Origin of the sequence: Anaerotignum sp. (genome assembly GCF_030625865.1) — a bacterium.
GTDB lineage: Bacteria > Bacillota > Clostridia > Lachnospirales > Anaerotignaceae > Chakrabartyella.
Genome location: NZ_DAOUQB010000027.1, coordinates 1 through 43,321, shown reverse-complemented (window position 1 = coordinate 43,321; position 43,321 = coordinate 1). Strand labels below are relative to the sequence as shown.

Genomic DNA, 43,321 nt, shown 5'->3' with positions numbered 1-43,321 from the left:
AAAAATTTACATTTTTGCTAAAAAGCAATCACTCGTTTCGCTAGGAAAACACGTAGCCTTGACTTTTTGTTTATTTACTCTAGTATACCATGAATAAAACAGAGCTTCAATTGTATCAAGTCTGTCGAAAACAAATGCTTTCCATCCATCCTTTGTTAATTTTTTCTAAAAAGTGTATTGCGTTTATCATAACAAAATTTAAAAGTGAAACCGTAACCTAAATTGTCACGCCTGCTCTTGTTTTCTTCCCAAAACAAATTTATAATGAACAAGAAACTATTTTTGAAACGGCGGTGAACTGTTTGAAATTCTTTAAAACCAAAGCCATTTGCTCTTTACTTTGTTTAACAGGCTTTTTATATTGGCAAAACAATGGGCTGATGCTCACACAAAAAACCTATTCAAAAAATGTTCCCAAGGGATTTGACGGCTATAAAATTTTACAGGTTTCCGATTTGCAAAATAAAGCTTTCGGAGGGAATCAAGAAAGACTTCTTGAAAAAATCGAAAATGCTACGCCGGACATTATCGTTATCACAGGAGATTTAATTGATCGAAACCGTACAAATTTGGATACGGCAATGACTTTCGTAGAGGGTGCCGTTAATATTGCCCCTGTTTATTATGTCAGCGGAAATCACGAGCATCAATCAGGTTATTTTGACGAACTTTTAGAAAGATTCAGTGAAACAGACGTGACTGTTTTAGAAAATGGGAAGTCTATTATTGAAAAAAATGGGGATACTATGGAAATCATCGGACTTGCGGATAAACGAGTAAATCCTTATTACTCCCAGGTTCTTTCCACACTCTTAAAAGGTACGGAGAACGGTACTTTCCACCTTCTTCTTTCCCATCGTCCCGAATTATTTGATACCTATGTGGAAAACAACGTGGATTTAGCATTTACCGGACATGCCCACGGCGGACAAATCCGTCTTCCCTTCATAGGGGGTATTTTCGCTCCAAATCAAGGCTTTTTCCCAGCCTATACATCGGGAATTTATGAAAAAAACAACACTGCCATGGTGGTCAGCCGAGGTCTTGGAAACAGTACCTTCCCTTTCCGCATTTTTAACCGTCCCGAGCTGGTAATGGTAACTTTGGAATATGAAAATAATATTTAAGGAATATTTGCTTCCCTTAGGGCAATATGCTATAATGAGCCAAGCTATCCCATTTTCCAAACCTTGGCAGAGTCATGCTTCTAAGCAAGATACTGACGTTTGATATGGGTTAATTTAGAAAATTTGAATTTTTAAACATGAAAGGAAGAATATCATGGCAAAAAATCCTGTTGTAACATTTGAAATGCAAAACGGCAGCATAATTAAGGCAGAACTTTATCCTGAAATCGCTCCAAACACCGTAAATAATTTTATTTCTTTAGTAACCAAAGGCTACTATGACGGTTTAATTTTCCACCGTGTCATTAACGGCTTTATGATTCAGGGTGGTTGTCCTGACGGCACAGGTATGGGTGGCCCCGGATATCAAATCCGTGGTGAATTTTCCATAAATGGCGTAAAGAATGATTTACAGCACGATAAGGGCGTACTTTCTATGGCTCGTGCTATGAACCCCAACAGCGCAGGCTCTCAGTTCTTTATTATGCACGAAAAATCACCCCATCTGGATAGCCAGTATGCCGCTTTTGGTAAAGTAATCGAAGGACAAGAAGTGGTAGATACCATTGCAAATGTTCGCACCAGCCGCGGCGATCGCCCCGTAGAAGATCAGGTTATGACAAAAGTAAGCGTTGATACCTTTGGTGAAACATATCCTGAACCTGAAAAAATGTAATATTTTTTAAAAAAACTCAAAAACTGCTTGCATTATATATTTTTTTATGATAATATAAGCAGGCGGTTTTACTTGCGGATGTGGCGGAACTGGCAGACGCACCAGACTCAAAATCTGGCGGTAGTGATATCGTGTGGGTTCGAGTCCCACCATCCGCACTACGAAAAAACAACATGCAGAGTTATGCATGTTGTTTTTTTATTGCCAATGAATGTTTTTTTAAAAACTGCACTCTCATAACCAATACCCCAAATCAGAGCAAACAATATACACCTATATCTCAGGAATTTTTTCTACATCTTTAACTGTTGTAATCTCTGTAACATCATCATAAAAAACATGTTTTGTATAAAGCTGATAAACTTCATCTGATGTTGCGATGACAGTACCATCTGTAAACATCAATGAAAATTCCGTCATTTCTTCATTGATGAAAAGCGTAGAAATTATGTCCATGGAAGGAAACGTACCATTTTGAAAGTATAATACTTTCTGAACGTTATCATCACTATTCCACTTAATATTTGAATACATATCTTTTCTATCTGTTTTTTCGTAGGATAGAATTTGAAATTTTCCATGAAACCTTTCGTCATTATGAAATAGGTAGTTGCTTTTTTCCCCATCTATTACAACGGTTGTTTCACCGCTTTGCATTCCATTTTTATATATATTTGCAGAAATTTCTTGGTTTATATTTTGATTAAACGGAATTTTAGAAAGTATCCAAAAACCAATCATGATTAATATAACTGCATTGAGCATTGTTTTCTTCTCCTGCTTCATTTTCTTCCCCCTTCCCCATAATAAATATCTTTTCACTCATTTTATCATAGATAAAACGAAAAACCATATACAGACCTAATCAAACTTAACTTTAATTTGATAAAACAGACTGAACTCAGAATCATAGGGTGAAAATCTTTCATTTGCTTCTTCTTTATGCTATACTAAGTTGACGACTTAAAATTCCAAAGCTGGTGATAAAATGAAAAGGTGCATTGCAATGACTGAAATAGTTGATTAAAAATAAACTCAGGAGGTTTTTTATGACTATTTCAGATAAAAAAATATATCCAAGAAGGAATGATTTAGAAACAGTATATTTAAAAAATGTTATTACAAATCCCAATATTATCATTGGGGATTATACCATGTACAATGACTTTGTTTCTGATCCTACACAATTCGAAAAAAATAATGTGCTATATCATTACCCCATCAACCAAGATAAACTGATTATTGGTAAGTTCTGTTCCATCGCTTGTGGCGCAAAATTTCTTTTTACCAGTGCCAATCATACCCTAAAATCCCTTTCAACATATCCATTTCCAATTTTTTTTGATGAATGGAATTTAAATAAAACACAAGTTGCATCTGCTTGGGATAATAAAGGTGATATTATAATTGGAAATGATGTTTGGATTGGATACGAAGCAGTAATTCTATCCGGCGTTCATATTGGAGACGGTGCAATCATCGGCGCAAGAGCGGTGGTAACAAAAGATGTGCCTCCGTATACAATTGTAGGAGGCGTTCCGGCACAAGAAATAAAAAAACGTTTTTGTGATGAAACGATAACCCAATTGCAAAAGCTGCAATGGTGGAATTGGTCTTTTGATAAGATACAGCAAGTTTTGCCCTATATTATGAATGGGGAAATTGATAAACTATAACCTAATAAAAAAACCGGTGAAAAAGGGTATCTATTTCACCGGTTTTTTTATACTATCTCTGTTCCAATGCCCAGATAATAGATAACTAGTGAACAGCAGAAATTTGGTAACATTTCACTTCCACAATTTGGTTAAAATTGTTCCTTTTTCTTCCATATTTATTGTGATATAATATTTAGGATTTTTAAATTTTATACTGTATAGATAGGAGTACCTATGGATTCAGATACAATCTTTGCAAAAATGAAAAAATTAATGGACTTATGCTGTCTTAATCCAGAGATACTGTTTTTTGGATTCAAAGGCTTTTCATAGACCCCCAACTTTCCAGAAAAGAACGAAAAACAAAGAATTGTTAGAAAAAATCATTTTCAATCATCTGGGCAGCGATGAATTTTTTATTAATAAAGCCATTGATTGAAGTTAAAGGGATTATCCCATGGTAAACCCAGACTGGGCAGGAAATTTTATTGCCAAATACGGAAACAGAATGCATAGCTTAAGTATCCGAGAGGCAAGTAAAGATATTTGACAAATTGATACTTATTCATCATAGACGAGTAAATGGGAAAGGATATTTTCATGATAAAAAATATAATATTATTCTGCCATCTGATCTTGCTTATTGCATGCACTGGATGTGGCTCTAAAACAATTGAAGCAGAAAATCCATTCAAAATAGATACCTCCGATTATGAACTATTAAGTCAGTCAACGGAAGGCTACAATACAATTGAAGTATATCAGCATGACAAAAAAGTTATTGTAAATGCAAAATCAGAAGCAGCTTTTTTTGATGGCGCACAATTTATTGTAGAATCAGAAAATGAATTATCTACTGAAGATGTGACAATAACATGGTCAACGATAGGTGGAGGCACCGAAAAAACGGAAGACAATGCAAGAATTATTTGCGAAGTCAAAATACAAGAAAATGATACAGTCATATTAGACAAAAAAATTAACTTTTTGAAAAAAGGCTTTGAAGCCATCACCGAAATGCTTGAAGAAAGAGGAACCTTATAAATTTTATTTATCTTTCAATTGTAACAATAGCAATTTTTTACGATTCAGCCAGCAATGCGTATATTCAAAGATTACTTTCACCAAAAGTAATAAATAAAAAAACCTGAACCTTTACCCATAAGTGAAGCACTCAGGTTTTCTTTACGTTCAAAAAGAATTAGACTACAAGCATATCTTCCTCTTTGAAACAATCATTTTCTCTTGCGATAGTATTCTGCCGCCTGTTCCGGTAAAATAGGATTAATATAACTCCCTGAGGCATATTCGAAGCCGGCAAACCCACCGATTCTGGGCAAAATTTCAATATGCCAGTGAAAATCTCCACCCACTTCACCATCAATCAAACAAATATTATACCCTATATCCTGGCGCAACGAAGCAACTTGGGGCAAAAGGCTCTTTAATAAAGCCGACAACGACATTAATTCTTTTGCTGTCACATTGGCAAACGTGGAGATATGGCGTTTGGGACAAAGCCAAAGCTCATAGGGAAAGCGAGAAGCATAAGGCGTAATAGCAAAAAAATCCTGATTTTCATCTGCAATACGTATCCCCTGCTCCTTTTCATAAGCCAGCATTTTGCAAAAAAAACAATTGTCCGCCTGCATATGCCGACGCATCAATTCCACCCGCTGGGGCACAACAGGCACTCCAACAATCTGCCAGTGAGAATGACGAATGCTCATCCCCGCCAACGGGCCACAGTTTTTAAAAATTTGAATATATTTCACTTCATCCGACAACAGCATTTTTCTATATCTTTCTTGTAACACCCCAAAAACTTGCTCCAGCTGTATCTGGGAAAAATGATCAATGGTTTCTTCATGATGAGGGGTATCCACCAAAATCTCATGTAGTCCCCGACCAGAAGCATGTTGGTAAAAGGTATTTTCAAAAGCCTTCTCCTCCCCTTCATTTACGGTAGGAAACATATTGGGAAAAACACGAATTCTCCAGCAGTCGTCCGCTCCATCCTGATAAAGGGGTGGAGTTGTTTTATCTTCATTTCCGCCGCAAAACGGGCATCCCTCACTCCCATTATATTTACACTCGATTTTATGCAAAAACTCATAGGGACGGTTTTTTCTGTTTTCCGCATAATGCGTCCACTCTCCCGTAAAAGGATTCTTTCTTACCTCGGACATAGACTCCCCCCCTATTCTTTGTCACTATCAAACGTCCACTGGCTTATGGAATAAAAAATATCTTCTTCTGTCGGTACAATCTCCCCGCCGACACGGACAGATGTAAGCATGGCTTTCTTTCGAAAAGCAATACTGATATACGGCAATTCCTCAGCAATTCGCTTTTGCAGGCTGCTGTATGCCAGCAAAGTTTCCCCTTCTCCAACGGCCTGATTTGCCGCCAAAAGTAAAGCATCCATCTGTTCGTCTTCATAGCCAATATAATTCATACTTCCACCGCTGCCAAAAAAATCATATAGATTTGTGACAGGGGAAATCTGCCATCCACCTACAATCAAGTCAAAATCCCCATTCAAAAATTTTTCCTGATATTGATCAAATGGTTGTAAATCCAAAGATACATCAAAGCCCAACAGGGTTAGCTCATCTCGAAGCTTCGTGGCGATTTGTTTCCTCGCCCCATTTTCTTGATTTGCTAAAATTGTGACATGAAGCTGTTCTTCTCCATTTTCACCGTCTTTTTCCAGTCTTCCATCGCCGTTTTTGTCTATCCATCCCGCATTTTTCAACAACGTTGCCGCCATATCCCCATCATATTCAAAGGGCGCAACGTTTTCTTCATACAACCATGAACTGGGGCTTACAGGAGTATTAGTGAGTTGGGCATACTGTAAATATACGTTATCATAAATTGCTTTTTTTGGCAGTGCGTAATCAACCGCCTGACGCATATTTTTATCCTGAAACAAAGAACGATGAAAGTTAAACCCAATAAAGTCATATTGCCCGGAAACAAATTGGTATACATCTGCCCCGCCTTCATCGGCATAGCGACCTGTATCCACCGCATCCGTAACCAAAATATCCGTCATTCCCTGGTTAAAGGCATAAACATCCGTTTCTGCCCCGCCTGTAGTACGAACGGAAACTGTGTCAATTGCAGGCTTTTGTCCAGCATAAGAAGGATTTGCCGTCAATATCATTTCCGACGCCACAGAGTAGGATTTCATGGCATAAGGCCCACTGCCCATAGGTGATAAATTCACTTCACTTTTTGGGTCCGACTGCCCTTGGTAATATGCCTTTGAGATTATAGGAAACTCCAGTGCCGCCAAGTTTTTGCTAAAAGGTGTACGGAAAGAAATATCTATAGAATACTGCCCTGTTTTGTGGTAAGTAGAAACATAATCCATTACTTTTTTATATACAGAATCCTCCGTAGCTCCCTGAATGGTATCAATGGAAAAAGCTACATCATCTGCAGTCAAAGGGGAACCATTTTGCCAAGTAATATCGGAGCGAAGCTGCAAGGAAAGCGTTAAACCATCTTCGGAGAAGCTCCAGCTTTCAGCAACAGAAGGACAAGGCTTATCAGCCCCATCAAAAGCAATCAAGGGCTGAAAAATCAGTTTTAGTATCGTATCCACCGTTTCTTCTCTGTTTCGCAACGGGTTTAAGGTTTCCGGCACACGCATAGATAAAGTCAAAACATGGGTCTCCTCTTGGCTTTTCTCCACATCTCCGGAAACGGAAAATTTATTATCATTCCCAACGCCTTCTGAACATCCTGAGAGAATCAGAACACAAAGAAGGATTAGTACCATTAAATTCTTTTTCATATGTGCCTCCATAAAAACTATAATCTATAAAAAATTTTATAAAGTTTTTGCACAAGCTCTACTTTTCTAACGTAACTGTTTGTTTCAGGAAAAGGAATTTCCTCCAGATGATAACCATCCTCGCTATATTGATTGTCGTCAAGCCACTGGCTTACCTTCCCATGACCTGCATTATATGCAGCCAAAACCGTAGGCTGAACATCACCGAATTTTTCCTCCAGCCATTGCAAATACCAAGTTCCCACGGCAATACTGGTTTCCGGATCTTTCAAATCTAAGGTATCCACATCCAAGGAATCCACACGACTGGCAACCCACCATCCTGTTTCCGTTGTTACCTGCATCAAGCCCTTTGCTCCCGCCCTAGAATGGGCATCAGGATTAAAGCGACTCTCGCAAAAAATAACAGCATATATTAAGGATTCCTCCACATCATACATCTTTGCATACTTCTCAACCTGTTCTCGATATTTGATGGGCAATACTTTGGGTAGCACAATAAAATACCCCAATGCAACAACCACTAAGAGCAAAAGAACCCGGGTAAGTATTTTCTTAATCAAACGAAGCATTTCTTCACCCACACTTTAATTTTAATTTTTAACTTATTTATTGGAAATTTCCAAATTTGAACTTCGAAAATCTCATTGAATAAATCAATGAATAAAACATAAACATATTTAATCCCCAAATTCAAAAACATTCATATGTTTTCTTGCAAAAACCTGGATTTAAAACAATACACACTATGCGTATTTTTTCATCATATTGGCAACCTGCACCTGCACATCTTCCATCGTAGTGCTATTGTTAATTATTTCTTGGGCATAACTCTTATATTCCGCCCATGATTTTTGATTTGCAATCCGCGCTTTTGCCGTTTCATATGTAATGCCGTCCCGCTGCATTACACGGCGGGCCCGTACCTCCTCATCGGCGTAAACAACCCAAATGGCATCACAAATATCGCCAAGCCCCGCTTCAAGCAGCAAAGGCGCATCTATGATAATCAATTTCGCCTTTCTTAATTCCTTTGCCTCTTGAATTTGCCTTGCAATCTCCCGTGCGATATATTTATGGGTGCAGTGGTTCAAAAATTCCAGTTTTTCCTTATTCCGAAACACAATTTCGCCAAGCTTACGACGAAAAATCTCGCCATCTTGTCTTAAAATTTCCTCGCCAAAGTAATCCACCAGCTCCCCATAAGCCGGCCTTCCCATTTTTATAATTTCATGGGCAATCAAGTCAGCGTCAATAATCATGGCTCCTGCATCCTTAAGGCACTGACTGACAATGCCCTTTCCGCTACCTGTTCCTCCTGTTAAACCAATGACATTCATTACATATCCCTCATTTTTATTTTGCCTCAAACCAAGAATTCCCTTCATGCACATCCACATCCAACGGAACAGAAAGCTTTGCCGCCTGCTCCATTTTTTCTTTTAAAATCCTTGCTACTGCTTCTTTTTCCTCTAAATAAGTTTCAATCAGAAGTTCATCGTGCACCTGTAAAATCAGACGAGAACGATAGCCCCCCTCTTTCAAAGCCTTATGCACCTGAACCATGGCAATCTTAATAATATCCGCCGCACTGCCTTGAATGGGCATGTTCATAGCAACTCGCTCTCCAAAAGAACGCTGTATAAAGTTATTGCTCTGCAATTCGGGCATAGCCCTTCTTCTGTTCCAAAGGGTGGAAACATAGCCCTGATCCGTAGCATTGGAAATGGTCTCATTTAAATACTTTTTAATATTGGGATATTTTGTAAAATAAGCAGCAATATATTGTTCCGCCTCTTTTCGGCTAATCCCCAAATCTTGGCTTAAACTAAAAGCGCCTATCCCGTATACAATTCCAAAATTAACTGCCTTTGCGTTACTTCTTTGTAAAGGTGTGACCTCCTCAAAAGGCACGTGGAACACCTGAGAAGCAGTTAACCTATGAATATCCTGATTATTTCGAAAAGCATGAATCAAGGTTTCATCCCCTGCAATATGGGCAAGCACCCGTAATTCAATCTGAGAATAATCCGCATCCAAAAAACAGTATTCCTTGTTTTCGGGAATAAAAACCTTACGCAGTTCTCTTCCCAATTCCAAACGAACGGGAATATTCTGTAAATTCGGCTCAGTAGAGCTGATGCGCCCTGTAGCGGTAATGGTTTGATTAAACGTTGAATAAATCTTTTCTGTTTTTTCATCCATCACAGCCAAAAGCCCATCAGCATAGGTACTTTTCAGCTTTGCCAACTGACGATAATACAATATTTTTTCTACCATGGGATGCTCATATTTCAATTTTTCCAAAACATCGGCGGCAGTGGAATAACCTGTTTTTGTCTTTTTCCCGCCTTTTAACCCCAATTTTTCAAATAGGATAACCCCAAGTTGTTTGGGAGAATTCAGATTAAATTCCTCTCCCGAAAGAGCAAAGATCTCTTTTGTAATAATTTGAATACTTTCCTCCAGATTTCTCTGGTATTCTATCAGAGCATTCTTATCCACCTTAATTCCATATTCTTCCATATCAGCAAGCACATAAATCAAAGGCATCTCTATATCATAAAAAAGTTCTTGCTGCCCGTTTTCCTTAATCTGCTTTTCCATAATCTCTTTTACTTCAAAGAAAACCTTTGCTTGGGTTACAGCAAAATTTTTTCTTTCTTCTTGGGAAAGTGAAGAAAATGCCTTTTTGCTTTTTCCTTTTCCCAATACTTCCTCCACAGAAAAAAATACCTGGTTCAAAAACGTCTTTGCCAAATCATCATATGCATAGGAAGACCCTGTAGGATTTAAAATATAAGCTCCTATAGCAGTATCAAAGGAAATTACCGGCGTTTTTTCAATCATCCCTCGAAGAAATTTAACATCTTTTTTCACATCGTGGCCTATTTTTATATATTCTTCATCCGTAAAAAAAGGTTTCGCTACTGTAATAAGCTGCTCTACCGTTAAATCTTCTCCAACTTCAAGCCAACAGCCCCTTGAGTCCTCTTGATATAAAGCAATACCTTGACATTCCCCCTCGTCCATAAAAAGAAGATAGGACGTTTGTTTCTTTTCCAGAGAAGAAAAAAAGCTTTGCGCTTCATCTAAAGAATAAATACCATGAAAATCTTGAACTTGCGCTGTGTGAACTTCTTCTTTTTCAAAGCGACCATACATACTTTTCAGTTCTAAACGTTTCACCAAATCATAAGCCATAGGATTAAACATATCCCCAATTTTGGTTTGCTCTTTCTCAAAAGAAATGGGCATATCCCGTATAATGGTTGCCAAAAACTTGCTCATTCTTGCCTGTTCTTGGAATTCCGCTAAGTTTTCTGACGCTTTTTTCGGCTTCACCTCTAAACAATGGGCAATGGCATTCTCCAAATCGTGATAAGCTTGAATAATTTTTGTAGCGGTTTTTTCACCAATCCCCGGAACACCAGGAATGTTATCCGAGGAGTCTCCCATCAATGCTTTGACATCAATAAATTCCAAAGGGGTTACGCCATATTTTTCCACAACATCTTTAGCATAGTAATCCTCTGTTTCCGTACGTCCCCCCTTGGTTTTGGGAATGCGTACCTTTAAGGTCTCACTGGCAAGTTGCAATAAATCTCTATCACCGGAAACTACAACGGGCAAAACCCCTTGTTCTTCAGCTTTAGCAGAAAGAGTACCCAAAATGTCATCCGCCTCATAGCCTTCCATTTCGAAAATCGGAATGTCCATGGCCTGAAGCATTTCCTTCAATAGCGGCATCTGCTCCCGTAACTCATCTGGCATTCCCTTTCTCGTTCCTTTATAGCCTTCAAACTCCTTATGGCGAAAAGTAGGGGCATGCAAATCAAAGGCAACTGCCAAATAATCCGGACATTCCTCATCCATTAATTTAAAAAGTATATTCAAAAATCCGTAAACTCCGTTGGTATACTTCCCTTCGCTATTCGTTAAAAGGGGCACACCGTAAAAGGCACGATTTACAATGCTATTTCCATCTATCAACATTACTTTTTCAGTCATAATTGACCTCCCATTTCATTTAAAACCCAATTTATGGTAATATCGTATAACTCACCATACTAATTATTTATTATACACCAATTCATTATAAAAACCTATTACAAATACCGAAATTTTCCCAAGGACAATTTGAATTTCAAGCCTTTGTTGCATATAGTAGCAATAAAAGCATCCCTAGGAGGTTATTTATGAAAAAAATCATATCTCTTTTGTTAGCCGGTGCCATGGCTTTATCTCTATTGGCGGGTTGCTCTTCCCAATCCACAGCCCAGGCAGAGCAAACTCCCGTCAGACTCAACGAGGTCGTGCATTCTGTCTTTTATGCCCCCCAGTATGTTGCCTTGGAATTAGGCTTTTTCCAAGAAGAAGGATTGGATGTAACTGTCGCCATTGGAAATGGTGCCGATAAATCTATGACGGCATTGCTCTCCGACTCTGCCGACATTGCTCTTTTGGGTACGGAAGCCGGCATCTATGTTTATAACGAGGGAAAAGAAGACTATCCCAAGGCTTTCTTACAGCTTACCCAAAGGGCAGGCAACTTCCTTGTTTCTCGAGAGAATGAGCCGGATTTCAGATGGGAAAACCTCAAAGGCAAATCCATTATTGGCGGCAGACTAGGCGGCATGCCTGAAATGGTTTTGGAATACGTTTTGAAAGAAAACGGTTTGAAATTAAATGAAGATGTTGAAATTATTAATAACATTGACTTTTCTTCCACTGCTGGTGCATTTACCGGTAATGTAGGAGATTATACCGTAGAATTTGAACCTGTCGCAACTACATTGGAGAACAGCGGCAGTGGTTATATTATTGCTTCCTTAGGTGCCGCCAGTGGATATGTACCCTACACTGTTTATATGGCAAGAGATGATTTTATGAATTCTCATCCCGAAATTATCGAAGCCTTTACCAGAGCAATTTATAAAGGTCAGCTTTGGGTAAAAGGACATACCTCCGAAGAAATCGCAAAAGCAATCTCTCCTCAGTTCCCCGATTCCGACGTAGAAACCTTAACAACCATTATTGAACGCTACAAGGCACAAGATACATGGAAAGCTGACCCTATGTTCTCAGAAGAAGGTTTTACCTTAATTCAGGATATTATGGAACAGGGCGGTCAGTTGACACAAAGAATCCCTTTTACCGATTTGGTAAGAACGGATTTTGCAGAAAAAGTTATGAATTAAATAGCAAAATTTTATATTTATAAGTACAGTCCAATTGCACTGCAAAAGGGCTGTACTTATTTTTTAGGAATTATCCTCCCCGTTTGCTAAGAATATCTTCAAAATTTTCTCTAAAAAAAGAGTTCCTTCACAAAATTAAAATTTCTCAAACAAATTCAATTTTTCAACTATATCCAAAAACAGCATTTAGAAATCATTCCCATAACCTATTATTTTTTTTCATGAATACAATAAATTATTACAGAAATATTGTTAATTTCTATTGAAACGATTCTAATTTATTTATTTTCAATTTGCTATATGGGCACTTTTTCTTGATTTTACGTCTTTTATATATTAAAATTATAAATTATTTCATATTGACGCAGAGATGATTTATTGATATATTTTATAAATGAAAAGTTTATTGATATAATAATATTATTAGATCACAGGGGGGATTCAATGTTATCTTTCAATAATAAAACCAATTTACTAGAACTAAGAAAATACCAGTACAACCTGCAAAATGTAGACGAGCCAAACCTTTATCGGGATAATTACAATTATGATGAAATCCCAAAATGCACCTTTAACTATCGTTTGGTTCCTATGAATCCACCGGATGATATCTGGATGACAGATACCACCTTTCGTGATGGACAGCAGGCAAGAACACCCTATACCGTGAAGCAAATTACAACGCTTTACGAAATGCTCAGCCGTTTGGGCGGGCCAAAAGGGAAAGTTCGTCAGTGCGAATTCTTCCTTTACAGTGAAACCGACCGTAAAGCAATTCGTGCTTGCCAGGAGATGGGACTGAAATTTCCCGAAATCACAGGTTGGATTCGTGCCACCAAAGAGGATTTTAAATTAGTAAAGGATATGAACTTGCAAGAATGCGGTATTTTGGTTAGTTGTTCCGACTACCATATTTTCAATAAACTGCACAAAACAAGAGAACAAGCTCTTCATGATTATTTGGAAATCGTTAAAGCTGCTTTGGATTATGGTATACGCCCTCGTTGTCATTTTGAAGACGTAACAAGAGCAGACTATTATGGATTCGTAGTACCATTTGCAACTGAATTGAAAAAACTCATGGATCAGTATCAAATTCCCGTAAAAATACGTTTTTGCGATACCATGGGCTATGGTGTTCCTTATCCTGGTGCAACACTCCCCAGAAGCGTTGCGGGTATTATTTATGGTATCAATCACTTTGCACAAATTCCCAGCGAGTTAATTGAATGGCATGGACATAACGATTTCTATAAGGCTGTTGTAAATGCCACAACAGCATGGCTTTATGGTGCCGGATCGGTAAACTGCTCCTTGCTTGGCATTGGCGAAAGAACAGGTAATACACCTTTGGAAGCTATGGTAATGGAATATGCTCAAATGCGTGGTACTCTGGACGGCATGGATCCCACAGTAATCACCGAAATAGCCGAATACTATGAATCCGATTTGGGCTACCAAATTCCCGACAGAACACCTTTCGTAGGCAGGGATTTTAATGTAACCCGTGCCGGTATTCATGCTGACGGCATGGCAAAAGACGAAGAAATTTACAATATTTTTAATACTGCAAAGATATTAAACCGCCCGATCGGCGTTGAAATTAATAAAAATTCCGGTTCTGCCGGCATTGCTTACTGGCTAAACCAATACCTTGGCTTAAAAGGTGAGGATATGATTCAAAAAAACTCTCCCGAAGCTACAACTTTACTGAATTGGGTAGATGGCCTATATGAGGACGGTCGTGTTACCTTCATCAGTAAAGAAGAGCTGATTGAAGCAATGAAAACCTTGACACCTCATCTATATGCATTAAAAAAGAACAAAAAATAAGGAGGAACCATGTATGAACCTTACAGAAAAACTCATCAGCAGTCACCTTATTAGCGGAGATATGGTTGCCGGCAAGGAAATCGCTATTAAGATTGATCAAACCTTAACACAAGATTCCACAGGAACCATGGCTTATTTGCAGTTTGAAGCAATGGGCATCCCTAGAGTAAAAACAGAACGTTCCGTTGCCTATATTGATCATAACACACTGCAAACAGGCTTTGAAAATGCAGATGATCACAAATATATTCAAACCGTAGCAAAAAAACACGGCATCTATTTCTCTAAACCCGGAAACGGCATTTGTCATCAGGTACATTTAGAGCGTTTTGGTAAGCCAGGCAAAACCCTGTTAGGCTCCGACAGCCATACCCCCACCGGAGGCGGCATCGGTATGCTTGCCATTGGTGCAGGCGGTCTTGATGTTGCGGTAGCAATGGGTGGCGGTGCATATTTCTTATCTATGCCTAAGGTTTGCCGTGTGAATCTGATTGGTTCCTTACAGCCCTGGGTAACAGCAAAGGATGTTATTCTTGAGGTTCTTCGTCTGCTTTCCGTAAAAGGCGGGGTAGGCAAGGTTATGGAATACAGCGGTGAAGGTGTCAAAAGCTTAAGTGTTCCCCAAAGAGCCACCATTACAAATATGGGTGCTGAATTGGGCGCAACTACTTCTGTTTTCCCCAGTGATGAGGTTACCAAGACTTTCTTGAAAGCGCAAGGACGTGAGGAAGATTGGATAGAGCTTTCTGCCGATGCCGATGCCAAATATGATGAGGAAATCACCGTTGATTTGGATAAAATTGTACCTTTGGTGGCCTGTCCTCACAGCCCTGACAATATTAAAAGAGTAAATGAAATAGAAGGCCTGGCGGTGGATCAGGTAGCTATCGGCAGCTGCACCAATTCCTCCTACACGGATATGATGACCGTAGCAGCTTTGCTAAAAGGTAAAACCGTAGACCCCAACGTAAGTTTGGTTATTGCCCCCGGTTCTAAGCAAGTTATGAACATGTTAGCGGCAAACGGCGCCCTTGCTGATATCATTTCTGCTGGTGCCCGTATTTTGGAATGTGGCTGCGGCCCCTGCATCGGTATGGGACAAGCCCCTGCTACCAATGCGGTTTCCTTAAGAACCATCAACAGAAACTTTGAAGGCAGAAGCGGTACAAAATCCGCGCAGGTTTATATTGTAAGTCCCGAAACAGCCGTTGCCAGTGCTCTTTCCGGAAAACTGACAGATCCCCATACTTTGGGGGATGCGCCCTTGATTTCCATGCCTGAGCATTTCTTGGTAAATGATAACTTAATCGTTCCTCCTGCTCCCGAAGGTGAAACAGTAAATGTTGTAAGAGGACCTAATATTCAGTCCTTCCCCAAAAATACAAAGGTGCCTAAGGATATTTCCGGAGGTGCACTGATAAAAGTGACCGATAATATCACTACCGACCATATTATGCCCTCCAATGCAAAGCTTCTTCCTTACCGCTCTAATGTGCCTTATTTGGCAGATTACTGCTTAACACCTTGCGACCCCAAATTCCCCGCACGTGCCAAGGCAGCAGGCGGCGGCTTCATTATCGCAGGGCAAAACTACGGTCAGGGCAGTAGTCGGGAGCATGCAGCTTTGGCACCCCTCCAGTTAGGTGTAAAAGCCGTTCTTGCAAAGTCCTTTGCAAGAATCCATATGGCAAACCTCATTAATAACGGAATTTTGCCCTTGGTTTTTGCAAACGAATGGGACTATGATTCTATTCGTCTCGGAGATGAATTTGTCATTAAATATGCTGCAGATCAAATCAAAAGTGCCGTAGAAGGTCAGGATGTTATGGTAACCCACCTACGCACAGGAGAAGAAATTGCAACCCGTTTAAATATTTCCGCAAGACAGAGAGATATTCTGTTGGCTGGCGGTTTACTAAATTATACAAAAGAGTCTAACTAAAACATTTTAGCGCTATGATACACACTATTCAGAGAAAACATAGCCTGTATAAATATAATTTGGAGTTCCTTCCATTCGAGGAGCATCCTAACTTACGTTAAAATCCATAATTTGCTTATATTGCAGGAGGAAAGAAAAATGGCATATCATGTTACATTAATTCCAGGTGATGGCAGTGGCCCCGAAGTAATTGCAGCAGCAAAAAAGGTTGTGGAAGCAACCGGTGTTGACATACAATGGGAACTGGCCGAAGCAGGTGCAGCGATGATTGAAAAATACGGCTCCCCACTGCCCGATGAAACCATTAAATCCATCCGTAAAACAGGAGTTGCCTTAAAAGGGCCTATCACCACGCCTGTTGGAACAGGATTCCGCAGTGTAAACGTTGCCCTGCGAAAGACCTTTGATTTATACGCAAACGTTCGCCCTGCGAAAACCTATCCTGGGGTTATCACAAAATTCGAGAATATTGATTTAGTCATTGTTCGTGAAAATACAGAAGATCTTTATGCCGGTATCGAGCGTATGGTAGATGAAAATACCGCGGAAAGCATCAAGCTTTTTACCAGAAAGGGCTGCGAGCGCATTATCCGCTATGCTTTTGAGTATGCAGTAAGAGAAGGCAGAAAAAAAGTAACCGCTGTTCATAAAGCAAATATTATGAAGTGTACCGATGGTATGTTCCTTGATATCGCCAGAGAAATTGCCAAAGAATACCCACAAATTCAGTTTAATGACAGCATCGTGGACGCTATGTGTATGCGATTGGTAATGCACCCTGAGGACTATGATGTACTGGTTTGCCCCAACCTTTATGGTGACATTGTTTCCGATCTTTGTGCAGGTTTAGTTGGGGGCCTTGGTTTAACTCCCAGTGCAAATATCGGTGTAGATGGCGCAATTTTTGAGCCTATACACGGTTCTGCACCCGACATTGCAGGACAGCATAAAATCAACCCCACTGCAGCAATCCTCTCCGCTTCTCTCATGCTTGCACATCTAGGTGAAAGTAAAGCTGCGGCAAGCATCGAAATGGCAGTAGAAAAAGTAATCGGCGAAGGATCCATTCTTACAGTAGATATGGGGGGTACTGCCTCCACAGAAGAATTTGCCGATGCAATTATTGCCGCATTCAGTTAATTATAAAAATCAAGTTCTTTTTAAAATAATGGAATAAACATATTTCATAAAAAAGCCCGTGACGCAAAGATTTGTCAAACAAATCTTATATGCAATCAACGGGCTTTTTCTTTGTCAAATTCCTATTCTTTCAAAAAAATTATTGACTATCCTTTTTATATAAATAGCACCTCGCCCTTGACCAGATTTTCTCCATCCCAAAGAGAGGTGCCTTTTTCAATTATTGATCACGATGCCACCACAAAAATCCAGGGTCACATAAAGGTCTTTGCCTTTTTGCCCAACGCCCACGCCTATGGAATCCACAGAGGGGTCAAGTAATCCCTGAAATTGTGCTGCAGTTCGAATCCACTGCTGATAAACGTTAGTAACATCGCCCCTTTGTTTGACAATAACCTCAGAAGCGCTTGTAAAAAGAATCTTTCCGGCAATAATTCTGGTAAAGGGATTACTTCCATTACTTCCTGTATAACCAAAATAATCGTTCTCCACCATATCCTTGCTATGTGCCACGGCAACCACAGAAAGTTTCGGTACTTCCGTTAAAAGAGGCAATCCTTGTTCTTTCCGTTTGACTTGGATTAAATCAAGTAATTCCTTTTCTACGATTTCTCGCTCAGAAACAGTCAAACCGCTTTGCAAGTCATTGCCATAGGCAAACTCTCTATCCCGCAGCCAAATTCCCCTTATTGTCCCCTCATAATCCAGAGGAATACTTGCATGTGTAGTATCGGTTTCAATAATGCCGCTATGCTCTACCAAGCTGATAAAGTTTAATTTTTTAATATCTGCTGAAGTTCCTTCACCTACAGTGCCCAAATAAGAGAAATGCTTTGTGGGTACAAAAACTTCTACAATCTTATTTTCTTTTAACGTAACAAAAAAGTAGTTATCATAATCTCCAATATAAACATACCGTTTTAGCCCATAAACCGTAGTATCAATACGATCCGGCTGACCCCAATCTTTTGTCAGCTGTTCCGATGTTTCTTCCAAAGATATAGCCTTTTCATTGATATACACAGTCTCTGCATCAAAGGTATTTTTCTGGCTTTCTACAACAGAAGCTTCCTCTTCTTCCATAGGCTTTTCTTTTGAAACTACCTCTTCATTCACGGCTTCGTTTTCTTTATCATCAGTAATATTATTGTTAGCATCAAAACGAATATTTTTTTCAGCATAACGATATGCTTTCACAAGGCCAATCACCGCTTCTTGGAACGTCAGCTCTCTCATAGGATAAAATTTTCCGTCATTTTCCCCTACCAATATTCCTGCCGCTTTAATTTTATTAATTATTTCAATAGATGACTTCATTAAAATGGAAATATCAGAAAAAGCATACTGCCCTGCTCCGGGAGCCAATGTAATATCCCATGCATTTAAAATTCTATTGAGCATAATTGCCAGTTGCTCACGAGTTAAGCTTTTATTTGGCTCAAACTTATTTGGCACTGTTCCGCTGATAATACCCGCTTCATAGGCGACAATAACAGCCGAGTCGTCACAATCTATAAAAGGGCTTTTATTTTTAGGGGCTAACTTTTCTCCTTTGGTATTCTCATATAAAAGCACTACAATCTTACAAAACTCAAGTCTTGTAATGTTTCTTTTCGCATCCAGAAGATCTCCTTCAGAAACCAACCCCTGATTATATGCGTATTCCATAGAAGCCTCCGCCCATGGATCAGCATTAGTTACAATATCTGCGAAAACAGGTACAGTAGAGCCCATTATCATAAGCAGCGCCATGGCTACTGCAATAAGTCGCTTCATGCTATCATCCTCTCTAACATCTTTTTTCAAACCATCTCAATTCACTGAAAATAAGAACGCAAATTTATCAGAACTGTTGCAATCTCATCTTTTATTTGGCATATAATACAAGATATATTCTTCACCATAATCTAGTATAATATACCAAAAAACAAACTGCACTTATCAGTGGTTTGATTCACTCGCATTTCATGCTAACTTAGACACTTTAAATTCTCTTCTTAGTATATTTAAGTTCAGAAAATTTACTGAACATGCTTTCCCAAATAAAAGCAAACTACCTCCAGATATCCCCACTTGCATAAAAATTTTTAAAAACCACAAATATTATACCATAATATTAAAAAAACGCAAAAAAAATTCAAAATCCGACTTTTTCTTGCGTTTTTCTAATATAAAACCCCCCGTTTTCCTTGGAAATACAGGGGGATAAAAGTTTTCTATTCAAAATGCAAGAATCAAGCCTTCATTTCTTTAAGACCCATCAAGCCTTCTCCAAACAAAGCTGGATCCATCAATTTGATTTCACCGTTTGCATCTCTATCAATGATAGGTTCGAATTCCATAACATCAAGAATTTGTGTCTGCAAATCAATACCAGGTGCAATTTCAGACAAATGCATACCATCTTTCTTCAAAAGGAATACGCATCTTTCTGTAATATAAGTAATCTGTTGCTTATTTGCAAGAGCCACATCACCATTGAAAGTAATCTGCTCAACAGCTTTTATAAATTTCTTCTGCTTACCTTCTTGAACAATAATAACCTTGCCATCTTCGATTTTAACTTTCAAGCCACCGGCCGTAAATGTACCACAGAAGAATACCTTGGGTGTATTCTGTGTAATATTGATGAAACCGCCACAGCCAGCAATACGAGGACCAAATCTTGATACATTGATATTGCCTTTTTCATCGCATTCAGCTAATCCTAAATAGCAAAGATCTAAACCGCCACCATCATAATAATCAAATTGATAACCCTGATCAATCAGTGCATCAGCGTTATAAGAAGCACCAAAACGAACGCCACCAGCAGGAACACCGCCAATAGCACCACTTTCAGCAGTTAAGGTCATAAAATCAACAATACCTTCTTCATCAGCAACACTTGCTACGTATTCAGGTGCACCAACACCTAAATTTACAGCAACATCTTTTTCCAATTCAATGGCACCACGACGACCAATAACTTTCTTTGCACTTAAAGGAATTGGCTCTCCTACAACTTCAGGTCTTCTATGTTCGCCTGATAATGCTGGATCATATTCACAATCTAAAGATTGCTGGTGATCTTCTGGATCAGCAACAACAACGTAGTCAACATAAATTCCTGGAACTTTTACATGACGAGGGTCAAGAGTACCAGCTTTCACTACTCTTTCAACTTGAACCACAACGATACCACCACTGTTTTTAACAGCCTGGCATACGGATGTTCCTTCCAGAGGCGCAACTTCTTTTTCAAATGTAATATTACCACTTTCATCAGCGTAAGTACCGCGAATAAGAGCTACATGAATAGGGAAAGCAGGGTAGAACAAATATTCCTGACCCTTAATCTCTACCAATTCAACAATATCTTCTTTGGTAATATCATTTACCTTACCGCCGCCATTTCTAGGGTCGATAAATGTACCAATACCAACTTTAGTAAATACACCTGGTTTATGAGACGCAATATCACGGAACAGATGGCATAATGCACCCTGAGATACATTATAAGCCTCCATTTTATTTTCCATTGCCATTTTGCCCAAAGCAGGAACTGTTGCCCAGTGACCAGCGATGTAGCGTTTTAAAAGACCTTCGTGAGCGAAGTGCTCAGCGCCTCTTCCGTCTCTGTTACCTTGAGAACCACAATAAACGTAAGTAATGTTTTTGGGTTCGCCTGTTTCTAAGAATCTTTTTTCCACAGCTCTGTCAAGAGCTTCGGGGATTGAGTTTCCAACGAAACCACTTGTTGTAACTGTATCACCATCCTTGATGAGCTTTGCAGCTTCATCAGCGGTAATAATGGGAACTTTTCTCATTGTCGAAAATCCTCCTAAATCCTAATCATTTTTTTGTATCTCTGCTTATTACAATACACCGGGGCAGTCACCCACCCCAGTGTAAAGTTTTTCAGCAACGTTTTGTTCAAATTACAGCATTTCTACGAAGGACTGCAATCTAGTCTTAACCTGTTCGAAAGAAGAAACTTCCTGATCAACTTCGATCATCAAGCTCTTAACGCCTTTTTCTTCAAATTCTCTGTACATTACAGGGTAATCCCATTCTTCAGGATCACAGAATTTCATCATAGCAACGATGACAGCATCTGCACCAGTCTGGATTGTTTTGTTGATCAACATCTTGCCGCGGCCTTTCTTTGTATCGGTAGCAACGGAGCAACCATACATTTGCTGCCATACTCTAGCCAATCTGTAAAGAGGGCCACCTTCGCCATCCAGAACATCAACACGGATCTGTCTGGATTCCTGAGCCAAGTCATCATCAACGATAGCAATTTTGAATTCGTTGAAGATTTCAAGCAATTCGTTGGGCTCAAGCAAGATACCTGTAACAACAACTTTCTTGCCATCCCAAGGCTGAACAGGCATAGCCTTAACTTCAGCAATGAGTTCTTTCACAAGTGCTGTGTGTTTTTCTTTCAACATAAACTGTCTTGCTTTAAATACAGCATGACGGCTAACAGCGTCGATAACCTGAGGATATTCTGCTGCAACTTTTACAAATTCACGCATAACTGCTCTATTTTCGTTGTAAACAGCGATAGAATTTTCCAATGCAACATTTGTAATTTTTACATCCAAAGTAGCTTCTAACTGCTTTCTGATTAATTCATATTCTGTTACCAAAAATTCGTTGGCAGCTTCCAAGCCTCTGTTCTGAGGATGTGTAAATACGATTACAGGAGATGTACCTTTCCATTTTTGGCTTAAACATTTCAATGTATCACAAGGTACAGAGAAAATTACAGCTGCAAGGTCATCATAAGCGCCTTCACACTGCAACTCCATAACCTGCTGCATAATTGAACAAGCAAATGGAGGAAGGTATGTACGAGCCTTGGAAATTGTTTTACCCTGCGCACCCCAGATACCCATAGGTAAATAACCTGTTGCATGTACCATTTCTTCAGGAGCATAAATAGGCATAATACCTACAGCGCCCTTACCTGTTTCAGCTTTATAATCATCCATTGCTTTTTTAGGATTTGCGGCAATGTCTTTTAATTGGGATAAAATAGCTTCTACTTTACTCATCGTTTTCTCCTCCTTATTATTCTGCTTCTGCCATGTTGGCTTCCATCATTTCAACCAGAGCCTGAACACGTGTATCGAACTGTGCGGGAGAGAATACGCGAGGATCTGTCTGGTCGCCATCGAAGCTTACGTAAGGCAAACCATTCTTTTCTTTAATGACTTCTGCTGTTTCAACGTTCAGGAAGCTCATAAGCTTACAGCTTCTATTCAGGTGGTAGATAGTACCGTCAACTTTGCCTTTTTCCATAATGTCCAAAAGAACATCCACTTTGTTCTGTAAGCAAGTGTTGATATAAATTCTTGTATAAGCTTCTGCCATAGAGTGCATAGAGTCATCATCTGCATCATAGTGCAAATCCCACAGTGCAGGATAAGCTGTTCCTGTCATGATAGAGTTAAGTCCCTTCATAGCCTTGAATGTGTGACCCAAATGAGGCCATACTGCAATACCTTCCCACTGGAAGCGAGTTTTTTCTGCACCCTTGAATGCATAGATGCCTGCTTTCAAGTTTTCTTCCAATTCATCAGCAAATTTCTTGAATGTTATTTCAGCATAATCTAAGGAACGGCAAGCTACGATCAATGCCATGTAGTTGAACAGATCAAAACCATTCAAAGGAGATGGTTTATACTGAGCCATAGCTGCGATTCTGTTCCAATGATATACGGAACGCTGTGTCTGATCTCTAACTTCCTTGAATTTTTTCCAGTCAAAAGATTTACCGCAAATAACTTCCAACTGAGAAATTGCATTTCTAAACTGATCTGCAATGTAAGCCTTTGCATATTCAGGAATAGGCATTGTGTGGTTGAAAGGAACGTCAATAACGATGCAAGGGATGTCCAGCTCTGCTGCAAGGTTTTCGTACCATTTCAACAATGTATTACAGATGTTATTACATGTAATTACTAAGTCAGGCAGAGGAACATCTGCTGCAGGAGAGTTAACCAAAACTTCAGGCTTTACACCTGTGATTGCAGCTTCCTTTAGGCATTCCATGTAGCCCATGTTTACTCTACCATAAGAACAACAGTCAATGTTGTAGCCTTTTCTGTCTGCAACTTCCAACATATCCATAGCGCCTTTTCTTGCGCCGATGCCTGCAGCATGGGTTTCAGGATAAATCATCGCAATACCCATTGTTACGCAGAATTCAGGGGGAGCTACGGAAGCAGACCAGCAAACAAGATCGCCTCTTGCTTTTGCTTCTCTTGCATCCTGATCAGCCTTGTTCTGATAGTAGGCTAACAACTGTTTTGCTTTCATGCCTTGTGTTAAACTCATTCTAATCCCTCTTTCTTATTTTTTTTGAGCCGCTTCATATGCGAACAACGCCGCACCCAGCGCGCCTGTCGTTTGTGGATTTGGTGCCACAATTACGTCTGTTTTCAATACACCAGCTACCGCTCTGACTACGCCTGCGTTTTTTGCAACGCCGCCTGTCATTACTACGTCTTTTTCCAAGCCGCCTCTGTAGGCCAGACCGCAAGCTCTGCTGGCAACTGAAAGGTGAACACCTTTAATGATGTTATTTCTGCTTACACCGTTGGATAACTGAGAGATAACCTCAGATTCAGCGAATACTGTACAAGTACTGCTAATAGGTGCAGTATCCGTAGCTTTTTCATCCAATCCGGCCATTTCATCCAGGGTTGTTTCCAGTACTCTTGCCATTACTTCTAGGAAACGCCCTGTACCTGCCGCACATTTATCATTCATAAAAAACTGCTTGATACCACCCTTGTCATCCAAGCGGATTGCTTTTGCATCCTGCCCGCCAATGTCAATAATGGTGCGTGCAGTGGGTACCAAAAAATAAATACCTTTTGCATGACAGCTAATTTCACTGATCTGTTTATCGGCATCAGTAAAATTAAATCTGCCATAACCAGTTGCGACCACAAAAGAGATATCCTCCCTTTTCAGTCCGCTTGCCTGATAGGCCAACTCAAGAGCCCGCTGAGGACCCGTAGAGCCTGTTCCTACCTGAACAACCTCTGCAGCTACAATGTCTTTTCCATCCTTCAAAATTACTGCCTTTGAAGAAGCGGATCCAACATCTATGCCCATTGTGTACATCTTTTGTCCTCCTCCATATATCTAACTGTATTTACCATGCGATTATGCACTCGAATATTTAATTTAATAAGTTTCAAAAGCACCCCGTTATTTTGCTCCTAAAACTTTCCAAATTAACTATACATTATAATTATAATAAAGATAAATTACTATGGCAACAGAAAAAACTTATACTCAATAATTATTAGGGTAATTATTAAAGAATATAAGCAATTGCCCATAAATAAAGAATTTCATCATGCTTTTGCATGAATCTTCCTGTTATCGTCTTGATTATAACACTATTAAATTTTTATTGCAACCCAAATTGTTAAAAATTTATTATTATCAAAAAAATACTAAGACAAAGGAAACGTGTAAAAGTTTTATAGAAATATTAATTCCTTATTTCGCAAAAAATCCAGATATAAATTCATTTTTTGTCAATCCCAATTTTGATCTAACTAAAAATCTCTTACGTTTATTAAATCCGACTTCTCTAAATAAAAAACCAACTTCACTATAGGGTCTTTTATCAAAAATATGCATCAAAAAAAAATCGTTAAATCCCCCAGTTTTTTCAGGCTTTCTCATAAATTTAGTGATACAATAACCATTTGTTTTTTCTTTGATAATGGCTTATCCCTGAGTTCATAAAAATAGCAGTCTATGCTTTTTGCTAAAGTAGATTTGTTCATTCTGTTTTCCATAGAAAAACATTGATGTTTTATAGTTTTCTAGTGTCAATTTAAACTTCTCAACAAAAAAAATTCTTACACCATTGTGCATAATTAAAAACCTACAGCACCACTTTCCAAAGCATAGAAGTTTTTTATTTCACAATTTTTTGTTAAAAAATATGCAAAATTCTTTCGCTTATTCTGTTAAACCTGTGCTAAAAACTAACTTTTTCCTAAAAAAGAAGCATAGATTGCACCGTTGCTTTCATTGAAAACCCCTTTTGTCTGAGAAACGCATGCAAAAATAGTTTTATGTCCTTTTTTTAATACAAAAAACAATATGATTCTTTGTTCATGTATAAAAAATATACATAAAATGAGTTTTTTTCCTTTCGAAACTGTAACATTTTTCAATACAAATGCTATTCTTTATTCTCCAACTGATTAAGCGCCTCACGAATCACCTTTCCGGCGATGGGCGTCGCACTGCCATATGCATTGGAATTTTCAATTACCACTGCCACCGCCACCTTCGGGTCCTCCGCCGGGGCAAAGCCTACAAACCATGAATGATCGTTTCCCGTGGCATTCTCTGCAGTACCGGTTTTTCCGGCAACCGTCACTCCATTTACGGATGCAGCCCTTCCTGTTCCGTTCTCCACAACGGAAACCATCATATCCTGTAAAATTGCCGCCTCGTCTGTTGTACAAATTTGAGTCAGCTTTTTCGGTACAGTGTATTTTCCCGCCTTGCCGTTACCATACTGAATATGATCTATAATGTAAGGTTGCATCATAATTCCTTCATTGGCAATAGCCGATGCAAGCATAGCCATATATAAGGGTGTAACTGCCGTTTCCCCCTGTCCAATGGAAGTTTCTACCAGTTCGCTGTCCGTTGCATCCCCTTCCAGTCCAATTCTGTTTTGGCTATAAGCCAAATCAAATCCAGAGGGTGTTTCCATACCAACCCGATCCATCATCTCCCGCAGTTTCTCGGGGCCAATTTCCGTCACCATTTGAGAAAAATAGCAGTTGCACGATACGGTCAAAGCCTGTTTTAAGTCAACAGTTCCATGTGCCTTGTTGTTGTAACAGTGAATCACTTTATTTTCGAAAGTTGCTTCCCCTGTACATTCATAGGTTTTCGTTTGCCAATCCTGAATATTTTCCATAATAGATAGAGATGTCACCAGTTTAAACGTAGACCCCGGGGGATATAGACCCTGGGTAGCCCGGTTAACCAGAGGACTGTTCTCGTCATCCTTCAAAGCATCCCAATTCGCCGCAACGGTATTCGGATCAAAATCAGGGTACGCCTGCAATGCCAGAATTCTCCCCGTAGACGGCTCCATTACCACAACTGCTCCCTTTGCATTACCAAGCAAATTTCCCGCTATAGTTTGAATATCCATATCCACCGTAACCACAACGCTATTCCCTACCAGTTCCTTTCCTGCGGCAATTCCCATTACTCGCTGAAGGAACTCATTGTGCAGCGTAATCATCTCAAAGTTTTCAGCCGCTTCCACTCCTGTTTTACCGACACTACTATACCCTGTAATATGGGCTGCCATACGAGAACGTGGATATTTTCTGGTGTAAGTTCCATCATCCTGTAATACACTAGTTGCCAAAACTTCCCCATCTATATCAATAATATCTCCTCGGCGGATAGTATTATCCACATAACGCAGTCTCGTGTTATATGCGTTGGTGGAAATCCCCTCCTTATCTATCAGAACCAGTTTACCCACGTAGCCTAATAAGAGGAAAAAGCACAGAACCAATAGCCAAAAAATACGCCGAATACTTCTTTTCATATTATTCATAATTCTGCCCCCCTTCCGCTTCTAAAATAGAAGGGTTCTCTTCATCTGCATCGTGCTGCTCACAGTAAACGCAAACCCATTGCAAAAGCCCCATCATCATCAGGCTGACTAAAACGGAAGTACCACCATAGCTTACAAAAGGAAGAGTCACCCCTGTCAACGGAATGAGTTTAATAACACCGCCGATGATAACAAAGGCCTGAAAACACAGCATTGTTATCACACCTACCGCTAAAATACTATAATATCTCCGTTCGCAATCTAAGGCAACTCTTACACCTCGGTATAAAAGCATGATAAAAATACAAATTACCCCTGCGCCAAACAGCGCGCCAAACTCTTCACAAATGGCAGCAAAAATAAAATCACTCTCTACTACAGGGATACTTTTTGGCATTCCTTTGGTCAGTCCACTGCCCAAAAGCCCCCATGTTGTAATAGCAAACAGAGAATTTACAATCTGATATCCGCCGCTATCAATATCCGCCCAAGGATTTTGCCATGCAGCAACACGTACCCGTACATGGGAGAAAATTTTGTATGCTAAGGTAGCCGCACCTCCTGCGCCAATCATCCCTAAAAAAAACAAAAACTCATTTGCCGTGGCAATATACAACATAACCATATATGTCATAAAGAAAATCAGTGCACTCCCCAGATCCTTTTGCAATACCAAAAGCAAAACAACGCCTGCACTAAGCGCACCGGTAATAATAAATTCCTTCCATTCAATCCTTTTACGAAAAACGCTGGCAAGGTAAAAAATAAATAAAAATTTTACCAACTCCGAGGGTTGAAAGGTAAAACCAGCAATGCTCAACCAGTTTGTTGATCCATGGCGTTCCACACCGAATATTTTTGTACATAACAATAATCCAAAACAGATGCTAATAAATGCCCATTCAAAAATCTCAAAACGTGGAATCAAACGGAAAAAGGCCGGAAGCATAAGCATACCGATCAGCCCAACTACCATCCACATTAATTGCTTGTATGCTAAGGTGGGGGCAAGCCTCTGCAACATAATCAGGCTGATATCCATTAAAAACAGCATTCCTGTCCAAATAAGAGGGCAGCCTTCATAATAAAAGCGATCCAAAAAATGAATGGCTGCCAATAAAAATATACAGCCCGCACCACCAAATAATACAGTTTGCCAATCGTATATCCTCGTGTCACGATTATAAGCTAAAATCAAAAAAGCTGTTATGTGCATCAAAATAATAAGGCGTCTTTGAATTGAAATTGCATGATATGGACTACCCAAAAAACCGCCCTGTTCATAAGCAATATAAACAATGCCCTGCCATAAAAAGAAACCAATATAAAAGATAAACAAATATCTGCTAAGCATAATCAACAGATCTAACATATCCTCACTCCACTCCGCGGAAGAAATGCCCCTTTGTATTTCCTTTTTCCTTCATTTCCTCCAAAAGGTTCCTCGTTTCTGCACTTATTTTATTAGGATTTTGTGTCATTTCAGCATAAGCTTTCATCACTTTCGCCGCACGACCAGGGCCTTCTTTCGTAAAATCCAACCGAACACTGCCTGTTACACTTTCCAAAATTTCATCATAAAATTTCAGAGTAAAAAGAGGTTTACTGTTCAAAACAGTGCACACACAGCGTTCACAATCCGTCATTAAAGGAAATTTCATGCCCTTTCTATCCCTTAAGAAATAAAGTTCTGTTTGATTTTTTTCAGAACAAAAGAAATGACCTTGTTTTCCCCCCACATAATTACCTATAGGACATTGCTGCGTTTTCATTAAGGGGAGATATCCATATACAACCATTTCACAGGTCCGATCTCCCATGGTATTGATTTCTTGCAGATTTGCCTCCACAGAAAGACAAACTTCATCCACACCCTGCTGTTTCCAAAAAGCAACGCCTTCTTCATTCATTACATTCAAAGTATAGTCCATGGTAATTTTTTTGCCACTACTCTTTACCATGTCAAATTGCCCTGCAGAACGTACCAAAAATCCGTCAATATCACTGTTTTTCAAGCGCTCAACAGCTGTATCTTCAATGTCCTTGCGCCATTGTCTGCTGATTTTTGGCAAAGCAGCATATAGGCTTACCCCAAAGCGCCGACAAAGCTCCAATGCAGCATCTAAATTTCCCTCCATATCTGTGGAAACCTCATAATAAATCACCTGCAAACCTTTTGTACGAACAATCGCTTCAAGTTGCAAGAAATCCGTCACCAAAGCGTGCAAGCTTTTTTGAAGTAAAAATTTTTTCTTTTCTTTTACCTCTTTCTTTTCTTCCTGTGGATTTTGTCGCTTGGATTTTTTAAGAATCGCCGCTTCTAGGCTCTCTACAGCGTTCCTCCTTAATTGATTCAAGGAACGAATATTTACAAAAACATCGCTATCTACTTCCAACTCCAAGCTTTCCAAAACAAAGGGGGTAGCCCCCAATTTTTCAGTCTGTTGTTTTAACTTTTCCGGGGCAGTAGGACGTTCTTCAGCCTTTTCCACAATATCACCTGTAACATAAACACTGCTGCCATCCATATCCCAAAGCTGTAATGCCAAAGGCTGACCTTTTTGGGCCTTTAATAACCCCCAAACAGACCTTTTACGTGTATCCTTTTCCCATGTTTTTCGCAGAGTATCATTTAAAGATTTATCATACGTACGATAAACAACATTGTTTTTCTGAATATCCCCCACCATAGTTAATGAGATAACTTCCCCCGCTCTGGACGGTCTGGATATATTCGTCCCCACATGGGGGCCATTGGACGTCCAAATCTCAATGCCATCCCCTGGAACCAACGGTTCACGAGTACGAATGGTCACTCGCTTATGTTGTGGGTTAAAATTATCAACAAAACCAATCTTTAATCCCCATGTTTTCGGCCGCTCAATACTCATCATATCCTTGCCGCCGGCAGAGGTATAATAACCTTCCGAAAAACCACCACGATTAAAAAGCTGTGTTAAAGTTTTCATATCCTCAGAGGATACCTCATATTGCTCAGGATTTTCAAAATACAAATCGATATACTTTCTATAAATCCCAGTAACACCTGCCACATATTCAGGATTTTTCATACGCCCTTCAATTTTAAAAGAAGCAATTCCCGCTTCAATTAATTGTGGTAAAATTGTTACCGTTTGAATGTCCTTCGGAGAAAGGAGATAACCTTCTTGCAGTTTGTCTGCACCCTTATATAAGGTATAGGGTAAACGACAGGTCTGAGCACACCGTCCACGATTGCCGCTTCTCCCCCCTAAAATGCTGCTCATAATACATTGTCCGGAATAGGATACACACAATGCACCATGAACAAACGTTTCGATTTCCGCTTCGCATTGGGCAGTAATTTCTCCTATTTCCTCCAAAGAAAGCTCCCTGCTTAATACAATTTTGGAAAATCCCAGGCTTTCCCAATACCGAACATCTCCCAGAGAATTGGCGGTCATTTGGGTACTTGCATGCAAAGGAAAGTCAGGATAAAATTCCCGAATCAACTTAGCCCCACCAGTATCCTGCACAATTAAAGCATCCACGCCTATTTTATATAACTTACCTATAAAATCAATAAATTCTTTTAATTCCTTATCTTTATATAGTATATTTACTGTTACATATATCTTAACTCCCCTAAGGTGACAATAATCGCAAGCCTCTTCCAATTCCTCCAAAGAAAAATTTCCGGCATATTGTCTGGCACTAAAAAGCTTTCCTCCCAAATAAACTGCGTCACAGCCATTGTTAACTGCTGCTTTCAAACTCTCCATGGAGCCTGCCGGAGCCAATAATTCAGGCTTAATCCTTGCCGACATCTTCATTCTCCTCTCTTTACGAACAGATCTATTTCAATTTTAATTCCTTCTCTATTATTGCCAAAAAAACAAAACGTCCTTCCCATCTCTTAAATAAAAGGCAAAAATGCTGACAACATCAACATTCTTTTAAAAATCCGAGAAAAAAGTCGCTTTGCAACGCAGACTTTTTATTCTAAAAAGCCTATTTACCAATTAATTCTATTCTCCTAAAAGTTATAAATTTACTTGCTTTGTGCTCCAAACAAATTGACTTTGAGGTTATATGGCTTAAAACAACAACCCAGAAACATCAGTTTTATATTTAAAACGATTTTATTAGAAAAATTACTACTCTTTTCAATCTTCCCCCAACAACACAGTTCATTTACATCGCTTCATCACTTTTTGCGATATTTATCTCTAATTGCCTTTCTCGTCATATTTTTTTCAGCCTGTCCACCCTTTAACCCCATAGGATAGTGGTTGTGTCCCACCCCGTCATCAACAGTTTCTTCTTTATTAATAATAATGCTCTGGACAACTTCAAGCTGTTCTTCTTTGTTCTTTGCTGTTGGTTGACTTTTTCTCTCATCTTCAGCACCATATGCTTCTAACATCGCCTGCTTTGCCTTTAATTCAGCAATCTCCGCTTTTGCGTCATCTAACTGGGAAACCATTTCTTTCAGCCTTGTAGTTAAACCTAAATTACGCCCTTCCAATTCTGCATTTTTTTCCATTTCTTTATAATAATCATCTGCAACGTTTATAGCTGTCAATACATATGCAAGGCTGGCATCCATCTTAACCGCCGCTGCATTTCTACGAACTTCTGTTATTTTTTCATGAATATACTCAGCCACCGCCTGCATATGAGATTCCGTTTCCTCTCCCATTAAAGTAAAAGACTTTCCGTCCACGGAAATTTTTATTCTGTTTTTCAAAAACTTACACTCCTCTCCAGTGCCTTCTTCGAACATAATTCAATAAATGGGTATACAAGCATCAGTTAGAAGATTCTTCCTTCTTAAGTGACTGCGTCAATATCTTTTTCCATATACAACAACGTGTATTGCTGCATCTTCATCCATTTTTTCCGCCCTCAGGGTATTTCCCTGCCCAATAAAATTACTTAATTATGGAAACATATACATGTTTCATTATATCATATCAATTACGGGTACGGAATGTTTTTTTACAACAAAAAAAGCCTTTTGGCAAGGTTGCCCCTGCCAAAAGACCGTCAATATTTAGGAGATTCAAATATCACTTGTTATTTTTTGCGAATGCAAAGCCCATTTCAAAAGCTTTCTTGTTATCGGGAATAAATTTTGCTTTGCTTCCCCCAAATACATGGGTAAAAGCATCATCAACGCTTTCCACCTTTACAGGACTGATTGCCTGAATCACAGCACCCAATAAAATAATGTTAGCTAATTTTGCACTGCCAAATTCCTGAGATGCCATTGTATTTGCAGGTACATTTAATACCTGAATATCATCCCTGTCCTCTTTTAAAGCAGCCAAATCAGCATTTGCAATTAAAGTGCCGCCTTTTGCAAGAATATCAACAAATTTATCCAAAGAAGGCTGATTCATTGCAATAACGCAATTTGCGTCTCTGGTAATTACGGGAGAACCGATAGGTTCATCAGATACGATTACATGGCAGTTTGCTGTACCACCACGCATTTCTGGGCCGTATGAAGGGCACCATGAAACCTCATGTCCCTCCAACATACCTGCATAAGCCAAAATTTTACCCATAGAAAGAGTACCCTGGCCACCAAAGCCTGCACAACAAATTCTTTGTGTATTCATATTATTTGCCCTCCTCTGCAGTGATGTCTTTATAAACGCCAAGAGGATAGTAAGGGATCATTTTTTCTCTTACAAATTCCATAGCTTTAACCGGTGTCAAGCCCCAGTTTGTAGGACAGCTGGAAACAACCTCAATAAATGTAAAGCCAAGACCTTGTTTTTGAATTTCTAAAGCTTTTCTAATGGCTTTTTTCGCCTGTGTAACCTGAGCAGGTGTAGCAACACTTACTCTTTCGATGTAAGCAGGGCCATCCAAAGTTGACAGCATTTCGCATACACGAATAGGGTTACCGTTAATTTTGGGATCACGGCCACTTTTTGCTGTTGTAGCCTTCATGCCAGGCAATGTTGTAGGAGCCATCTGACCGCCTGTCATACCATAAATACCATTATTGATGAAAATGGTTGTAATCTTTTCACCTCTTGCAGCCGCATGAACGATTTCTGCAGTACCAATAGACGCAAGGTCACCATCACCCTGATATGTTACAACTAATTTATTGGGATGTACTCTTTTGATACCTGTTGCTGTAGCGGGAGCACGACCGTGAGCACACTGAATAGCATCGAAGTTAAAGTATTTGTTTGCGAACACCGCACAGCCAACAGGCACAGCTGCGATTGCGTTTTTGTCATCATTCATTTCTTCCAAAACTTCTGCTAAAAGTCTGTGAACTATACCATGTGCACAACCAGGGCAATAATGCAATTTTACATCAGTTAAAGCTTTGGGTTTTTGAAATATAACTGCCATTATTTGTCACCTCCCATAACTTTCTTACCAAACTCAACGATTTCATCTACAGCAGGAACGATACCACCTGTTCTGCCATAGAACTCAATTTTGTTTTTATCATTACAAGCATAAGCAACATCCTGAACCATCTGACCCATGCTCATTTCAACGTCAAGATATTTTTTAATGTTCTTATCCCATTTATCAAAAGCTTTTACAGGGAAAGGCCACAATGTTTTTGGTCTAATCATACCTACTTTGTAACCTGCATCTCTCAAATAGCTGATTGCTGTTCTAACAATTCTGGAAGAAGTGCCATAGGAAACAAATGCATATTCTGCATCATCCATCAAATATTCTTCCCAAGCCTGTTCATTGGCTTCAATCTTCGCATATTTTTCAAAATGTTTCTGGTTCCAAGCTTCACATTCAGAAGCTTCGATAACCAAGTTTTCTACCATATGCTTTTCGCCATCACCCTTACCTGTTAATGCCCAAGTTTTAGGAGACAGTTCTTTTTTACAAACATAGTTAAATTCTACAGGCTCCATCATCTGACCAATCAAACCATCGGCCAAAACGATAACAGGTGTGCCATAATAGTCAGCCAAATCAAAAGCTTCCATAACCATGTTAACAGCTTCCTGAACGGACGCAGGAGCTAAAACGATATCATGGTAATCACCGTTTGAGCCACCCTTTACTGCCATGTTATAGTCAGCCTGACCGGGCTGAATTGTACCCAAACCAGGACCACCACGCATCATGTTGATGATAACTGCAGGTAAACCTGCGTTGGAAATATAGCCGATACCTTCTTGTTTCAATGCAATACCGGGGGAAGAAGAACTTGTTAATACACGTGCGCCTGCACCGGCTGCACCATAAACCATGTTGATTGCCGCAACTTCAGACTCTGCCTGAACAAAAACGCCGCCAACCTTAGGTAATTCACTAGATAAATATTCTGGCACTTCGCTCTGAGGAGTAATCGGATAGCCGAAGAAATATCTGCAACCCGCCTCAATCGCTGCTTTACCAACTGCTTCGTTGCCTTTCATTAAAACCTTTGCCATTGAATTTTCCTCCTCTCTTAATCGAGCTTTTCTACTGTAATTGCGCAGTCGGGACACATCTTCGCACAGCTTGTGCAAGCGATGCAGTCATCATTTACTACTTCCGCAGGGTTGTAGCCCGATGCATTAATTTTTGTTTCAGAAAGTTTCAGCACATGCTTGGGACAAACGGAAACACAGAGTTCACAGCCCTTGCAGAGCATTTCATTGATCGTTACCTTACCTTTTGCCATTCAAATACACCTCCATAAATATTTAAATTTACATCCAGGTTTTTCTCATATATAACTTCATAGGGAACAACTCCCCGGCAAGCCCAAGCGGCACCTTTTCGGTCATTAACTCTTCCACAAAAGAAACATACCTCACAGGGACGCCTGTACGTTTTGTTACCTCGCCCAAAACAGCATCCCCATTCAAAAGGCATTGTGCATTGGTCTCTCGAATCAGGTTTGTGTTGTTGATGAAGCCTGTCACTTTCAGCCCCGATGAATACTCAAGCTTCTCCATCTGCTCAATTACACCCTCAGGTGTAGACGTATCGGGACGATATGCATTGACTACCATAAAAAAATCCACTTCCGCAGGGTCCAAAATCGGTTTTAACCGACCAAGCACCATTGTGCCAACGTCATTGCCCCCCAAATCGACAACGTAGTCAAAGCTACGCTCCCTTGCCGGCATAGTCATGGCAGCAGAAACCGCAGGTACATCCAGCCCATCCCCCTCTATCGAAGATGATATGACCATGATACCCGCTGCTTCCATTTCCTTCTTTTTTTCCCTAGAGCGGAAATAAACATTTACAATATCCAAATCGGCAATGGCGACCTTGCGGCCCTTTTGACTGAGCTGCATGGTATAATTTACCGCAAACTCCGTCTTTCCACTACCGTAGTGACCCGAAATAATACGAATTCTTTTATCGTCAGTGAGCATTGTATTCACCTCATTTTTAAAATACACACTGAATTTTGTATCGGTAAATGTGCAATTTGTATAAATCAAGTATTTTTATGTTTATTTTACACAAAAAATGATAATATTACATTTTTTTTTGATTCATAAATAAAGAACATCTCCTAGGTATTTGTATACATTATAGCGCATCCATATTTCTTTTGCAATAAAATCAGTTAGATTTTTGACGAGTATCTAAAAAAAAACATTTAACCAATTTTTTCTCCCTATAAAAAAACGCTTAGTCTGCAAAATATTTGTTTATTTTAGATATTTCAGTTTGATTTTTGTCTGTATTTTTATAATTATTTTCTTTTGTCTTACAAGGTAACTTTTTTGTTTGCAATTCCCTTAACACTCATGTTTCTGCAAAAAAAACCATCCCTCTTACAAATAATTTGTAAAAAGAATGATTTTTTTGTCAGAAAATATTTTGTTGTCTTACATAAAGATTACACATTATACAGCAATTCTCCGTAAGTAGGGAAAGGCCAAGCCTTTTCGTCTACCAAAAATTCCAATCTATCCGCGGGCGCACGCAATTGTTCCATGGCAACAAAAACAGAGTCCCGATAGAACATGGCTTGTGCTCGGCTGTTCCCCTTTAGCATAGCCGCCTCTTTCGTAACCTCCGTGAGGTGTTTTAAAGCTTTATGGAAAGCCTTAATATTTTCATTCATTTCCTGCAACAATTCTTCCTCAACGCAAGTATCAAAGCCCGCAACTTTCATAGCTGTGAAAGAAGATGCCACCTCTCCTGCATATTTTACAACAGCAGGACGAATTTGCTTAGAAGCAATGTCAATCATTGCCTTCGCTTCAATATTGATTTGTTTTATATAAGTTTCATACATGATTTCCGAACGCGACTGCAATTCCACACGGCTTAATACTTTATGGCGCTCAAACAGCTCTATGGACTTTTCTTCCACCAAATAAGGAACAGAATCTACCATATTTGTTATGTTGCTAAGACCTCTGTTCTCTGCCTCTTTTAACCAATCATCAGAATAACCATTGCCATCAAAAATAATTCGCTTATGGTCGATATAGGTTTTGCGTATCAATTCATGTACTGTAGTATTAAAATCTTGTGCCTTCTCCAGTTCATCAGCAAACTCAGCTAAAACGTCGGCAACAATTGTATTTAATACAAAGTTCGGGCCTGAAATAGAGCCTGAGGAAGGAGGCATACGGAACTCAAACTTATTGCCCGTAAAAGCAAAAGGTGAGGTTCTGTTTCGATCCGTTGCATCTCTTTTCAAGTAAGGCAGTGTGTTTACACCAACCCGCATTTTTCCGCCCTGAATGCTGCTGGTTGCCTCACCATGCTCAATCTGATCAAAAATATTCAGAAGCTGATCTCCAAGGAAAATAGAAATAATAGCAGGTGGTGCTTCCTGTTTTCCCAAACGATGATCATTCCCGGGGTTTGCCGCCGCTAAACGCAAAAGCTGGGCATATTTGTCCACGCCTTTGATAATGGCAGTCAAAAATACTAAAAACTGCGCATTTTCGTGGGGTGTTTTTCCGGGGTCCAAAAGGTTCTGTCCGTCATCCGTCCCCAAAGACCAGTTGTTATGCTTGCCGCTGCCATTTACTCCTGCAAAGGGTTTTTCATGAAGCAGACAAGTCAAATCATGATGTCCTGCAATACGTTTCATTGCCTCCATAATTAACTGATTGTGGTCAGCAGCACGGTTACAATCATCATAAATAGGTGCAAGTTCATGCTGTGCAGGTGCTACCTCATTATGCTGTGTCTTTGCAGTCACACCAAGCTTCCAAAGCTCAATATTTAACTCCCGCATAAAGCAGGCAACCCTTTCTTTAATACAACCAAAATAATGATCGTCTAATTCCTGTCCTTTTGGCGGTGCCGCTCCAAAAAGTGTCCTGCCTGTAAAAATCAAGTCTTTTCTCTGATTATATAAATTGCGATCAATCAGAAAATATTCTTGTTCTGCCCCTGAATACACATTGATTTTCTTGGCAGTTGTGTTGCCAAATAAGTGTAGAATACGCATTGCCTGCTTTGAAATGGCCTCAACAGAGCGTAGCAAGGGTGTTTTTTTGTCTAAGGCCTCTCCTGTGTAGGAGCAAAAAGCCGTAGGAATATATAACGTGATGCCTGCAGCATCCTCCCTCAAAAAGGCAGGTGAGGTGCAGTCCCAAGCTGTATATCCCCTTGCCTCAAATGTTGCACGCAATCCACCGGAGGGAAAAGAAGATGCATCCGACTCTCCTTTGATTAATTCCTTGCCGGAAAACTCCATAATTGCTTTTCCGTTGCTTGGTGGTGCCAAAAAGGAATCATGCTTTTCCGCAGTAATCCCTGTCATTGGCTGAAACCAATGGGTATAGTGAGTTGCCCCTCTTTCCACTGCCCAATCCTTCATGGCATTGGCAATAATATCTGCGATGGAGGAGTTTAACATTTCCCCTTTTTCAATGGTGTTTTTTAATTCCTTATAGACTTGCTTTGGCAAATGTTCACGCATCATTGCGTCATTGAACACATTCATGCCGAAAATTTCGGGTATAGAAATTTTTTCGTACATACACTTGTCCTTTCTGGGTTAACTTTCATTCCTCTTCATTTTACCATACCTTTTATTATACAAGCGCGAAAAGGGTTTTGCAACGATTTTGCGCCCCACACTTTGGAGAAATCCAGCTTCCATTTGCATTATTTTTTGTATATCATACAAATATTTTTTATGCAAATCCATTCCTAAATATACAAATTTTTATTTTATGGACAATAAAAAACGTTCATTCTCATTTTGGTATAAATTTGCCATTGATAAGGAACATAAGTTCTGTTATAGTAATATTAAGTTCTTTTGAGGAGGCACCTTACATGAAGCTTTTAAATAAAAATATTGATATGATTTCCTGGACATCCAAAGATGGGGCCGTTACCCCCGTACGTTTTCGCCTGGAAGAAAAGGGAGAAACGATAGTCATTAAAGTGGATCACATCATACAAACAGAAAAAAACAAATTCGGCGGTAGCCCAACCCTTTCTTTTCTCTGCAGCAGTATTATGGATGGCATGGAAAAAATCTATGAGCTTACTTGTAATTGCGATAGCCAGAAATGGCTGTTACGAAAAATGTAAATGAAAACTTTGTCATTTACTGATTATATGCTCCCTTATTGTATCTTCTTCATAAAATGTTCTCCTTGAAACCGACAAATAAAACTTAATGTTGTAACAGCCCCATAAAAAAACCGATTATCTATAAAGATAGTCGGTTTTTTTAATCCCCCCCTACTTTTCTTGTCTAAATCTAAGATAAGATCACCCCAGCGTTTCATCTCTCATAGGGATGATGGCTACTTTAGGTGCAACTTTGTTTTGCATCAAAACCATTCAAGCTTCCGTTTATAGAAAAAGCATAAAAAATACGGGCATTGTAAAAACACATAATACCGTGCTCACAAAAATATACTTGCTTGCTAATGCTTCATCTGCACCAAATTCTGCCGCCAATATTGCACAAAATGCCCCAATGGGTGTAGAAAGTCCCACCACAATCACTCCCAAGATCAATGTATCATGGATAAAAGGCTTCAATATAAAATAAGACGATAAAGGCATAAAAATCAATCGAAAAAAAGAAACAGGGTATGCCCATTTTTCCGTAATCGTTTCCTTAAAATTAAATTTCCCAAGAATACCCCCAATATAAATCATTGCCAAAGGAGAAAGCATCCCTCCCACCATATCCACCGTGTCCTTCATAGGCCCCGGTAAACGGATATTTAACACAAAAAATAAAATGCCTACTACCGTTGCCACGTTTACAGGGGCTTTTAACAGCTTTAACATATTCACCTTATTACCGTCAGGATTCTCCGAGCATTTTTGTAAAACAACAGCCCCTAAAGTATAAGACATCATATTAAAGGCAAAAGTGGCAAACGCACAATAAAATACACTGCTTCCCCCAAAAATCATAGCGATAACAGGAATGCCCATAAAGCCAATATTTGCAAACATACAGCTAAAAATCCAAATGCCCTTTGCTTTTTGGGGTACCTTCAAAATTCGAAAGGAAATCCAGCCTACAATCAGCCCCCAAAGGTGCATAATCACGCAAACAATAAATACCATTGCACCTTCCCGAAACAATTCAGGGGTGTAGTCGATTTGCAAGGAAGAAATAACAAAGCAAGGAATAATGATACGGGTCAAAAACCCAGCAAAATCTTGCATAAAGCTATCACCAAAAATGTTTTTCTTCCGACAAAAATATCCAATTAAAAGAAGAAAAAATATAATCATTAATTTATCCAATACCGTTAAAATCGCTCCCATGCCATCGACCTTCCCCAAAAAACGTTTTTTGTATACAATTTTATACCTTTATTGATCCACTGTAAAGCTGCATTTACCTTTCTGAAAGATATCCAGAATATTTTGCGCCGCTAGGAAACCCATTTTGCTGCTTGCTTCATAAGTAGCCGCACCGGCATGAGGGGTAATGGTACAGTTGGGAAGCTCCAATAATGGACTACTGTATGGAGGCTCTTCCAGCGTTGCATCCAAACCCGCTGCACCGATTTCCCCAGTTTTCAAAGCTTTATATAACGCAGCCTCATCAATAATCCCACCACGGGCAGTATTTACAATAACCGCCTTCTTCTTCATTTTACGAAAGATTTCATCATGAAACATATTTTTTGTTTCCTCGTTTAATGGTGAGTGAATGGTAATAAAATCTGCCTCTTTTACAATCGTTTCAAAATCAACATATTTTGCCCCTGTTTCTTGGGCAAATGCTTCATCCTGATATGTATCGTAACAAAGAATATTCATCGCAAAACCCTTGCATCTTCTTGCTACGCCTTTTCCAATTCTGCCTGCACCAATAACCCCAAGGGTTTTTCCAAACATCTCCACCCCTGTTGGCCTTTGCTGCCTGCCTTCTTTGATGCAACAATCCATATAGCCCACGTTTCTGGCCGCCGCCAACATCAAAGCCATTGCCATATCCGCCACAGAATCACCATTTGCACCAGGGGTAATGGTAACCGCAATGCCTTTTTCCTTTGCCGCCACTAAGTCAATTTTGTCATACCCAACACCATAACGGGAAATTACCTTAAGCTTTTTTGCCCTTTCCAAAAGCTCTGGCGAATAGTCCTCCAAACCTGCAATCATCGCATCAGCATCAACAATTTCCGTTTTCAACTGTTCTGCAATTGGGCCGTCAGCTGCTACCAACTTTTTCACTTGAAAACCATTTTCCTCCAATAATTTTTGAGCTTTATCATCGGCACTGCCGAAAGATCGTGCTGTAACTAATACTTTCACCTTATTTTTCTCCTTCCATCCAAAGGGTATGAAAACTTCCCTTCACATCCGTTCTTTCATAGGTATGGGCTCCAAAACAATCTCTTAACGCCTGTACTATGTTTACATTCATTTTTTCCGTACGACAGCTGTCATAATATGAAATGACCGATAGGAATGTAGGAGCCGCAACGCCTGCTTCTATGGTTTTAGCTGAAATTTCACGCAAAGCCTCTTCTCTCCTGCCTAAATTTCCAAAACTTTGGGAAAGAAGAATATTTTTATCACTTTCTTTTAATGCCTTTGTGATATCCTTCAAAAGTTCACTTCGAATAATGCAACCCTCTCGCCAAAGGGACACTGCCAAAGGCAGATCAATTTCCCAACCGCAATCTTCGGATGCCTTTTTAATCAAAGCAACACCTTGGGCATAGCTGACAATCATACCAAGGTACAGAGCATCTTTTAGCTTTTCTTCATAGTTTTCTAAGATCATAGGCTTGGTGGTTGCTTTTAAAACTTGACTACCATCTTTTCGCAACTGCTGATCTACAGAAAAATACCTGGCAAAAACCGCCTCACAAATGGTTGGAACATACACCCCTCTGGCAATAGCTTCCTCTAAAGTCCAGCTTCCCGTCCCTTTTTGCTGTGCCACATCCAAAATTTTCTCCACCAAAGGCTTGCCGTCTATGTCATTTTTGGCAAGTACCCCTGCGGTAATATCAATTAAATAAGAATTCAATTCCGTACCCTTCCAGCGGGTAAAAATCTCTGTAATTTCTTGGCGACTTAAGCACAACCCCTTTTTCATCACCGAATATATATCGGCAATAAGTTGAATTAGCGCATATTCGATACCGTTATGCACCATTTTCACATAGTGCCCCGCCCCCTCTTTTCCAAGATAGCTACAACAATATTCCTCTCCCATCTTTGCCGCCATTTTTTCCAAAATATGGCCACAGGATTTCCAAGCTTTCTCACTGCCCCCAACCATCATACTGGGGCCCATGAGGGCACCTTTTTCTCCGCCGGAAACCCCTACACCTAAAAATTGAATTCCCTTTTCCAAAAGAGTATGGCATCTTCTTTGGGTATCTTTAAAATGAGAATTTCCCCCATCAATTAAAATATCCCCCTCATCCAGAAAGGGTACGAAACCATCAATAACACAATCTACAACACTTCCAGCCGTTACCATCATAAATATCACTCTGGGTCTTTTCAGGCTTTTTATCATTTCTTCTTCCGATGAAAAAACAGTAAACTCCCCTTGGGCGTGGAATCGTTCTCTTTCCTCTTGGCTTTTTCCGAAAAGGGCAGTACGGAAGCCTTTTGAAATCAGATTTTTTGCCAAACTGCTTCCCATGACACCAAGACCGTAAACGGAAATTTCAAAATCCTTCATAACATCCATCCTATTTTCCCCCTATATAAAACAGCCGGCATAGGCTGGTTTCGCCGCTACCGACCGTAATATTTTTTATTCTCTTACCAGTTTTACAGCTGAAGCAGTCAAACGCTGAATTTCATGGAATTTCTTCTCTTGAATCAACGTATCCTTTACCATCCAACTACCGCCGCAAGCAATAATTTTTGGATTTACCAAATATTCCTTAATATTTTTTTCACTAATTCCACCGGTGGGCATAAAACGAATGTTACCAAAAGGGCCCGCCAAAGCCTTAATGGTGTTCAAACCACCATACGCTTCTGCTGGGAAAAACTTTACAACTGGCAACTCTAATGCAATGGCTGCCATTACCTCTGTAGGTGTGCAAACCCCGGGGAAAACAGGGATATTGTTTTCTTTGGCAAATTTTACAACCTCTACACTCAGGCCGGGAGATACAATAAACTTTGCACCTGCTTCCAGTGCTAATTTCGCCTGGTCTACATTTATTACTGTACCTGCCCCCACCAACATTTCAGGAATTTCCGCCATGGCTTTAATGGCCTGGTAAGCCGCTTCCGTACGGAAGGTTACTTCCGCAATGGGCAAGCCCCCTGCGATCAGGGCTTCTGCCAAGGGCTTTGCATCTTCTATGTTATCAATTTTCACAACGGGTACTATTTTCAGTTTTTCAATTCTTTGATTTATGTCCATAATCCTTCTACCTCTCTTTTTTAAACAATTACAAAACTTGGTTTCTCTCCATTTAATACCTTGGCAACGTTTTCGGCACAAACAACGCTGACGACACTGATGGCCTCAATGGAATACATTCCGATATGAGCCGTTACCACAAAATTTTCCAATTCTAATAATGGGTTGCCTTTTTCTATGGGTTCATGCTCTGTTACGTCCACAGCACAACCGCCTAAATGACCGTTTTTCATACATTCGTATAAATCCTGTTCTTGAATGATTCCGCCTCTGCCTGTGTTAATTAGGTAAGCTTCTTCCTTCATTTTCATAATGCGCTCTTTGTTAAACAAATACCTTGTACTATCTGTCAGCGGCACATGAATAGAAATAATATCGCTGTTTTCTGTCAAGGTGTCCAAATCTGTAAGAGTTACAAAATCTTGAAACTCCTCTGGTATTTCCGTTATAAATGGGTCATAAACCAAAACCTTCATGGAAAAGCCTTTTGCTCGTCTGGCTACATTTTTTGCAATGGAACCAAAACC

The 43,321-nt window shown here is 39.6% G+C and carries 36 protein-coding genes and 1 tRNA gene; 11 read left to right on the top strand and 26 right to left on the bottom strand.

All coding sequences use genetic code 11. From position 1 onward, the window contains the following. Positions 1–302 precede the first annotated feature (302 nt). From P9Q65_RS09165 to P9Q65_RS09155, 3 genes are all read left to right on the top strand, one after another. Entirely contained in the window at positions 303–1,127 is an 825-nt protein-coding gene (locus tag P9Q65_RS09165) for a metallophosphoesterase (RefSeq protein ID WP_304509110.1), read from the top strand. Between the two features lie 154 nt (positions 1,128–1,281). After that, the gene (locus tag P9Q65_RS09160) at positions 1,282–1,803 is read left to right on the top strand and encodes a peptidylprolyl isomerase (RefSeq protein WP_304509109.1); all 522 of its coding nucleotides are present in this window, start codon (positions 1,282–1,284) and stop codon (positions 1,801–1,803) included. Between the two features lie 74 nt (positions 1,804–1,877). Continuing rightward, a tRNA-Leu gene (locus P9Q65_RS09155) sits at positions 1,878–1,961 on the top strand. A gap of 115 nt (positions 1,962–2,076) precedes the next feature. Here P9Q65_RS09155 and P9Q65_RS09150 read toward each other — a convergent pair. Further along, on the bottom strand, positions 2,077–2,589 hold the full coding sequence (locus P9Q65_RS09150; RefSeq protein ID WP_304509108.1) for a hypothetical protein: 513 nt from the start codon (positions 2,587–2,589) through the stop codon (positions 2,077–2,079). Positions 2,590–2,852: 263 nt separating this feature from the next. Between P9Q65_RS09150 and P9Q65_RS09145 the strand changes: the two genes are divergently transcribed. The 3 genes from P9Q65_RS09145 to P9Q65_RS09140 all read left to right on the top strand — a co-directional run bounded on the left by P9Q65_RS09145 (position 2,853) and on the right by P9Q65_RS09140 (position 4,505). Further along, positions 2,853–3,479 (top strand): CatB-related O-acetyltransferase, encoded by a 627-nt coding sequence (locus P9Q65_RS09145; protein ID WP_304509107.1) that lies wholly within the window; start codon positions 2,853–2,855, stop codon positions 3,477–3,479. A 439-nt stretch (positions 3,480–3,918) separates the two neighbouring features. After that, positions 3,919–4,011 carry a DNA alkylation repair protein gene (locus P9Q65_RS13460; protein WP_442870848.1) on the top strand — a complete coding sequence of 31 codons (93 nt, stop codon included), beginning with the start codon at positions 3,919–3,921 and terminating at the stop codon, positions 4,009–4,011. A gap of 50 nt (positions 4,012–4,061) precedes the next feature. Next, positions 4,062–4,505 carry a hypothetical protein gene (locus P9Q65_RS09140; protein WP_304509106.1) on the top strand — a complete coding sequence of 148 codons (444 nt, stop codon included), beginning with the start codon at positions 4,062–4,064 and terminating at the stop codon, positions 4,503–4,505. Positions 4,506–4,696: 191 nt separating this feature from the next. Here P9Q65_RS09140 and P9Q65_RS09135 read toward each other — a convergent pair whose 3' ends face one another. From P9Q65_RS09135 to polA, 5 genes are all read right to left on the bottom strand, one after another. Further along, the gene (locus P9Q65_RS09135; protein WP_304509105.1) at positions 4,697–5,650 is read right to left on the bottom strand and encodes a galactose-1-phosphate uridylyltransferase; all 954 of its coding nucleotides are present in this window, start codon (positions 5,648–5,650) and stop codon (positions 4,697–4,699) included. A gap of 11 nt (positions 5,651–5,661) precedes the next feature. Continuing rightward, complete coding sequence (locus tag P9Q65_RS09130) at positions 5,662–7,269, bottom strand: ABC transporter substrate-binding protein (RefSeq protein WP_304509104.1); 1,608 nt, start codon at positions 7,267–7,269, stop codon at positions 5,662–5,664. Positions 7,270–7,286: 17 nt separating this feature from the next. After that, the gene (locus P9Q65_RS09125; protein ID WP_304509103.1) at positions 7,287–7,841 is read right to left on the bottom strand and encodes a lytic transglycosylase domain-containing protein; all 555 of its coding nucleotides are present in this window, start codon (positions 7,839–7,841) and stop codon (positions 7,287–7,289) included. Between the two features lie 174 nt (positions 7,842–8,015). Then, entirely contained in the window at positions 8,016–8,609 is a 594-nt protein-coding gene (gene coaE, locus P9Q65_RS09120; protein WP_304509101.1) for a dephospho-CoA kinase, read from the bottom strand. Between the two features lie 16 nt (positions 8,610–8,625). Then, positions 8,626–11,280, bottom strand: a complete 2,655-nt coding sequence (gene polA / locus P9Q65_RS09115; RefSeq protein WP_304509100.1) for a DNA polymerase I — start codon at positions 11,278–11,280, stop codon at positions 8,626–8,628. Between the two features lie 188 nt (positions 11,281–11,468). Here polA and P9Q65_RS09110 point away from each other — a divergent pair, with 188 nt between their 5' ends. The 4 genes from P9Q65_RS09110 to P9Q65_RS09095 all read left to right on the top strand — a co-directional run bounded on the left by P9Q65_RS09110 (position 11,469) and on the right by P9Q65_RS09095 (position 17,385). Next, positions 11,469–12,470 (top strand): ABC transporter substrate-binding protein, encoded by a 1,002-nt coding sequence (locus tag P9Q65_RS09110; protein WP_304509099.1) that lies wholly within the window; start codon positions 11,469–11,471, stop codon positions 12,468–12,470. A gap of 444 nt (positions 12,471–12,914) precedes the next feature. Beyond that, positions 12,915–14,303 carry a 2-isopropylmalate synthase gene (locus P9Q65_RS09105; protein WP_304509098.1) on the top strand — a complete coding sequence of 463 codons (1,389 nt, stop codon included), beginning with the start codon at positions 12,915–12,917 and terminating at the stop codon, positions 14,301–14,303. 13 nt (positions 14,304–14,316) lie between these two features. Next, positions 14,317–16,245: an aconitate hydratase gene (locus P9Q65_RS09100; protein ID WP_304509097.1), complete on the top strand. Its 1,929-nt coding sequence runs from the start codon at positions 14,317–14,319 to the stop codon at positions 16,243–16,245. A gap of 138 nt (positions 16,246–16,383) precedes the next feature. After that, entirely contained in the window at positions 16,384–17,385 is a 1,002-nt protein-coding gene (locus P9Q65_RS09095) for an isocitrate/isopropylmalate dehydrogenase family protein (protein ID WP_304509095.1), read from the top strand. A gap of 216 nt (positions 17,386–17,601) precedes the next feature. Here the strand turns inward: P9Q65_RS09095 and P9Q65_RS09090 are convergent, their stop codons facing one another. The 15 genes from P9Q65_RS09090 to P9Q65_RS09020 all read right to left on the bottom strand — a co-directional run bounded on the left by P9Q65_RS09090 (position 17,602) and on the right by P9Q65_RS09020 (position 37,940). Beyond that, the gene (locus P9Q65_RS09090) at positions 17,602–19,161 is read right to left on the bottom strand and encodes an S-layer homology domain-containing protein (protein WP_304509094.1); all 1,560 of its coding nucleotides are present in this window, start codon (positions 19,159–19,161) and stop codon (positions 17,602–17,604) included. 458 nt (positions 19,162–19,619) lie between these two features. Continuing rightward, positions 19,620–21,194, bottom strand: coding sequence for an acyl CoA:acetate/3-ketoacid CoA transferase (locus tag P9Q65_RS09085; RefSeq protein ID WP_304509093.1), 1,575 nt, complete (start codon positions 21,192–21,194; stop codon positions 19,620–19,622). A 111-nt stretch (positions 21,195–21,305) separates the two neighbouring features. Beyond that, positions 21,306–22,430 carry a 2-hydroxyacyl-CoA dehydratase subunit D gene (locus tag P9Q65_RS09080; RefSeq protein ID WP_304509092.1) on the bottom strand — a complete coding sequence of 375 codons (1,125 nt, stop codon included), beginning with the start codon at positions 22,428–22,430 and terminating at the stop codon, positions 21,306–21,308. 16 nt (positions 22,431–22,446) lie between these two features. Beyond that, positions 22,447–23,715, bottom strand: a complete 1,269-nt coding sequence (lcdA, locus tag P9Q65_RS09075) for a lactoyl-CoA dehydratase subunit alpha (RefSeq protein ID WP_304509090.1) — start codon at positions 23,713–23,715, stop codon at positions 22,447–22,449. A 15-nt stretch (positions 23,716–23,730) separates the two neighbouring features. Then, positions 23,731–24,510, bottom strand: coding sequence for an acyl-CoA dehydratase activase (locus tag P9Q65_RS09070; protein ID WP_304509089.1), 780 nt, complete (start codon positions 24,508–24,510; stop codon positions 23,731–23,733). Between the two features lie 1,081 nt (positions 24,511–25,591). Continuing rightward, positions 25,592–27,001, bottom strand: a complete 1,410-nt coding sequence (locus tag P9Q65_RS09065) for a peptidoglycan D,D-transpeptidase FtsI family protein (RefSeq protein ID WP_304509088.1) — start codon at positions 26,999–27,001, stop codon at positions 25,592–25,594. Beyond that, the gene (locus P9Q65_RS09060; RefSeq protein ID WP_304509087.1) at positions 26,994–28,373 is read right to left on the bottom strand and encodes an FtsW/RodA/SpoVE family cell cycle protein; all 1,380 of its coding nucleotides are present in this window, start codon (positions 28,371–28,373) and stop codon (positions 26,994–26,996) included. Before P9Q65_RS09060 ends, P9Q65_RS09065 begins: the two co-directional genes overlap by 8 nt. 4 nt (positions 28,374–28,377) lie before the next feature. Further along, positions 28,378–30,807: a U32 family peptidase gene (locus P9Q65_RS09055; RefSeq protein ID WP_304509086.1), complete on the bottom strand. Its 2,430-nt coding sequence runs from the start codon at positions 30,805–30,807 to the stop codon at positions 28,378–28,380. Between the two features lie 380 nt (positions 30,808–31,187). Next, entirely contained in the window at positions 31,188–31,730 is a 543-nt protein-coding gene (locus P9Q65_RS09050; protein ID WP_304509085.1) for a cell division protein ZapA, read from the bottom strand. A gap of 322 nt (positions 31,731–32,052) precedes the next feature. Further along, complete coding sequence (locus P9Q65_RS09045) at positions 32,053–32,607, bottom strand: 2-oxoacid:acceptor oxidoreductase family protein (protein ID WP_304509084.1); 555 nt, start codon at positions 32,605–32,607, stop codon at positions 32,053–32,055. A 1-nt stretch (position 32,608) separates the two neighbouring features. Further along, positions 32,609–33,361: a thiamine pyrophosphate-dependent enzyme gene (locus P9Q65_RS09040; RefSeq protein WP_304509083.1), complete on the bottom strand. Its 753-nt coding sequence runs from the start codon at positions 33,359–33,361 to the stop codon at positions 32,609–32,611. Then, on the bottom strand, positions 33,361–34,419 hold the full coding sequence (locus P9Q65_RS09035) for a 3-methyl-2-oxobutanoate dehydrogenase subunit VorB (protein ID WP_304509082.1): 1,059 nt from the start codon (positions 34,417–34,419) through the stop codon (positions 33,361–33,363). Before P9Q65_RS09035 ends, P9Q65_RS09040 begins: the two co-directional genes overlap by 1 nt. A 17-nt stretch (positions 34,420–34,436) precedes the next feature. Continuing rightward, positions 34,437–34,652 carry a 4Fe-4S dicluster domain-containing protein gene (locus tag P9Q65_RS09030; protein WP_304509080.1) on the bottom strand — a complete coding sequence of 72 codons (216 nt, stop codon included), beginning with the start codon at positions 34,650–34,652 and terminating at the stop codon, positions 34,437–34,439. Between the two features lie 28 nt (positions 34,653–34,680). Then, a complete protein-coding gene (locus tag P9Q65_RS09025; protein ID WP_304509079.1) occupies positions 34,681–35,358 on the bottom strand; it encodes a nucleotide-binding protein in 678 nt (225 codons plus the stop codon). 473 nt (positions 35,359–35,831) lie between these two features. Further along, positions 35,832–37,940 carry a glutamine synthetase III family protein gene (locus tag P9Q65_RS09020; RefSeq protein ID WP_304509077.1) on the bottom strand — a complete coding sequence of 703 codons (2,109 nt, stop codon included), beginning with the start codon at positions 37,938–37,940 and terminating at the stop codon, positions 35,832–35,834. A gap of 302 nt (positions 37,941–38,242) precedes the next feature. On the opposite strand from P9Q65_RS09020, the gene P9Q65_RS09015 reads away from it, so the two are divergent. Continuing rightward, on the top strand, positions 38,243–38,503 hold the full coding sequence (locus tag P9Q65_RS09015) for a hypothetical protein (protein WP_304509076.1): 261 nt from the start codon (positions 38,243–38,245) through the stop codon (positions 38,501–38,503). A 267-nt stretch (positions 38,504–38,770) separates the two neighbouring features. On the opposite strand, the gene P9Q65_RS09010 is transcribed toward P9Q65_RS09015, so the two are convergent. The 5 genes from P9Q65_RS09010 to P9Q65_RS08990 all read right to left on the bottom strand — a co-directional run. Next, the gene (locus P9Q65_RS09010; protein WP_304509074.1) at positions 38,771–39,706 is read right to left on the bottom strand and encodes an AEC family transporter; all 936 of its coding nucleotides are present in this window, start codon (positions 39,704–39,706) and stop codon (positions 38,771–38,773) included. A 48-nt stretch (positions 39,707–39,754) separates the two neighbouring features. After that, positions 39,755–40,705, bottom strand: a complete 951-nt coding sequence (locus P9Q65_RS09005; RefSeq protein ID WP_304509073.1) for a phosphoglycerate dehydrogenase — start codon at positions 40,703–40,705, stop codon at positions 39,755–39,757. Between the two features lies 1 nt (position 40,706). Beyond that, positions 40,707–42,104 carry an NADP-dependent phosphogluconate dehydrogenase gene (gene gndA / locus P9Q65_RS09000; RefSeq protein WP_304509072.1) on the bottom strand — a complete coding sequence of 466 codons (1,398 nt, stop codon included), beginning with the start codon at positions 42,102–42,104 and terminating at the stop codon, positions 40,707–40,709. A 66-nt stretch (positions 42,105–42,170) separates the two neighbouring features. Beyond that, complete coding sequence (gene eda / locus P9Q65_RS08995) at positions 42,171–42,794, bottom strand: bifunctional 4-hydroxy-2-oxoglutarate aldolase/2-dehydro-3-deoxy-phosphogluconate aldolase (RefSeq protein ID WP_304509071.1); 624 nt, start codon at positions 42,792–42,794, stop codon at positions 42,171–42,173. A 20-nt stretch (positions 42,795–42,814) separates the two neighbouring features. After that, a partial coding sequence (locus tag P9Q65_RS08990; protein ID WP_304509070.1) for an NAD(P)-dependent oxidoreductase occupies positions 42,815–43,321 on the bottom strand: 507 nt, incomplete at its 5' end.

Excerpts from the sequence above, each read along its gene's own strand:
- P9Q65_RS09015 (WP_304509076.1), top strand. The coding sequence starts at position 38,243 with ATGAAGCTTTTAAATAAAAATATTGATATGATTTCCTGGACATCCAAA.
- P9Q65_RS09055 (WP_304509086.1), bottom strand. The coding sequence starts at position 30,807 with ATGTCGGCAAGGATTAAGCCTGAATTATTGGCTCCGGCAGGCTCCATG.
- P9Q65_RS09160 (WP_304509109.1), top strand. The coding sequence starts at position 1,282 with ATGGCAAAAAATCCTGTTGTAACATTTGAAATGCAAAACGGCAGCATA.
- P9Q65_RS09035 (WP_304509082.1), bottom strand. The coding sequence starts at position 34,419 with ATGGCAAAGGTTTTAATGAAAGGCAACGAAGCAGTTGGTAAAGCAGCG.
- P9Q65_RS09070 (WP_304509089.1), bottom strand. The coding sequence starts at position 24,510 with ATGTACACAATGGGCATAGATGTTGGATCCGCTTCTTCAAAGGCAGTA.
- P9Q65_RS09145 (WP_304509107.1), top strand. The coding sequence starts at position 2,853 with ATGACTATTTCAGATAAAAAAATATATCCAAGAAGGAATGATTTAGAA.
- coaE (WP_304509101.1), bottom strand. The coding sequence starts at position 8,609 with ATGAATGTCATTGGTTTAACAGGAGGAACAGGTAGCGGAAAGGGCATT.
- P9Q65_RS09130 (WP_304509104.1), bottom strand. The coding sequence starts at position 7,269 with ATGAAAAAGAATTTAATGGTACTAATCCTTCTTTGTGTTCTGATTCTC.
- gndA (WP_304509072.1), bottom strand. The coding sequence starts at position 42,104 with ATGGATGTTATGAAGGATTTTGAAATTTCCGTTTACGGTCTTGGTGTC.
- P9Q65_RS09010 (WP_304509074.1), bottom strand. The coding sequence starts at position 39,706 with ATGGGAGCGATTTTAACGGTATTGGATAAATTAATGATTATATTTTTT.
- P9Q65_RS09065 (WP_304509088.1), bottom strand. The coding sequence starts at position 27,001 with ATGAATAATATGAAAAGAAGTATTCGGCGTATTTTTTGGCTATTGGTT.
- P9Q65_RS09060 (WP_304509087.1), bottom strand. The coding sequence starts at position 28,373 with ATGTTAGATCTGTTGATTATGCTTAGCAGATATTTGTTTATCTTTTAT.
- P9Q65_RS09140 (WP_304509106.1), top strand. The coding sequence starts at position 4,062 with ATGATAAAAAATATAATATTATTCTGCCATCTGATCTTGCTTATTGCA.
- P9Q65_RS09040 (WP_304509083.1), bottom strand. The coding sequence starts at position 33,361 with ATGGCAGTTATATTTCAAAAACCCAAAGCTTTAACTGATGTAAAATTG.
- P9Q65_RS09045 (WP_304509084.1), bottom strand. The coding sequence starts at position 32,607 with ATGAATACACAAAGAATTTGTTGTGCAGGCTTTGGTGGCCAGGGTACT.
- P9Q65_RS09085 (WP_304509093.1), bottom strand. The coding sequence starts at position 21,194 with ATGAGAAAAGTTCCCATTATTACCGCTGATGAAGCTGCAAAGCTCATC.
- eda (WP_304509071.1), bottom strand. The coding sequence starts at position 42,794 with ATGGACATAAATCAAAGAATTGAAAAACTGAAAATAGTACCCGTTGTG.
- P9Q65_RS09150 (WP_304509108.1), bottom strand. The coding sequence starts at position 2,589 with ATGAAGCAGGAGAAGAAAACAATGCTCAATGCAGTTATATTAATCATG.
- P9Q65_RS09080 (WP_304509092.1), bottom strand. The coding sequence starts at position 22,430 with ATGAGTAAAGTAGAAGCTATTTTATCCCAATTAAAAGACATTGCCGCA.
- P9Q65_RS09020 (WP_304509077.1), bottom strand. The coding sequence starts at position 37,940 with ATGTACGAAAAAATTTCTATACCCGAAATTTTCGGCATGAATGTGTTC.
- lcdA (WP_304509090.1), bottom strand. The coding sequence starts at position 23,715 with ATGAGTTTAACACAAGGCATGAAAGCAAAACAGTTGTTAGCCTACTAT.
- P9Q65_RS09105 (WP_304509098.1), top strand. The coding sequence starts at position 12,915 with ATGTTATCTTTCAATAATAAAACCAATTTACTAGAACTAAGAAAATAC.
- P9Q65_RS13460 (WP_442870848.1), top strand. The coding sequence starts at position 3,919 with ATGGTAAACCCAGACTGGGCAGGAAATTTTATTGCCAAATACGGAAAC.
- P9Q65_RS09110 (WP_304509099.1), top strand. The coding sequence starts at position 11,469 with ATGAAAAAAATCATATCTCTTTTGTTAGCCGGTGCCATGGCTTTATCT.
- polA (WP_304509100.1), bottom strand. The coding sequence starts at position 11,280 with ATGACTGAAAAAGTAATGTTGATAGATGGAAATAGCATTGTAAATCGT.
- P9Q65_RS09100 (WP_304509097.1), top strand. The coding sequence starts at position 14,317 with ATGAACCTTACAGAAAAACTCATCAGCAGTCACCTTATTAGCGGAGAT.
- P9Q65_RS09135 (WP_304509105.1), bottom strand. The coding sequence starts at position 5,650 with ATGTCCGAGGTAAGAAAGAATCCTTTTACGGGAGAGTGGACGCATTAT.
- P9Q65_RS09030 (WP_304509080.1), bottom strand. The coding sequence starts at position 34,652 with ATGGCAAAAGGTAAGGTAACGATCAATGAAATGCTCTGCAAGGGCTGT.
- P9Q65_RS09125 (WP_304509103.1), bottom strand. The coding sequence starts at position 7,841 with ATGCTTCGTTTGATTAAGAAAATACTTACCCGGGTTCTTTTGCTCTTA.
- P9Q65_RS09095 (WP_304509095.1), top strand. The coding sequence starts at position 16,384 with ATGGCATATCATGTTACATTAATTCCAGGTGATGGCAGTGGCCCCGAA.
- P9Q65_RS09090 (WP_304509094.1), bottom strand. The coding sequence starts at position 19,161 with ATGAAGCGACTTATTGCAGTAGCCATGGCGCTGCTTATGATAATGGGC.
- P9Q65_RS09025 (WP_304509079.1), bottom strand. The coding sequence starts at position 35,358 with ATGCTCACTGACGATAAAAGAATTCGTATTATTTCGGGTCACTACGGT.